Consider the following 57,671-nt stretch of genomic DNA (forward strand, 5'->3'; position numbering starts at 1 on the left):
GATGGCCGAGCCGCTCAGGAAGATCGCCATCGCCTTGCCGCGCTCATTGGCGGGTAGCCATTGGGTGAAGTAGTAGATGATGCCGGGAAAGAACCCCGCCTCCGCCGCGCCGAGGATGAAGCGCAGCACATAAAAACTGGTCTCGCCGCGCACAAAGGCCATGGCCATGGCCGCCGCGCCCCAGGTGAACATGATGCGCGTCAGCCAGGCCCGCGCGCCGTAGCGTTGCAGCAGCATGTTGGACGGCACTTCGAACAGCGCGTAGCCGATGAAGAACAGCCCGGCGCCGAGCCCGTAGGCCGCGGCACCGATGCCCAGGTCGGTTTCCAGGTGACTGCGCACGAAGCCGATGTTGACCCGGTCGATGTAGTTGACGATGAACATCACCACCACCAGCGGCAGGACATGACGTTTGACCTTGGCCGTCGCGAGCGCCAGGGTGCTGTCATGGGTGGAGTCCGTTACGTTATTCAAGGGGTGCCTCCCGATCATTGTTTTTGTGGGGAACGGGACGATGATGGACGCGGTGGATTGTTCCCGTCTAATCTAACTTGGCACTTGATTGATACCTGGATTGAATCAATGTTTGAACTGGCCCAGTTGCGCTGCTTCACCACCGTGGCGACCGAACTCAACTTCCGTCGCGCCGCCGAACGCCTGAACATGACCCAGCCACCGCTGAGCCGGCAGATCCAATTGCTGGAACATCACCTGGGCGTCGAGCTGTTCACCCGCAGTACCCGCAGCGTGGCGCTTACCGCCGCCGGCCGGGCGTTTTTCATCGAGGCGCAAAACCTGTTGGAACAGGCGCAACAAGCTGCCGTAGCCGCCAAACGTTTTGCCCAAGGCGACATTGGCTCGGTGACCATCAGCTTCGTCGGCAGTGCGGTGTATGAGTTCTTGCCCAAGGTGATTGCCGAGGCGCGGCTGAAACAGCCCCAAGTGAAGATCGTCCTGGCGGAAATGAACACCTACCAACAACACGAAGCCTTGCGCGCCCGGCGCATCGACCTGGGCATCGTCCGCTCGCCGCTGCTGGAAACCGGCTACGCCACCGAATGCCTGGTGCGTGAGCCCTTCGTGCTGGCGGTGCCTGCCGGGCATCCGCTGGCCAGCGCCGAATCCGTCAGCGTCCAGGACCTGGATGGACAGCCGTTCCTGATGTACTCCCACACCGCCTACCCGCCCTTCAACGAACTGCTTACCGGCATGCTGCGCTCGGCCCGGGTCGCGCCGCAATTCGTGCAATGGCTGGGGTCGTCGCTGACGATCCTGGCGCTGGTCAACGCCGGCATGGGCCTGGCCCTGGTACCGCGTTGCGCCACCAGCGTGGTGTTCAAGCAGGTGGTGTTTCGCGAGATCGACCTGGGCGAAGGAGTGCAAAGCGAGTTGCACCTGGTGTGGCGCGAGGACAACGACAACCCGGCGTTCACCATGTTGCTGGAGGGGATTCGGGGGGCGGTTCGGGAGGGACTTTAAGCGATACACAAAAACTGTGGCATGTGAAACCCGTGGCGAGGGAGCTTGCTCCCTCGCCATATGACCAGCGCCCTTGAGCCATGTGTCTGATGGGTTTGCCAGCGCCCTATTCCAGTTCTTCTCGACAAGTTGTACGATGACCGATGAGCGTCGAATCGCTCGCGTTCCCGATACCTACAAAAATAAGGAAATCCCCATGAAAAAAGCCACATTGGTCATCAGCTTGCTGTGCCTGTTCAGCGGCTATGCAGCAGCAGCCGCTACATCGCCCGAGCAAGAAGTAGCTCAGGCGGTCGATCATTTGACCCAAGCCATGCTGCACAAAGACATCCCACAACTTCAGGCCCTGGCCGCCGAAAACCTCACCTACGGGCACTCCAGCGGTAACATCCAGGACAAGAAAGCCTTCATCGCCGATATCGAAACCGGCAAGAGCGCGTTCAAGACCCTGGAGATGCAGAACCAGAAAATCACCTTGTCAGGTGACGTGGCGCTGGTGCGCAATCACTTCTCGGCGCAGGCGCTCAAGGGCACAGAGGTGGTGCCGACGGAAATCGAGAATTTCCAGATCTGGCAGAAGCAGAAGAATGGCAAGTGGCTGCTGATCGGTCGTCAGGCGTTTCGGTTCTGATAACGAGCTAGGCCGGGTAATTAGTGCATTATTTGAGTTTATGGTGATCCATTGTGGCGAGGGGAGCTTGCTCCCGCTCGGTTGCGCAGCAACCGCAAAATCCTGGGGCCGCTACGCAGCCCAGCGGGAGCAAGCTCCCCTCGCCACGGTTTGCTCTTCTCGCCCGTTGTGTTTTCCCCTCATATCGCGGCCCACTGCTCCCGGTACTGCAGCAGAAAATCCACAAAAGCGCGCACCCGCTGCGGCACGTACCGGCCGTGGGGATACAGCAAGGTAAACGGACGTGAGCGACCCGCGAAAGGCGCAAGCACCTCCACCAATTGCCCGTTGGCCAGTTCCTGCTCCACGATGAACTTGTAGGTCTGGAACAAACCGGCGCCATGTTTGGCCAGCGTCACGCCACCAAGCACATCGTCCGAACAACAGTACCCCCCTTCGCCGAATACCTCCTTTTCCTTGCCTTCGACATTGAACAACCAGGAAATCCGTCGCCCGCTACTGGGCAATTCGAACTGGATGCACTCGTGATCGTCCAGGTCTTCAAGGGCCTGGGGCGTGCCGGCCTTGCGCAGATAATCCGGGGACGCGACCACCACCAGTTTCGCGTCTTCCAGCAGTCGGGCGATCATCGACGAGTCGGGTTGGGCCCGTACCCGAATGGCGAGGTCATACCCCTCGGCGACGAAATCGATGTTTCGATTGCTCAGGTGCAGGTCTACAGTCACTTGCGGGTACAGCGCCCTAAAGGCCGGCAGCAAGGGCAGGATGCGGTGATGACCGTACGTGGTGGGCAGGCTGATACGCAGTTGCCCGGACGGCACCGATTGCGCCCCCATCATTTCCTGTTGCGCCTCCACCAGTTGCGTCAACGCCTGGCGGCATTGCTCGAAATAGGTCCTGCCGGCTTCGGTCAAGCGGATGCTGCGGGTGGTGCGCACGAAAAGTCGTGAACCCAGGCGCTCTTCCAGACGAAAGATCGAGCGGCTCACCGCTGCCGGAGTAACCCCCGCCAACTGCGCCGCTGCCGTGAAACTGCCCGCCTCCGCCGCCAGGCAGAACAGTTCTATGCTGCCCAACTGCAGATCTTCGAAATGACGTTTCATGATTGATTACACCGCGTATCAACTGAAGTTGCCAAAAGCCTGTTTATCAGCCTGCGGCGTATAAATACAGTGGTCCTTCAATGGCGCGGGAATACTCCTGCGCATTTTCTCAGCAGCAGGAGTGCAACATGCCTTTCGTAAACGTGCGAATTACCCGTGACGGCGTGACCCGGGAACAGAAAGCCCAGGTGATTTCCGAAATCACCGAAACCCTCCAGCGCGTGCTGGGCAAGGACCCACACTTGACTCATATCGTGATAGAGGAAGTGGACACGGATAACTGGGGATATGCGGGAATGACCACGACGGAGTATCGAAGTCTTCCGAAGGAATAACGCTCTGCCCTTTCGAGCCCGGTCCGATTGACCGGGCTTTCTATGTCTATCACCCCAATAACTCTGTGGGAGCGAGCGAGCCTGCTCGCGATAGCGGTGCGTCAGTCAACATTTGAGTCGGCTGATGTACCGCTATCGCGAGCAGGCTCGCTCCCACAGTGGCTTGTGTTGATTCAGTCATTGATTACATGACGTATCAACTCAAGTACCAGAATCCTTATTTATCAAACTCTGAGGCATCAATACCCTGAGCTCAACCACCGCCATACAGGCGCACCGGTTCAACTCAATGTGATCAGGAGTCAATCATGAGCCTCAACAAAACCGTCATCATCACCGGCGCTTCCAGCGGGATCGGCCTGGGTTTGGTCAAGGCGTTCCTGGCCCAGGGGGTATAACGTGGTGGGCAATGCCCGCTCCCCGTCCGGCCTGGACGCTGCCGCTGCCCAGCTCGGTCACCCGGCCGGTTTCATCGGCGTGGCCGGCGACATCGCTGACCCGGCCACTTCAGCCGCCCTCATCGCCCAAGCCGTCGAGGCGTTTGGTGCCGTTGACGGGCTGGTGAACAACGCCGGGTTCTTCCTGCCAAAACCCTTCGTCGAATACAGCCCCCAGGACCTGGACGCGCTGCTGGACACCAACCTCAAGGGGCTCGTCTATGCCAGCCAGGCCGCTGCCGCACACATGATCGGGCGCCGGCAAGGCTTCATCATCAACATTTCGGCTGCCGTGGCCTTGCAACCGAACATCCAGGTACCGGCAGCCCTGCCGGTGTTGATCAAGGGCGGCGTCAACCAGATGACCCGCGCCCTGGCCCTGGAACTGTCGCCCCACAACATCAAGGTCAACGCGGTCGCCCCCGGCATCATCGACACGCCCATGCACGACCCGGCGCACCGCGACTTCCTCGACAACCTGGCCCCGGCCGGTCGCGTGGGCACCATCGAGGAAATTGCCGAAGCCGTGTTGTATCTGGCGGGCGCTGATTTCACGACCGGCGCGATACTGCCGGTGGACGGCGGCATGAGCAGCGGCAAGTGGTAAAAAGAAAAACCCCGGAGGCAGGACCTTCGGGGTTTTCATGACGCACTGGATTCAGAGCGTGTAGGAGATGCCGGCCTGCACGGTCCGCGGTGCGCCTGGGTAGGCATAGACGCCACCGAATGCACCCTCTTCGTAGTCGGCGTCGAACAGGTTCTTCAGGTCCAGGTTGAAGCGGATCCGCTCGTTGACCTTGTAGTAGCCGAGCAGGTCGACGACGGTGTAGCTGTCCATGTTAAAGGTGTTGGCCGCCGTATTGCCGGCGCGCTCATCGACGTACTTGGCGCCCAGGCCCAGGCCGAGCCCCTTGAGGCCACCGTCCTGGAACTCGTAGACGTTCAACAGGCTGAAGGAGTTCTTGGGCACGTTGAGCAAGCGGGTGCCGGTTGGGATATTGATGTCCTTGGTCACTTCGGCATCTACATACGCGTAGCCACCGATCACGCGCCATTCTGGCGTTAAATTGCCCGCCACATTCAAATCGAAACCACGGCTGCGCACTTCCCCGGCAGCCACGTTGAAGGTGGAATCCAGCGGATCGGGCGTGAGTACGTTGCGCTTTTCAATCTGGTAGATCGCCGCATCAACGCTCAACTGACGATCCAGCGCTTCCCACTTGACGCCCATTTCGTAGGACTTGCCCTCTTCCGGCTTAAACCCCTCACCCTGCCCCTGGCGACTGGCTCCGGTGTTGGGTTTGAACGAGCGCGCGGTGTTGGCGTAGAGCGCAACGGTATCGGTCAGATCGTAGATCACCCCCAGGCGTGGGGTGACAGCATTTTCAGTCTTGTCCCAGTTACGGCTACCGGGCCGAGCCTGAGGGACGAAGGATTCGTACTCATGCTCGAATCGCTCAAACCGCGCCCCAGCCAACACCTTCAGGCGCTCAGTCAACGCCACCTGATCCTGCACGAATACGCCAAACGTCTTGAGATTTTCCTGGTCATCGGTGGGCGTACGCGTCAGTGCCGGACGCGGCTGGCCATACACCGGGTCGAAGATATCGATCGGGTAGGCACCGGTGCCCGCGGCGGAGCGCTGGATGATGGACTGGTAGTCGTAGTCTTCATACTCGATGCCCGTCAACAGCGTGTGCTCGAACCCGCCGGTGGAGAAATGCCCGGTGAGGTTGAGTTGGGTGTCGCGGTCGGTCCATTCCAGCTTGCGGTAGTTGAAGTTGCGACCCAGGGTACGCCCATCGGCGGCAATGCCGTTGCCTTCCACGGCATTACCCTGCAAGGTGCCGTCGAGCCATTGGGTACCGCCGGCCAGGGTCCAGTCGTCGTTGAGCATGTGCTCGAAACGCACCTGCAACATGTTGTTGTCGTTGTGCAGCTTGCCGGCGTCTTTTTCGCCGAAGAACGTATCGCGCGACGCGGTGCCGCGCTGGCCGGCGTAATGAGTCAAGCCACGGTCCAACGGCGCATTGTTACGCATGAAATCGCCTTCGAAGGTCAGGCGCGTGGTGTCGTTGACCTGCCAGGTCACCACTGGCGCAACACCGTAGCGCTCGGTCTCGACGTGATCACGGAACGTATCACCGCCCTCGCCGATCACGTTCAGGCGATAAGCCAGGCGCCCTTCTTCGTCCAATGGACCGGACGCATCGAGCGTACCGCGACGCATCCCCTGGTCGCTGACCTGGCTGCCCAGGGTCACCTTGCGCTCAGCCAACGGTTGTTTGGACACCACGTTGAAGGTACCGCCCGGGTCGCCACGGCCATAGAGCATGGTGGCTGGGCCGCGCAGGACCTCCAACCGCTCGATGGTATTGGCGTCCGGCATGTTCGGGTAGCCACGGTTGATCGGGAAGCCGTTACGGTAGAACTCCCCGGTAGTGAAACCGCGTACGGTGAAGGTGGTCAGGCCCTGGCCACCGAAGTTGTTGGCCCGGCCTACCCCGCCGGCGTAATCGAGGGCGTCTTGCAGGCGCGTGGCACTGAGGTCTTCGACCACATCGCGGGACACGACGGAAATGGATTGCGGGGTTTCATGGATCGCCGTGTCGGTACGGGTGGCACTGGCTGAGCGGGTGGCGTGATAGCCCTTCACCGGGCCCTGTGCTGACTCATAGTCTGCAGCGCCGACGATGTCCGTGGCTTGCAGCTCGAGGGTCGCGGGGTTGGCAGGGGTTGGCTCTTCAGCCCAGGTGGAAACGGAATAAGCCTGGAGCACACACAGTGAAACGAGAATCCGACGCATCGATGCACAATCCTAATGGAAACAAGCCACCCACATCGGGAGGCTGACAAAAATGTGTCGCGAAAGATACAGTAACTCATTGTCGTTTGATATCTATTCCCATTAACACTGGTATTTTTTGTGACTGACCAGTCCGCCATCGCGAGCAAGCTTTGCTCCCACAGGGATCTACAGCGGTACAAGTCTTGTGATTGCCCCTGCTCGCCCCTGTGGGAGCAAAGCTTGCTCGCGATAGCGCCAGAACAATCCCCCCATACCCTATTGGCCCGCCGCAATCGACTCCTGCTCCACCCGCTGGAAGAACACCTGCGCACGATGATCCTGGGTATAAGCCACATTCAACCGCAACCAGTCGCAGTCCTCACCCTGAGGCAGGAACGTCGAGCCCTGGGACAATTGGATTTGCAGTTCCCGGGCGATCTGCTGCACCCGTTGTGCCGCCAGGCCCTGCGGCCTGGCCCAGACGAACATGCCCCCCATCGGCTCGGCAAATACCTCCCAGTGGGCCGGGTTCAGTTGGCGCAGCGTACTTGCCATCTGCTTGTTCAGGCGCTGGCGCAAGCGCTGGATCAACTTGCGATAGGCGCCGTTGGCGAGCAACGTCGCCACCACGTTTTCCGCCAGCAACGAACAACCGATGCCGGTAATCATCTTGACTTCGGCCAGACGCTGGATGATGTCGGGATGGGCGACCACGTAGCCGATGCGCAGCGAACTGGACAGCGTCTTGGAAAAGCTCGCCAGGTAGATCACCCGGTCCAGGGCATCCAGGGAGGCCAGGCGTGACGTCGGGCCATTCTGGAAATCGGCGTAAATGTCGTCCTCGATGAGGCGAAAGTCATGGGCCGTTGCCAGTTGCAGCAAACGATAGGCCACGCTCGGCGCCAGGCTGGTTCCGGTGGGGTTCTGGTACATGCTGTTGATGAAGAAGTACGAGGGCTTATGCTCGCCGAGAAGCTGTTCCAGGCGAACGATGTCCGGGCCTTGCGCGGTTCTTGGCACCGCCAGGGTCTTGACCCCATGCAGCTTCAGCAGATTGAACAGGTTGTAGTAGCCGGGGCTTTCCACCAGCACCAGGTCACCGGGCTTGAGCAGGGTTCGCACCAGCAGGTCGAGGCCTTGGCTGGCGCCTTGGGTGGTGATGATCTGCGCCGGGTCGACGTGAATGTCGATCAGACCCAGGCGCTTTTGAATGTGCAGGCGCAGATGCGGCGAGCCTAACGGGGTGCTGTAGTTGAACAACGCGTGGTTGTCGCTGCGCACCACCTGGCGGATCGCCTGGCCCAGGTCGGTGTCGTCGCGCCAGGCGTCGGGCAGCCAGCCACACCCCAGCTTGAGCTGCGTCGATTCATTGTCGAACAACCGCCACGGTGCGTTATCCGCTTCAGGTGCCGGCGCTACCGGCCGGGCCAACCGCTGCGCGACAAAAAAACCCGCGCCATGCCGGGACTCCAGCACCCCGCTGGCGACCAGTTGATCATAGGCCTTGATCACGCTCGACAGGCTCAGGCCATTTTCCCGGGCCAGTTGGCGAATGGACGGCATCCGTGTGCCAGGACGAATGCCATGGGCATTGATCCAGCCCATGAGGTGCGTCACGAGCTGCCGGATCACGGGCTCGGCAACGTTGCGATCAATCTTCAGATCCACGGCGGGCACTCTTGACTAAGTGTTCTCGATTTTTCAGAAAACAGTTAAACACAAATGGCCGGCGTCTGTTCCTTGTTTGCGGTGTGCCCGGCAGTGATAGTCCCCGGGACCTCATGCACACCCTTTAAGGAATACCCTTGAACCCACAGCATCGACACTCCTGGGGACTGGCTTTCGGCCTTTGCCTGATCACCCTCGCGGTCAACTTGCAGGCGCCGCTGTACACCACCTATGCGCAGTTGTCCGGCTATGGGGCCGGCGCCACGGCGGTGGCGTTTTCCGGTTATGTGCTGGGCGTCCTGCCCGTCTTGCTGGCATTCGGCGGGCTCGCCGACCGGGTGGGGCGCAAGCCGTTGATCCTGGTCGCGCTCGGGTTGTCGATGCTGGCGACGCTGGTGACACTGCTCTGGCCAAGCCTGGAGGCCCTGGGCGTGGCACGCCTGATGATGGGAATCGGCACAGGGCTGGCTTCGGCCACATCGACCGCCTATATGGCCGAGCTCATGGCAACCGGCGACCCCCGCTCACCGGCCAACCGGGTCACCGCCAGCACTTCCCTGGGGTTTGGCCTGGGCGCGGCGTTGACCAGTCTTTTCCTGTTCGTCCACCACAGCGCCACGCCCGGCAGCTTCTGGTTGCAACTGATGTTGGCGGCCATAGCGATCGGCGTGGTCTGGCGGCTACCGGACCCGGCGCGGAAAATCAAAGACGCACCGCTGCTGCGCCTGCCGTTGTTTCCCGCCGGCAGCCTGCCCTACAGCTTTTCCATGCTGTTGGCCTGGGCGACCTCGGGCCTGGTCATCGCCATATTGCCCTCGGTGCTGGCGACTCACGATTTGCAGCGTTGGTCTGGCTTGTCGACCTTCACGGTCATCAGTTGCGGCTTGCTGTTCCAGCCCTGGGTTCGGCGCATGCAACCGGCCAGGGCTACGGGCTTGGGATTGTTGATCCTGCCGTTGAGCTACGCGTTGCTGGCCTGGGGTGCAAGTGTCGGTTCCTTGGCCGCCGTATTGCTTGGTGCGCTGGGTGCCAGCAGTGCGTGCTATGGCTTCCTGTACCTGGGCGGGCTGTCAGCCGTCACCGCCATGGCCGGCGTGGAAAAGGCCCGGGTCAGCGCCGGATTCTTCCTGTTCGCCTATGTCGGGTTCAGCATCCCGGTGGTGGTGACCGGGCTGCTGGCTGACGTTTTTGGCGCTGACGTGGCGTTGATCGTGTTCGGCCTGGCGCTGCTGGCTGGGGCGTCTGTCACTGGATGGCGTATCGTCCGGACAGAAGCTTATGTGACTCGCCTGTCCCACTGCTGAACACAAAACCTTGTGGCGAGGGGGATTTATCCCCGTTGGGCTGCGCAGCAGCCCCAAGATGAGCGGTTCCTATCTGCCTGACACACCGCAATGTCAGGTTTTAGGGCTGCTGCGCAGCCCAGCGGGGATAAATCCCCTCGCCACAGTTTCGTACCCTTGGCTGCTTCATCGCCTGCTTCAAGGACCACCCCGGCAAAGTCGTATACCATATCCCCATCTAAGCCGAACGACTCTCCGCCGTGACTTTATCCAAATTCAACCTGCCCGACCTGGGCAACACCCCCCTCCACTTCGGAAATCATTACCCGCCACCTGCGCGATGCCATCGTGGCTGGGCACTTTGCCGAGGACGAGCCGATTCGCCAGGACGACATCGCCCGCCAGTTCAACGTCAGCAAGATCCCCGTACGCGAAGCCCTCAAGCGTCTGGAGGCCGAGGGCCTGGTGATGTTCCAGCGTAATCGCGGAGCGATGGTGACGCGCATTTCCGAGGCGGAGCTGGCGCAGATGTTCGAGGTGCGGATGCTGCTGGAGGACAAGGCGTTGCGCCTGGCGATTCCCAATATGACCGAAGAGACCTTCGCCCGGGCCGAGAGCATCTGCCGTGAATTCATCGGTGAAGACGACGTGGGTCGTTGGGCCGAACTGAACTGGCAGCTGCATGCCTGTCTCTACGAACCGGCCCAACGGCCCTTCCTGGTGAGCTTGATCCGTTCGGTCCACGACAAGTTGGAGCGCTATCTGCGCATGCAAATGAGCCTCTCCGCCGGCAAGGAGCGCGCCGACCACGAGCACCGGGAAATCCTCGACGCCTGCCGTGCCGGTGATGTCGAACGGGCGGTGAAGCTGTTGGACGAACACATCGCCGGGGTCTGCAAGACGCTGTTCGAGTTCCTGCCTTCGAACCATTGAGCCCGCCCGAAATACAGAGTCGATGATCGACCCGGTATTCTTGAGGTCCTATACATATGTACCGCAGCGACTGTCCGACGCCGCCCTAGAATCAGGTGCCTTCGTTATCTGAAACAGACACTTGCTTTCAACCATGACACCTCCATTCGACACCTTCATCGACAGCCTTTCTGTTACAGCTTCCATAAAGAATCAAAACTGGGCGGGCACGGACGACAGCATCTATATCTCGATGGGCCCCCTGGGCCAGATGCAATTGTTCTGCGAAGCCCCCAGAGTGGGGCAAGTCATCCACGTGGATATCGACATTGCCCGGATGTTCGGTCGAGCACGTATCTCGCTCGGGGAAATTGACGGACTGGCCCTCTACCAGGTGCCCGTCGCACACCCGATCGCTTCTGATGACTGGGCGCTGGAATCGGTGCTGATCAAAGCCAATGACATCTATGCCAATACCTCATTCAAACGGATCGACACATGGCTCAGAAACTCATCCGCGCACTTGCAATTCGTATGGTCAGGTCATGTTCACTTTTCCGACTGGAAGAATTCCGACCATAGATCCATCGATCTCAGCGCCCAGACCTATCCGATCAGGTGGATGCCCTTTATCGGCGACCTGATGCATTGGCGCTGTTATGACCCATCGAAAATAGACGGCGTGGGTCAGTTGATCGGAATGTGGGACGGTCAGTTGATCGGCAATCAACTGAAGACACACACCAGTGAACTGCTCGCCCCCAACGACCAGTCCAATAGTTACACATGGGTCTATACACCCGAACACGCCATTATCTATAAGCGCTGGGAGCATAGCGACCGGGCCAACTACGTCAGGCATAGCCAGCTTGGCAGTGGCAGGCCGGTCATGTGTGCCGGGGAGCTCAAGGTCACCGAACATCGTATGGACCATGTGATCGCCATGGTCAACGATGCTTCCGGGCATTACAGGCCCGACGGCGGCGCCTGCCTGCGGTATGTGGCCGAGAAGTTCGAGGCCTTGGGGATCAATACCGAGCATATCGAATGGCGATGGCAAGACAGGAACGCCTGATCAGGCTCACCTGGCTGCTGCCGTACTGTGCCGATTTCGTCATCAGCGGCAGATAAATCCATCAAGCCGTCGCCCCCCGGCGCGGGCCACGCTTGCGTTCACTCATCTGAACGGACGTGGCCCCCCATGAAACGCATCACCGTGATCGATTCCCATACCGGCGGCGAACCGACCCGACTGGTCACCGACGGTTTTCCTGACCTGGGCCAGGGCAGCATGGCCGAGCGCAGGCAGCGTCTGGCCGAGCAGCACGATGCCTGGCGCACCGCCTGCGTGCTGGAACCGCGAGGCAGTGATGTGCTGGTGGGGGCGCTGCTCTGCGAGCCGGTGGACCCGAGCGCCTGTGCCGGAGTGATCTTCTTCAACAACAGCGGCTATCTGGGCATGTGCGGCCACGGCACCATCGGCCTGGTGGTGTCACTGGCCCATCTGGGCAGGATCGGCCCCGGTGTGCACAGCATCGAAACCCCGGTGGGCACGGTGCAAGCAACCTTGCATGAGGACCGTTCGGTCAGCGTGCGCAACGTGCCGGCCTACCGTTACCGCAAGGCACTGGCCCTGGAGGTGCCCGGCATCGGCCCGGTGGTGGGCGATGTGGCCTGGGGTGGCAACTGGTTTTTCCTGATCGCCGAGCATGGCCAGCGCGTGGCCGGCGATAATCTCGACGTGTTGACCGCCTATACCTACGCCGTGCAGCAAGCCTTGGAGCAGCAGGGTTTTCGCGGAGAGGACGGCGGCCTGATCGACCACATCGAACTGTTCGCCGACGACCCGCAAGCCGACAGCCGCAACTTCGTGCTCTGCCCGGGCAAGGCCTATGACCGCTCCCCGTGCGGCACCGGCACCAGCGCCAAACTGGCGTGCCTGGCCGCCGATGGAAAACTGCAACCCGGCCAGATCTGGCGCCAGGCCAGTGTCATTGGCAGCGAGTTCGAGGGTTCCTATGAACGCTCGGGCGAACGCATCGTGCCGACCATTCGCGGCCGTGCCTACATCAGTGCCGAGACCACGCTGGTCATCGAAGCGGATGACCCGTTCGCCTGGGGCATTCGTCCGTGAGCGAGGGCCAGGTCGCCGACGTGATCATCATCGGTGCCGGCATCATCGGCGCTGCCTGCGCTCGAACATTGGCCCAACGCGGCTTGAAAGTCCTGGTGCTCGACGCTGGTTGGCACGGCGCGACGGCGGCCGGCATGGGCCACCTGCTGGTGCTGGATGACAACCCGGCGGAACTGGCCCTCAGTCAATATTCCCTGCAACGCTGGCGCGAACTGGCCCCGGCCCTGCCCGAGGCCTGCGCCTGGCGCAACAACGGCACCCTGTGGCTGGCGGCCAATGCCGAGGAAATGGCGGTGGCCCACAGTAAATACCTGAACCTGCTGGCCCATGGCGAAGCCTGCGAACTGATTGGCCGCGCCGCCCTGCATCAGCGTGAACCCCAATTGCGCGAAGGTTTGGAAGGCGGGCTACTGATCAAGGGTGACGGCATTCTCTACGCCCCGGCTGCCGCGCGCTGGATGCTCGACGCGCCCAACATTCGCCAGCAGCGCGCCCGCGTCAGCGAAGTCGACGGCCAGCGCGTGCGCCTTGACGATGGTCGCTGGCTGAGCGCCGACGCGGTGGTCCTGGCCAATGGCATCCAGGCCACCGAGCTGTGCCCGGAGCTGCCTATCGAAGCGAAAAAAGGTCACCTGCTGATCACTGATCGCTACCCCGCCACCGTCACCCACACGTTGGTGGAACTGGGCTATGTCACCAGTGCCCACAACGCCAGCGGGCCGTCGGTGGCGTGCAATATCCAGCCGCGTCCGACCGGGCAATTGTTCATCGGCGCCTCGCGGCAGTTCGGCACCATCGACCCACAGGTGGAAGGTTGGATGCTGGCGAAGATGCTCAAGCGCGCCGTCGAATACCTGCCAGGGCTGGCGCAGCTCAACGGCATTCGTGCCTGGACCGGTTTTCGCGCAGCAAGCCCCGACGGCTTGCCGTTGGTGGGCCAGCATCCGCAGCGCAAGGGCCTGTGGCTGGCAGTCGGTCACGAAGGCCTGGGCGTCACGACGGCGCCCGCAACGGCCGATTTGCTGGTCGCCCAACTGTTCAACGAAACCTCGCCGCTTGCCCCTCAAGCTTACCTGCCACAGCGCTTTCTCGGAGAACCGGCCCATGCCTGACTTATTCCTGGACGGTCGCCCCCTGTCAGTCGCTGATGGCACCAGCGTCGCGGCGGCATTGGCCTTGGGGGCGGACGGCTGTAGTCGTACCTCGGTCAGCGGCCAGCGCCGGGCGCCTTTGTGCGGCATGGGCATCTGCCAGGAATGCCGGGTGCTGATCGACGGCCGTCGACGCCTGGCCTGCCAAACCCTTTGCCACGACGGCATGCACGTGCAGACCCGACCATGAACGAAACCACCGATCTGCTGATCATCGGCGCCGGCCCCGCCGGCATGGCCGCCGCCCTCGCCGCGGCAAGCAGCGGCGCGCGCATTGTGCTGCTGGATGACAATCCGCTACCGGGCGGGCAGATCTGGCGCGACGGTCCCCAGGCCAACCTGCCGACCCAGGCACGCCGTCTGCGAGACCGGTTGCATGCCTGCACTAACGTCCGCTGTCACGCTGGCGCGCGGGTAATCGCCTGTGCAGGAGACAAAACCCTGTTGGTGGAGGATGCCGAGCGCGGCTGGCAGATCACTTACGAGCGCTTGATCCTCTGCACTGGCGCCCGGGAATTGCTGCTGCCCTTCCCCGGCTGGACGTTGCCCGGAGTGACCGGAGCTGGCGGCTTGCAGGCACTGATCAAGGGTGGCCTGCCGGTGCGCGGCGAACGGCTGGTGATCGCTGGCAGCGGCCCCTTGCTAATGGCCAGCGCCGCCACGGCGAAACATCAAGGTGCGCAGCTGGTGCGCATCGCCGAGCAAGCCAGTCGCACCGCCGTCGCCGGTTTCGCTGCACAATTGCCCCGCTGGCCGGGCAAGTTTTTCCAGTCGTTCGGTTTGTTCGACCGACACTACCGCACCGGTACTTATGTGGTGGAAGCACTCGGGCGGGAGCGACTCGAGGGCGTGCGCCTGCTGCAACAAGGCAAGACGATCGAACTGGCTTGCGATCGGCTGGCCTGTGGCTTCGGGCTGATTCCCAACACCCAGCTCGGCCAGGCCCTGGGCTGCGCGGTTGAACACCAGGCCCTGGCCGTTGACGCCTGGCAAGCCACCACCCGCGTCGAACATTACGCCGCCGGAGAATGCACCGGTTTTGGCGGCAGCGAACTGGCGTTGGTGGAAGGTGCCATCGCCGGCCACGCCGCCGTCGGCAATACTGCGGCGGCCCAGCGTCTGTGGCCCCAACGCACACGCTGGCAGGGTTTCGCCCAGGCATTGAACAAAGCCTTCACCCTCGATCCACGGCTCAAGACCCTGGCCACGGCTGACACCCTGGTTTGCCGCTGCGAAGACGTGCCCTATGGCGAACTGGTCGACCATGAAAACTGGCGCGAAGCGAAACTGGCCAGCCGCTGCGGCATGGGCGCGTGCCAGGGCCGAGTGTGCGGCGCCGCCTTGGAACACCTGTTCGGCTGGACACCGCCCACCCCGCGCCCGCCGTTCAGCCCGGCGCGGATCGATACCTTGCTGCATCTGGAACAAACCCCACCCACCTGAACCCGACACACATCCCACTCAGACCTGTACTCACCACAAACTCCCACAGGGATTTGAGGTGAACTTCAACTTTGCGGCACCGCAGGACCCCATGTGGGAGCGAGCCTGCTCGCGATAGCGGCGTGACAGGCAGCGCATTTTCGATTGACACTGCGCCATCGCTTCCACAAAAAAGACGACGCCGGCCATGTATCCCTCGCTCACTTCCCTCGCGCCCTGTGACCTGGACACCCTGCTGCGCAGCCTGCAACCCATCGCCCCACTGCTGGACACCCTCGCGGACGTGGTGTTTTTCATCAAGGACAAGCAGGCCCGCTACACCTTCGTCAACCAGACCCTGGCCCGGCGCTGCGGTTTCAAACACAGCACGGATCTGCTGGGCCTCACTGCCGAACAGGTGTTCCCCGAACGCTTCGGCCCGCTGTACACCGAACAGGATCGCCGGGTGTTGGCCAGCGGCCGGGAGTTGGCCGACCAGCTCGAACTGCATCTGTATTACGGCAACCAACCCGTGTGGTGCCTGACCCACAAGCTCGCCCTGCATGACCCAAACGGCCAGGTCGTCGGCCTGGCCGGCATTTCCCGTGACCTGCAATTGCCCCAGTCGAGCCACCCAGCCTTCCAGAAACTGGCGGCGGTGGATGCTCATATCAAAAGCCACTTCGCCCGCCCCATCAGCCTGGCCGAACTGACCGCCATTGCCCAATTGTCGGTGGCGCAACTGGAGCGGCACTGCAAACGCATCTTCCAACTCACACCGCGGCAGATGATTCACAAGGCACGCCTGGAAGAAGCCTCGCGGCTGTTACTCGACAAAGACCTGCCGATCACCGAAATCGCCCTGCGCTGCGGCTACACCGACCACAGCGCCTTCAGCCGCCAGTTCCGTGCCCTGACCAGCCTGTCGCCCAGCCAGTATCGCGAGAGTCAGCACTGACGCCTGTTCCCCGATGGGGCGTCGCCCCCCATGGCTGCTCCCATCTGTAACACACAGCCCCAGCGCGGCCCCCTGCCCAACGTGGTACCGCGCGGCCTGAAAGCCTCTAGATCAGCCTTCCAGTGGCATTACCGCGACGCGACCGCAAACAGGCATGCCGATTGCTTATCTAATATCGTATACGAAATCCTCAATACGATATCTCACCGCATTTATTCGACAGCGAGGCATTTATGAAAAACCCTGCATTGGCCGTAGCCCTCAGCATTGTCCTCACCCCGCTTCTCATTGCCCCCGCCCACGCCGACAAACTCGACGACATCATCGGCTCGGGCAAGCTGCGTTGCGCCGTGACCCTGGACTTCCCACCCATGGGCTTTCGCGATGAAAGCAATAAGCCGGCGGGATTCGACGTGGACTATTGCCACGATCTGGCGAAAGTCCTCGGTGTGGACGCCGAAGTGGTGGAAACCCCGTTCTCCGACCGAATCCCCGCGCTGCTGTCTGGCCGCGCCGATGTGATCGTCGCCTCCACATCTGACACCTTGGAACGGGCCAAGACCGTCGGCCTGACCGTGCCCTACTTCGCTTTCCAAATGGTCGTGCTGACCCGCGACAACACCGGCATCAACAGCTACGCCGACCTCAAGGGCAAGAACCTGGGCAACACCAGCAGTACCTACGAAGCCATCGCCCTGGAGAAGGACCAGAAGAGCTGGGGCAGCGGCAGTTTCCGCGCCTATCAGTCGCAGAACGACACCCTGCTGGCGGTCGCCCAAGGGCACATTGACGCGACCGTGGTGACCAACACCGTGGCCGCCGCGACCATCAAGTCGGGCAAGTACAAGGGCCTGAAGATCGCCGGCGATGCGCCCTATGTCATCGACTACGTGTCCCTGGGCGCCAAGCGCAACGAGTACGGCCTGCTCAACTACCTCAACCTGTTCGTCAATCAGCAAGTGCGCACTGGGCGGTACAAGGAGTTGTTCGTCAAATGGGTCGGCACCGACATCCCGCCGGCCAACCTGACCGTTCCCCAGGTCTACTATTGAGGATCGGCGCATGCCAAGCACGCCTGTCCGTGTGAAAGGCCGCAGCCTGGTGGGGGGCGCCGCCGAGGGCGCCCTGCTGTTCGCCGAAGTCGGCCTGAGTTTCTGGGGCGGGGTCGATCCGGCCAGCGGCGAGGTCATCGATCGGCATCACCCGTTGAGCGGTGAACGCCTGGCCGGGCGCGTACTGGCGATTCCCAGCGGACGCGGCTCATGCACCGGCAGCAGCGTCTTGATGGAACTGATCAGCAACGGCCATGCACCTGCGGCCCTGGTGCTGGCCGAAGCCGATGAAATCCTGACCCTGGGCGTGCTGGTGGCCCAGGTGATTTTCCAACGCTCGTTGCCGGTATTGTGCGTGGGGCACGAGGCTTTCAACAGGTTGCGCGGCCAGGGCTTTGTCCGCCTCGAGGGCGACGTCCTGACGCTGTCTGGCCGCCGCCCCAACGACGGCTGGCAGGGTTCGGACGTCTGCCGGCAGCCGCCCACTCCCTCGACCCTGGACCTGACCGAACAGGACCAAGCGTTGCTCGACGGCACTCACGGCAAGGCGGCCCAAGTGGCGATGCAGATTGTGTTGCGCATGGCCGAGATCCAGGGCGCCACGCAACTGCTAAACGTGACCCAGGCCCACATCGACGGCTGCATCTACACCGGCCCGGCGAGCCTGCGCTTTGCCGAACAACTGGTGCGGTGGGGCGCGAAAGTCCGCGTGCCCACCACCCTCAATTCCATCTCCGTGGACCAGCGTCGCTGGCGCGAACTGGGTGTCGATCCGGCCCTGGGCGAGCCGGCCAGTGCCCTGGGCGATGCCTACATGGCGATGGGCGCGCAACTGAGTTTCACCTGCGCGCCCTACCTGCTGGACACCGCGCCCAAGGCCGGCGAACAAATCGTCTGGGCCGAATCCAACGCGGTGGTCTATGCCAACAGCGTGCTGGGAGCGCGCACGCAGAAGTACCCGGACTTCCTCGACATCTGCATTGCCCTGTGCGGACGGGCGCCGTTGACTGGCTGTCATCTCGACGACCGGCGCAAGGCCGGGCTGATCATCGACGTACCGGCGCTGGGCAACGTCGATGACAGTTTCTATCCGCTGCTGGGTTATCACATCGGCGCTTTGGCGGGCCGGCGCATCCCGCTGATACGCGGCCTGGAACATGCCGCCCCGAGCCTGGACGACCTCAAGGCCTTCGGCGCCGCATTCGCCACCACCAGCGCCGCGCCGTTGTTCCACATCGCCGGGGTGACGCCGGAAGCCCTCGACCCTGCCAATGTCATGGAGAACGACGCCACCTTGCCGCAGGAAAGCGTCAATGTCGCTGGCCTGCTCGCCAGTTGGCGCGAGCTCAACAGCGCCCGGGACAACTGGGTGGACGTGGTGTCCCTGGGCAATCCGCATTTCTCCCTCAGCGAATTCGCCACCCTCGCGACATTATGCTCGGGCCGGGTCAAGCATCCGTATGTAGTGCTGGCAATCACCTGCGGGCGAACGGTATTGGAACAGGCGCGCAAGGCCGGATACCTGGTGGCCATCGAGGCCTTCGGCGCGGTGCTGGTGACCGACACCTGCTGGTGCATGTTGGGCGAACCGGTGATCCCGCCCCAAGCCACCACGCTGATGACCAACTCCGGCAAATACGCTCACTACGCACCCGGCCTGGTCGGTCGCGGCGTGCACTTTGCCGCGCTTGCCGAATGCGTCGAGGCCGCCTGCACCGCCGCAACCTCCGGCCAGCCGCCGATGTGGCTGCAACCCACTGCCCGCAGGGGGAGCCCGACCCATGTTTGATGACTACAGCTTCCAATGGCGTCCGGCCTTGCGCGCCCTGCCCGACATGCTCGCCGGAGCCTGGGTGACCTTCGAGACCGCTGCGCTGTCGATGATCTTCGGCGTGCTGATCGCCCTGGTGCTGACGGTGATGCGCCAGGCCCCGAATCGCTTGCTGCGAGGCGTGGGCAATGGCTGGGTGTCCATCGCCCGCAACACGCCCTCGCTGTTCCAGATCTACATCCTCTACTTCGGCCTCGGCTCCCTCGGGCTGCACGTCAGTTCCTGGCTGGCCCTGCTGGCCGGGATCACCTTCAACAACGCCGGTTACCTGGCGGAAAACTTCCGTGGCGGCCTCAAGGCCGTGCCGAGTACGCAAATGCGCGCCGCCCGCTCCCTGGGGATGAGCGCTTTCCAGGCCTACCGGATGATCATCGTCCCGCAACTGTTGCGCATCGTCTTCTATCCGTTGACCAACCAGATGGTCTGGGCGGTGCTGATGACGTCCCTGGGCGTAGTCGTCGGCCTGAACAACGACCTCACTGGCGTCACCCAGGAATACAACGTCAAGACCTTCCGCACCTTCGAATACTTTGCCCTCGCGGCGGTGCTGTATTACCTGATCGCCAAGCTGATCGTCGGACTGGCCCGGCTGTTGTCCTGGCGGCTGTTTCGTTACTGAGGAGGGTTGGTCATGTTCTCTACAAGCCTCACCGTTAACGACCTATTGTTCTTGCTGGACGGGGCCTGGGTCACGTTGCAACTGACCGCCTGGTCGATCCTGCTGGGCACCCTGGCCGGATTACTGTTCGGCCTGTTGCGGGCCCTGTTGCCGCGAGCCAGCCTGCCGTTGGCCTGGGTGTTGGACGCGTTTCGCAGCGTGCCGCTGCTGATCCAGTTCGTGCTGTTCAACTCCCTCAAGAGCATCGCCGGCCTGAACCTCAGCGCCTTCGCGGTGGGCTGCATCGTCCTCGGGGTCTACGCCGCCGCGTACTTCACCGAAATCGTCCGCGGTGGGGTGCTGGCGGTGCCGTTGAGCACCCGCCGGGCCAGTCGGTCACTGGGTCTGAGCTATGTGCAGGACCTGCGTTTCATCGTCCTGCCGATTGCCACGCGGGTGGCCTTTCCCGGCTGGCTGAACCTGGTACTGGGCGTGATGAAAGACACCGCGCTGGTGATGTGGATCGGCATCGTCGAATTGCTGCGTGCTTCGCAAACCATCGTCACGCGCATTCAGGAACCCCTGCTGGTGCTGTGCATCGCGGGCCTCATTTACTACGTCATGAGCCTGGTGGTCGCCCGCCTCGGCGCACGTCTGGAAAGAAGGTGGCAGGAAAATGATTGAGATCGAAAACGTGCACAAGTCCTTCGGTGACCTGGAAGTGGTCAAGGGTGTGAGCCTGACGGTGGACAAAGGTGAAGTGGTGTCGATTATCGGCGGTTCCGGCTCGGGCAAGTCGACCCTGCTGATGTGCATCAACGGCCTGGAGCCGATCCAGAAAGGCAGCATCCGCGTGGACGGCATCGAGGTCCATGACCACGCCACCGACCTCAATCGCCTGCGGCAGAAGATCGGCATCGTGTTCCAGCAATGGAACGCCTTCCCCCACCTGACCGTGCTGGAAAACGTGATGCTGGCGCCGCGCAAGGTGCTGGGCAAGAGCCGACAGGACGCCGAGGCGCTGGCGGTGAAGCAGCTTGAGCATGTGGGCCTGGGGGACAAGCTCAAGGCCTTCCCCGGCAAGCTTTCCGGCGGCCAGCAACAACGCATGGCCATCGCCCGGGCCCTGGCGATGTCGCCGGACTACATGCTGTTCGACGAAGCCACCTCGGCCCTGGATCCGCAGCTGGTGGGCGAAGTGCTGGACACCATGCGCATGCTCGCCGAAGACGGCATGACCATGGTGCTGGTGACCCACGAGATCCGCTTCGCCCGGGACGTGTCCGACCGCGTGGCGTTCTTCTGCAACGGCCGGGTCCATGAGATCGGGCCGCCGGACCAGGTGATTGGCAATCCGATGCAGCCGGAGACGGCGGCTTTCCTTAAATCGGTGAAATAGCGAATGGCCTCATCGCGAGCAGGCTCGCTCCCACACTGTTTTTGTGTACGCCACAGAACCCTGTGGGAGCAAGGCTTGCCCGCGATGAGGCCCGAACAGACAACACAAGGATTTGACTCATGCGCTCATCGAAAATCATCCATGTAGTGAGCTGCCACGCCGAAGGCGAAGTCGGTGATGTGATCGTCGGCGGCGTTGCCCCACCGCCCGGCGCCACGGTATGGGAGCAGTCACGCTGGATCGCCCGGGACCAGACCCTGCGCAACTTCGTCCTCAACGAGCCCCGGGGCGGCGTGTTCCACCACGTCAACCTGCTGGTGCCGGCCAAGGACCCACGGGCGCAAATGGCCTGGATCATCATGGAGCCGGCCGATACCCCGCCAATGTCCGGTTCCAACTCGTTGTGCGTCGCCACCGTGTTGCTGGACAGCGGCATCCTGCCCATGACCGAACCCCAGACCCGCTTGGTGCTGGAAGCGCCGGGCGGCCTGATCGAAGCGGTGGCCGACTGCCGCGACGGCAAGGTGCAGCGGGTCGAGATCAAGAACGTGCCCTCCTTCGCCGATCGCCTCGATGCCTGGATCGAAGTCGAGGGCCTGGGCTCGTTGCAGGTGGACACAGCCTATGGCGGCGACAGTTTTGTGATTGTCGACGCCCAGCGCCTGGGCTTCACCATCCGCCCGGACGAGGCCGCCGAGCTGGTGGCCGTGGGCTTGAAAATCACCCGGGCCGCCAATGAACAACTGGGCTTTGTCCATCCGTTGAACCCCGACTGGTCGCACATCTCGTTCTGCCAGATCGCCGCGCCCATCGTCCAGGAAAACGGCATCGCCACTGGCGCCAATGCCGTGGTGATCCAGCCGGGCAAGATCGACCGCTCCCCCACCGGCACCGGCTGCTCGGCGCGCATGGCGGTACTGCACGCCAAAGGTTTGATGCAAGTCGGCGAACGCTTTATCGGCCGCTCGATCATCGGCTCCGAATTCCACTGCCGCATCGATTCGCTGACCGACGTGGCCGGACGCCCGGCGATTTATCCGTGCATCGCCGGGCGCGCGTGGATCACCGGCACCCATCAGCTGTTGCTCGACCCGGCCGATCCGTGGCCGCAGGGCTATCGGCTTTCGGATACCTGGCCGGGCGCGTGATTTCCATATTTGCACACCTGCTGTGGGAGCAAGGCTTGCCCGCGATGAAGATAACGCGGTCTTCGGTGGAACCGAGGCGCCCGTTTCGCGAGCAAGCTTTGCTCCCACAAATCCCCTCGCCACAAACCTCTAACAACCGGAGACAACCATGAGCAAACGCATCAACTGGAGCGGCGTCTTCCCTGCCGTCACCACCCAATTCAACGATGATTTTTCCATCAACCTGGAAAAAACCCACCAAGTGATTTCCAACGTCATTCGTGATGGCGTTTCCGGCCTGGTGGTCTGCGGGTCGGTGGGGGAAAACACTTCCCTGAGCGCCGAGGAAAAGATCGCCGTGACCGAAGTCGCGGTGGACGCCTCCCGTGGCCGCGTACCGGTGATTTGCGGCGTGGCCGAGTTCACCAGCGTGCAGGCGGCCAAGGTCGCCAACGCGGTGCGCAAGGTGGGGGTCGACGGAGTAATGCTGATGCCGGCGCTGGTCTACGGCTCCAAGCCGTTCGAGACCGCCGAGCATTTCCGCTACGTCGCTCGGCATGCCGACGTGCCGTTGATGGTCTACAACAACCCGCCGATCTATAAGAACGACGTGACCCCGGACATCCTGATCTCCCTGGCCGATTGCGACAACGTCGTGTGTTTCAAGGACTCCTCCGGCGACACCCGGCGCTTCATCGACGTACGCAATGAAGTCGGCGACCGTTTTGTGTTGTTTGCAGGTCTCGACGACGTGGTCCTGGAAAGCCTTGCCGTGGGCGCCGAAGGTTGGGTCTCGGGCATGTCCAACGTATTTCCGAAAGAAGGCGAGACCATTTTCCGCCTGGCCCGCGCCGGGCGCTTTGCCGAAGCGATGCCGATCTACGAATGGCTGATGCCGATCCTGCACCTGGACGCCCGCGCCGACCTGGTGCAATGCATCAAGCTGTGCGAAGCCATCGCCGGCCGCGGCAGCGCCCCTCACCCGCCCGCCGCGCCTGGCCCTGCCGGAAGCGGACCGGCTGTTTGTGGAGCAGATCATGGCCAAGGCTTTGGCGAATCGGCCGATGTTGCCGGATGTGGGGCTTTAGGACTTCCCCCTGAAGCAAGGGCACCCTGTGTGGGAGCGGGCTTGCTCGCGAAAGCGGTCTGTCTGATATGACTATGCTGCATGTGCCGCCGTCTTCGCGAGCAAGCCCGCTCCCACAGGATTGGTGGTGAATACCGAATCGTGAACACACGCAATAAAACTGTGGGAGCGAGCCTGCTCGCGATAGCGGTCTGTCTGAATCGACTATGCTGGATGTGCCGCCATCATCGCGAGCACGCTCGCTCCCACAGGGATTCAAGGTGTCCCATGAACTATTTCCTGGCCCAGGCCCTGAACAATCAGTGGGCCAATCACCGACTGCTCACTGCCTGCGCGCAGTTGAGCGAAGCCGAATACGCGGCGCCGCGCACGGGGGTTCTTCCCATCCATACAAGGCACGCTCTGCCATATTCTGGAAGTGGACCGCTATTACCTGACCGCTCTGGAAGGTGACCGGGACGGCCAGATCAAGGACTTTTCCGAAACCTTGGCGTTTGCCCAACTGAAGGAAAGCCAAACCCGAGCCGACCGGCAACTGCTGGCATTGTGCGAAAGCCTGCGAGAAAGAGACCTCGCCCGCTGCGTTGAGCTGGTACGCGTGGACGGCGTGGTGCGTGAGCGGATCGACCGGCTGTTGCTGCACCTGTTCGAACACCAGATCCACCACCGTGGCCAAGTCCACGGGATGCTCAGTGGCACCGGCATCAAGCCGCCGCAGCTCGATGAGTTTTTCCTCGATTGCGACCGCCCGTTCCGGCAACAGGAAGAACGACAACTGCGGCTCAACGAAGGGCATGTCTGGCGGGACTATCTACCTGACTGAATCGATACTCCGTGTGAAAAAATGCGATGGCCGCTGCCGACCATCGCCAAATCGCCCACCCGGGCGCTCTCAGATCCGTGCGGGAGACACGATGATTTTCACGTTGTGCTCCTTGTTGTTGACCAGTTCCTCAAAGCCCTGGCCGACAATCTGCTCCAGCTGGATGCGGCCGGTCACCAGTGGCGAGATGTCCAGGCGCCCATCGGCGATGAAAGCGATCACATCGGCAAACTCGCCGTTGTAGGCCAACGCGCCGAGCACCTGCTTCTCAGTGGACACCAGCTCGAAGAAATTGAATTCGCTGGGCTCCTCGAAGATCCCCACCAATACACATTTGCCGGCCTTGCGGATCAGGTCGATGGCCAGTTTCGCGGTGTGCTTGTTGCCGATGCATTCGAAACTGACATCGGCCCCCAGGCCGCCGGTCAGACGACGAACTTCGGCCAGGGCGTCGCACTCCTTCGGATCGATCACATGGCTGGCCCCGACCTCCAGGGCCTTGGCTTTGCGCGCGCCGGACATTTCCAGGGCGATCACCTGGGCCGCGCCGGCGGCCTTGGCGCACATGATGGTGCACAGGCCGATCGTACCGGCACCAACCACGACCACGTTCTGGCCCAACAGGCTGCCGGCCTTCTTCACCGCGTGCATCCCCACCGCCAACGGCTCGATCAACGCACCGGCCTCGGCCGGAAAATCAGCAGGCAACTTGTAGAGCAAATTGGCCGGTACGTTGACCAGTTCGGCAAATGCACCGTTGTTCATCAGCCCGGTGAAGGCCAGGTTCTCGCAGATGTTGTACAGCCCGTGGGTGCAGTAATAGCAGGTGCCGCAGTGCTGGCACGCATCAGCCGCCACCGGCTCACCGACACTGAAGCCTTCGACGCCGGCCCCCAGTTCGACGATCTCGCCGCAGAACTCATGACCGAGGATGCACTGGCCCTTGATCCCGGTCAGCGGGTGCGGCGCGTCCACCGGAATGAACACCGGCCCGGCCACGTATTCATGCAGGTCGGAGCCGCAGATACCGCACCATTGCACACGGATCTGCACCCAACCGGCGGGCGGCGAAACCGGCAGTGGCACGTCTTCGACGCGGATGTCGTTGCGGCCATGCCAGACGGCGGCGCGCATGCTGCGGGTAGGCTTGATTGAAACGTTCATGACGTTGCCTCCAGAAGTTTGTCGGGGCGACGAACCACCTCGCCGCCCGCTTGATCAGCGCTGTTCGATGAACCCGAGGATCAGCCGGTTGACCTGCTCGGCTGCTTCCATTTGCACCATGTGGCCCTGGCCGGAAAGCACTTCGACCTGGGCACTCAACCCTTCGCTGTGGGCCACCGGGATGATTGCGTCGTCGCTGCCCCAGATCACCAGCGTCGGTACGTGGCCGGCCTGCACGACCTCGCGCAGGTCCACCTGCTGGTGACCGTCCTTGAAGAGCGTCGCTGACAGTTGCCGCAGCGCAGCGTCCACCCCCTCCAGGCGCTTGTACTTGAGCATGTCGTCGAGCATCTGGCGGTTGACCAGTTCGGCATTGGAGAACAGTTGCACCAGTGCCGGCTTGAGGGCGTTGCGGTTGGCGGCTTCGACGAAACCTTCCAGGTAGCTGCCATTGATCTGCGCGCCCAGCCCGGCGCTGCCGATCAAGGTCAGCGAGCGGACTCGCTGGGGCATCAGGCGCGCGGCGTTCAGCGACACCGCCCCACCCATGGAATGCCCCACCAGATGCACAGCGTTGATGTCGAGGTGATCGAGCAGGCCCAGCACCACGCCGCTCAGCTCGTCCAGATCACCCCGTTGCAGGGTTTTCGAGGACTCGCCATGGCCCGGCAGGTCCAGGGCAATGACCCGACGCCCGGCTGCCAGTGCTTCATGGTTGAATAACCAACCGTTCAGGTCGCCACCGAAACCATGTACCAGCAACAGCGGCGTGCCGCCCTCGCCACGCTCGAAATAACGGATGACCCGCCCGTCCAACTCGACTTTCTGCGGTTTCGGTCCGCTGTCTTCATCGGCCGCGTCACCGGGGACAAAAGTTGATTGGAACTGCTCGATAACCGCATCGATCTCGGCGTCACTGGCTTCGCCCTCAACGACAATCCCGAGCAAGGCGCCGACCGCCAGGGTTTCGTCCTGCCGGGCAATCTGCCGGCGCAGGATTCCGGAAAACGGCGCTTCGACACTGCTGGAAATCTTGTCGGTTTCCACGTCCATCACTTCATCACCCTTGGTGATGGCCTGGCCCTCCTCCTTGAGCCAGGTATCGACCCGGCCCTCGGTCATCGACAGGCCCCACTTGGGCATGGTCAGGGTATGAATCTGGCTCATCAGCGCTTGCTCCACTCGATCACGTTGAGCACGGCTTGCTCGATCTTCGCCGCGTCGGGGATATACAGGTCTTCCAGCGAATCGGAGAACGGCACCGGGGTATGCGGTGCGGTGACCATCTCAATCGGGGCCTTGAGCGCGCCAAAGGCTTTTTGCGCCACCAGGGCCGAAACATCGGTGGCCATGGAACAGCGTGGGTTGGCCTCGTCGATCACGACCAGGCGCCCGGTCTTCTCGACGCTTTCGAGGATGCTGTCCTCGTCCATCGGGCTGGTGGTGCGCAAGTCGATGACTTCACAGTCGATGCCACGCCCAGCCAGGCTGCGCGCGGCGTCCATGGCGGTGTTGACCATGCGCCCGTACGACACCAGGGTCACGTCCTTGCCGTCGCGCAGGAAATTGGCCTCGCCGAAGGGAATGGTGTAGAGCTCTTCCGGCACCTCGCCCTGCATGCCGTAGAGCAACTTGTGCTCGCAGAAGATCACCGGGTCGTTGTCGCGGATCGCCTGGATCAGCAAGCCCTTGGCATCGTAAGGCGATGACGGGCACACCACTTTCAGCCCCGGAATGTGCGTCCACAAGGACGTGAGCATCTGCGAGTGCTGGGCGGCGGCGCGCAGGCCGGCACCGACCATGGTGCGGATCACCAGGGGCGTGGAGGCCTTGCCGCCGAACATGTAGCGAAACTTCGCCGCCTGGTTGAGGATCTGGTCCAGGCAGCACCCGGCGAAGTCGACGAACATCAGTTCGCACACCGGACGCACGCCGCAGGTGGCGGCTCCCACAGCCGCGCCGACGTAACCGATTTCCGACAGCGGCGTGTCGAGCACGCGGCCGGGGAACTGGTCGTAAAGGCCCTTGGTGACACCAAGCACACCGCCCCAGGCGTCGTTTTCACCAGGCGCGCCGGCACCGCCAGCCACGTCCTCGCCCATGATGAAGACGCTGGAGTCGCGGCGCATTTCCTGGGCCAGGGCCTCGTTGATTGCCTGCTGATAGCTGATTTTTCTCGCCATGATGGGATTCTCTATTCTTGTTTTATAAAGGGCGTTCAGGGATAGGAGACGTAGACGTCAGTGAGCAGGTCCGCCGCGGTGGGCTTGGGATCGGACTTGGCCTTGTACACGGCGTTTTCGATCAGTTGCTCCACTTCCTTATCGATCTGGTCCAACTGCTCGGCCGACAGCAGCCCGGCCCGGGTGGTGCGCTCACGGAACTGCATCAGGCAGTCCTGGTTCTCGCGGAAATGCTTGACCTCATCGGGGGCCCGGTAAGTCTGGGCGTCGCCCTCGAAGTGGCCGTAGTAGCGCGTCAGCTTGACCTCGATCAGCGACGGCCCTTCCCCGGCACGAGCGCGTTCGACAGCAGCCCCGGCGGCTTCGTGGACGGCGAAGAAGTCAAAGCCATCCACCGTCACCCCAGGCATGCCGAACCCGGCGGCGCGGTCGGCGATGTGATCGCAGGCCACCGACCAATTGGAGGCGGTGGCTTCGGCGTAGCCGTTGTTCTCGGCGATGAACAGGCACGGCAGGTTCCACACCGAGGCCATGTTCATGGCTTCGAACACCGCGCCCTCGTTGGAGCCGCCGTCACCGAAGAACACCACAGCGACGCTGTCGGTGCCCTTGAGCCGGGCCGCCAGGGCAGCGCCGACCACCAGAGGCGCGCCGGCACCGACGATGCCGTTGGCACCGAGCATGCCTTTCTCGAAATCGGCGATGTGCATCGAGCCGCCCTTGCCTTGGCAGACGCCGGTTTTCTTGCCGTAGATCTCGGCCATCATCCCGTAGACATCCACGCCCTTGGCGATGCAATGGCCGTGGCCACGGTGGTTGGACGCGATGCAATCGTCATCGCCCAGGTGGGCCATGACGCCGGCGGCCGACGCTTCTTCGCCGGCATACAAGTGGACGAAACCGGGAATCTCGCCGGTGGCGAACTCCACGTGCAAGCGCTCTTCGAAAGCGCGGATGGTGCGCATCACCTGGTAGGCGTGCAGCAATTGATCGTGGGTGAGCGGTGTCGACATTTTTATTCTCCCGAGGTGTCTTCTTGAAGATTCAGAGGGTGTTGCGGGTGTTCACGGCCAATGGCCAACAAACGCTGTTGCGCGGCGTAGGCCAGTACCGCATTGACATCGATGCTCAGCGGGCCGCCGGCATCGAGGGTGACCGTGGGCCGGTCATGGACGTTGAATTCGATTTCCCGCTCGCCATCCAGGGCCAGTGTGCCGCTGGAGAGCGACAGGCCGTGGGCGACGCCGGGTTCCAAGGGGCCGGCGGCGAGCACGCCACAGCCTTGCAACAGGCCGGGAGCCAGTGGCACCAACAGCGCTTCGGGCGATTGCGGGTCCAGGCGCATCCAGGCACCACCCGGTGCCTGGCGTGACACCGGGAACCACAACCCGCACAGCGCCGACAGGCCGATGGATTGCGGTTCGGCGAAGGTCACGAACACTTCGGCCAGGTCCTGTGCCCGGCTGATGGCCCGGGCGCCGACAAAGCGCAGCGGCGACACGGCCACGTCCACCAAGGCGACTTCGCGCAAGCCACGGCCGGCATCGCAGACCAGCAGGCGCTTGTTACGTCGCAGACCGATCTGCGTCGGTATCCGTCCGCTGGCGTACAACCCGCCGGCCAGTCCGGCACTGGTGGCCTCGCGCAATTCAGGAAAGGCGTTATTGGTGCCGGTGGACAGAGTCAGCAACGGGATGTCTCCCACTTCGGCGGCCACCGCCTTGTGAGTGCCATCGCCGCCGAGCACGGCGATCAGCGCCACCTCGCGTTCGGCCATCAGCCGCGCGGCCCGACGAGTGTCTTCGACGGTCTGGCGCAGGGTCAGGTCGAGGAACTCCAGGGCCGGCCAATGGCTGCTGCGGGCCTGACGACTGTGACTGTTCTTCAGTACGGCGGCGGCCATGCCGATCATGTCGGTGGGCATCAGCACCTGCTCGATGCCGGTGGCGCCGAACGCGGCCAGCAGGCGCTGGATCACCGAGACCTTGTCGGTACTGGAAAACAGCCCGGCGTTGGCGGTCAGGCGCCGCACGTCACGGCCCGATGCGGGGTTGGCGATGATGCCCACGGTCAGTGGCCGGCGACTCATGGCGCCACCGTGGCGGGGATAGGCGAACGGTCTGGGCAGCCAGACCCTGGGCAAGAAAACATAGGCACCTCGTTGTTATTATTGGATGCCCCGTCGAGCGGGTTGCAGAGGTAGAGCAAGGGCAGTGCCAGTAACGAAAAAAGTCTTCGAAAAGCCCTGACCAGAGCGGTCCCATCGGTTTGTTCAATGCAGCGGAGCGAGCTCTGGTGAGACGCTCCATGTCAGGTTGCACGAGGCTTCGGCGAGACCCTGAGACGTGGCGTCTCACACGGGCCGAACAACCGGTCGAGCTTGTCTGTACCCGGCGAACGGCGCTTAATGTGCGCACAACGATAAGAAGCTGAATCGGAGGCCCCTATGCTTTCCGCTCACTCCCGGGCGCACGTGGATTGCGTCAGTCGCGTGGTGAAAAACGCGAACCAATTGCCACAGCTGCCCGTCCCGGACCTGATCCTCGATTCCTGGCGCCGGTCCCTGGAGCAACATCACCTGGACCCCGGTTCGTTGCAGGGCCCGCGCATCCTCTCCCAGGACGTGCTCAAGCAATGCCGCGAACGCTCCGAGCTGTTCCTCAATATCGCCAGCGAAGAAGTCGCCCGCCTGCATGGCCGAGTGCGCGATGCCGACTACTGCGTGCTACTGACCGATGCCCAGGGCCAGACCATCGACTATCGAGTGGAAACCACGATCCGCAACGACTGCCGCAAGGCCGGCTTGTACCTGGGCACCTGTTGGTCGGAGGGCGAAGAAGGCACCTGTGGCGTGGCGGCGGTGCTCACGGCCAAGGCCCCGGTGACGGTGCACAAGCGCGACCATTTCCGCGCGGCGTTCATTGGCCTGACCTGCTCCGCCGCGCCGGTGTTCGACCCCCAGGGTGAATTGCTCGGGGTATTGGACGTCTCGGCGGTGCGCTCGCCGGACGATCGACGCTCGCAGCACCTGATACGGCAAATGGTGGTACAGAGCGCCCGAGAGATCGAACAGGCGTTTTTCATGAGCAGCGCCCAGGGCTACTGGGTGCTGCGGGCCCATCGCAACCCCGGCTACGTCGACAGCCAGCCGGACTTCCTGTTCGCTTGGGACGACGACGGCTGCCTGCAAGCCCTGAACCCCGCCGCCCGCCAGTACCTGCTGCAACATTACGGGCAGTTGCCGCAACACATCGGCCAGGTGTTCGACCAGCAACTGCTGCACCGTGCCCGGGACGAAAGCCTCTGCCCGCTCGACCACGCCATGCATGGCCGCTTGAGCGCGCCACGCCATCGGGCCAGTACGCGTCCGCGGGTTGCGCTGAACCCGTCCGAGATCGACCCGCGCCTGGCCGACAGCCTGCGTCTGGCGGTGCGGGTCAAGGATCGCAACCTGCCGGTGCTGATCCAGGGCGAAACCGGTTCCGGCAAGGAAGTCTTCGCCCGCCAGTTGCACCAGGCCAGCCAGCGTCGTGATCGTCCATTCGTGGCGTTGAACTGCGCCGCCATTCCCGAAAGCCTGATCGAGAGCGAATTGTTCGGCTACGTCGCCGGCGCTTTCACCGGCGCCTCGGCCAAAGGCATGCAGGGCCTGTTGCAACAGGCCGATGGCGGTACCTTGTTCCTGGATGAAATCGGTGACATGCCGCTGGCCTTGCAGACCCGCCTGCTGCGGGTACTGGCCGAGGGTGAAGTGGCGCCGCTGGGGGCATCGCGCCGCAAGGCCGTGGACATCCAGGTGATCTGCGCCACCCACCGCGACCTGGAAACACTGGTGGCCGCCGGCGAGTTTCGCGAGGACCTGTATTTCCGCCTGGGTGGCGCACGCTTCCAACTGCCACCGTTGCGCGAACGCAGCGATCGGTTGGCGCTGATCAATCGGATTCTTGTCGAGGAGTCAGCGCTGTGCGGAGAAACGGTGCAATTGAGCGGCGCAGCCCTGGAATGTCTGCTCGGTTACCACTGGCCGGGCAATGTCCGCCAGTTGCGCCATGTGCTGCGCTATGCCTGCGCGGTGTGCGAAGCCAGCGTGATCCAACTCAGCCACCTGCCCGAGTCAATGCACGGGACAGACTCCACCGATCACGGGCCGGAGCCAAGTGCCAGCCCGGAACGCCAGGCGTTGCTCGATGCGTTGGTGCGTCATCGCTGGAAACCCACCGCCGCCGCCCGGGCCCTGGGCATTTCCCGGGCGACCCTGTATCGACGGGTGCACCAGCATGGCATCGAAATGCCTGGCCGCAGCCCGGCTTGAGGGCCTACCGGCGCGCCAGCTCATGGCGGACGCATTGCTCGTAGTAGGTCTGCTTGACCGCCGCGGGTTTGAGACGCGACGCGCTGTTGTAGGTCTGTTCGATAATGCCCAGGGCGGTCATGCGCATCCAGGGCCGGGGAAACTTGCGCACTTGCAGCTTCTTCCGCGCGCCGTACAGGCTGACGCCAGACAGCTTCGACGCCTGCGCGCCCGCCGCAATGTCCGAACCCCAGCGGCACACCGATTGCTGGTTCTGCGTCAGCGCCCTGGCCTGGGCCTCAAGCGAGACGGCGGCCAGGAGAAACGTCGTTACGACCCACATAGAAATACGCATAGGTTTGTCGCCCAACTTTCTGAAAGGAAAGAAGTTTGACCGTATACAAATGAGCAAGGGGCCAGCATTTGAACAGGCCCCCTGTCTGCCTGGCACGCCGCGTTGGCGTTGCGTTCCTGAGGCCGCTTCGCAGCCCAGCGGGAACAAGCTCCCTCGCCACGGGTATTGGCTTGCCTTCATCCACTGCAATGGCTGCCCAGGCGATAGCCATCCTACAAACAGGTAGAGGTTATTAGATTAACTTATTGAAAATAAACAAATTTAACTTGAACTCCAACTACCTACCCTAGTGACGCGAAAATCTAGAAAATGGTAGAGATCAAATTACTAACCAATTGAAATAAAACAACTTTAATGAAAAATACCTATCCTGTGGCGAGGGAGCTTGCTCCCGCTGGGCTGCGAAGCAGCCCCCAAGAAAGCACTGACAACTCGATATGTCAGATAAGCAGCGGACAACCTCCCTCGCCACGGTTCATCAGCCCGCCTTCGCTTCCTGCAGCAGTTGCTGGATCACCTGCTCCTGCTCGTCATAACGTCCCTCGCCAAAGTGGCTGTAGCGCACCTGCCCCTTGGCATCGATGAAGTAATGGGCTGGCCAATACTGGTTGTTGAAGGCACGCCAGATCGCATACTGATTGTCGATCGCCACCGGGTAGTGGATGTCCAGCTTGCGCACCTGCTCGCGCACGTTGTCGATGATCTTCTCGTAGCCGTATTCCGGGGTATGGACGCCGATCACCACCAGCCCGTCCTTTTCATACTTCTTCGCCCAACCGTTCACATAGGGCAAGGTGTGTTGGCAGTTGATGCAGTCATAGGTCCAGAAATCCACCAGCACCACCTTGCCCCGCAGTGACTCGCTGCTCAGCGGCGGCGAGTTCAACCACTGCACCGCACCGTCCAACGCGGGCATGGTGCCCTGGGATTCGAGGGTCGGCATGGAACTCGCCCCGGCCTTGCTCACCACATAGTCGATGGCCTTGGGCACGTTTTCCAGCAAGCTTTTTTCCAAGGTGGTCGACTGTTGAGATGAAGTCGCCGCCAACAACCGGTCATCCGTCCCGGTGCCAATCGCCACGGCCGCCAGCAACACCACCACTCCCGTTCCCCGGCGCAGCCAGGTGGTGATCGGCAGCGAGAGTTTCAGGCGACCGACCAGTCCCCGCCCTGCCAGGATCAACGTCCCCAGGGACAAGGCACTGCCCAGGCCGTAGGCGAGCAACAGCAGGCTGGTTTGTGTGCTGGCGCCTTGCAACATGGCGCCGGTCAGGATCACTCCGAGTATCGGTCCGGCGCACGGAGCCCAGAGCAGCCCGGTGGCCACCCCGATCAGCACTGACGCCACGGGTCCGGCCATGCGCCCGGCACCGGCGTCCAGGCGATTGCCCAAGCTGACCAGCGGCCGCGCCAGCCAGGTTCCGACCCGGCTGAAGATCAGCGACAAGGCGAACACCACCATCACCGCCAAGGCGACTTGCCGGCCGACGCTGCTGGCGCGCACCACCCACTCGCTGCTGACCACCGCCAGGCTGGAGACCAGGGCAAACGTCAGCACCATGCCGCCGAGGGTCAGCAGCACCGAGCCGCGAGAGCGATCGGCCCGGGCGAACAGAAACGGCACCACCGGAAGAATACAGGGGCTGAGGATCGTCAGGATCCCGCCGAGAAAAGCGATCAGAAGCATGGCAATACCTCACTATAAAAGGCCGACGCAAACCCTGTGGCGAGGGAGCTTGCTCCCGCTGGGCTGCGAAGCGGCCCCGAAAGTGACTGACAACACGGTGTGTCAGACCCATACAGGGGGCCGCTTCGCGCCCCAGCGGGAGCAAGCTCCCTCCCTCGCCACAAAAACAGGTCAGTTCTGGTTGCTGCAGTTATCGGAAAGCTTGCGATAGTTCAGCGCTTGCTTGTGGCCCGTGGAGTCCAGATAGGTCATGTGGGCGTTGACCACACCGCAGGTCGGCTGGGCGTCTTCGCTAAGGGAGAGCACTTTCTGGATGTCCAGGTGGGTGCCGTAGGTGTAGGTTTGCGCCGGCACGTTGCTTTCGGCCCGAGCCGACAGCGTGCAAATATTCAGTGCAGCGAAGAGGCAGGCGGCGTAGATGGCTTTGGTGTTCATGGCGATTCCTCGATTCAATGGGTGTTTATCTGCCGAGGCCTGTTGTGTCGCCTCGATGGGTGCCATTGAATGCCGCGCAGGTATCGCGCCTGTATCGAGCCAGGGGGCCTTTTGCATCGCTGTGTATCCACCGCGCGACAGATACACTGCAATACAAACCGTCGCGAGCCGGGCCGGCCGGCGTCTGTAGACTGATCACAACGAAACGCCGAGGGGGCTGAACACCATGGATCATGTCGATCACGTGTTGATAGTGGATGACGATCGCGAGATCAGAGAGCTGGTTGGCAATTACCTGAAAAAGAACGGCCTGCGCACCACCGTGGTTGCCGATGGCCGGCAGATGCGCGCCTTCCTGGAAACCACCCCGGTGGACCTGATCGTGCTGGACATCATGATGCCCGGCGATGATGGCCTGGTGCTGTGTCGGGAACTGCGTGCCGGCAAGCACAAGGCCACGCCGGTGCTGATGCTCACCGCCCGCAACGACGAGACCGACCGCATCATCGGCCTGGAGATGGGCGCCGACGATTACCTGGTCAAGCCCTTCGCCGCCCGCGAGCTGCTGGCGCGCATCAATGCCGTGCTGCGCCGCACCCGCATGCTGCCGCCCAACCTGGTGGTCACCGAAAGCGGTCGCTTGCTGGCGTTCGGGCGCTGGCGCCTGGACACCACCGCCCGTCACCTGCTGGACACCGACGGCACCATGGTGGCCTTGAGTGGTGCCGAGTATCGTTTATTGCGGGTATTTCTCGACCATCCGCAACGGGTGCTCAACCGCGACCAATTGCTTAACCTGACCCAGGGCCGGGACGCCGACCTGTTCGATCGTTCCATCGACCTGCTGGTCAGCCGCCTGCGCCAGCGTCTGTTGGACGATGCCCGGGAGCCGGCCTACATCAAGACCGTGCGCAGCGAAGGCTACGTGTTCTCGCTGCCGGTGGAGATCCTCGAGGCATCGGTATGAGCCTGTCGCTGCGCTGGCCGCGGACGCTCGCCTCCAGGCTGTCGCTGATCTTCCTGATCGGCCTGATCCTGGCCCAGGGCCTGTCCTTCGGCGTCCAGTACTACGAGCGCTACCAGAGCGCCAGGTCGACCATGCTCGGCAACCTGGAAACCGACGTCTCGACCTCCGTCGCCATTCTCGACCGCCTGCCTGCCGCCGAGCGCCCGGCCTGGCTGCCAAAACTCGCCCGGCGCAACTACGGCTACCTGCTCGGTGAAGGCCAGCCCGGCCAACCGATGGACCTGGCCGACGCGCCGATCTCGGTCAGTTCGATCCAGGAAGCCATCGGCCAGGCCTATGGCCTGACCTTCCAACAGATCCCCGGGCCGCAAATGCACTATCAGGCGCATTTGCGCCTGAGGGACGGCAGCCCGCTGACCATCGACGTACGCCCGGCGATGACACCCCTCTCTCCCTGGCTGCCGATGGTGTTGCTGGGGCAGTTGGCGCTGCTGATCGGCTGCACCTGGCTGGCCGTGCGCATCGCCGTCGGTCCCCTGACCCGGCTGGCCCAGGCGGTGGAAACCCTCGACCCGAACGCCCATAGCGTGCGCCTGGACGAAAAAGGCCCGACCGAAGTGGTGCACGCGGCCAAGGCGTTCAATGCCATGCAGGACCGCATCGCAGCCTACCTCAAGGAGCGCATGCAGTTGCTGGCAGCGATTTCCCATGACTTGCAGACGCCCATCACGCGCATGAAATTGCGCGCCGAATTCATGGACGAAGGGATCGAACGGGACAAATTGTGGAGCGACTTGAGCGAAATGGAACATCTGGTGCGTGAAGGCGTGGCCTATGCCCGTAGCATTCACGGCGCCACCGAGGCCAGTTGCCGGATCAGCCTGGATGCATTTCTCGACAGCCTGGTGTTCGACTACCAGGACACCGGCAAGGACGTGCAACTGTCCGGGAAAAACGCTGCCGTGATCGACACCCGCCCCCATGCCTTGCGCCGGGTGCTGGTCAACCTGGTGGACAACGCCTTGAAATTCGGCGGCGCAGCGCAGATCCAGGTGCAACAGACCGACAACGGGCAACTGGCGATCCAGGTGCTGGACCATGGCCCCGGCATCAGCGAGCAGGAGCTGGCCGAGGTGCTCAAGCCGTTCTACCGGGTGGAGAGAGCTCGCGCAACCGGGAAACCGGCGGCACCGGCCTGGGCTTGGCCATCGCCCAGCAATTGGCGATCGCCATGGGCGGCTCACTGACCCTGAGCAACCGCGACGGCGGCGGCCTGTGCGCCGAGTTGCGCCTGAACCGCGACGGTCTCTCCCAGGCGTAGGTCCAAGTGTGGGAGCGGGCTTGCTCGCGAAAGCGGTGTGTCTGGCAGTATCAATGTTGAATATGCAGCCGTCTTCGCGAGCAAGCCCGCTCCCACAATGTTCCGAGGCGCTACAAATATTGATGCCTTACCCATTCCCCCTGTGGGAGCGAGCCTGCTCGCGATAACGGTGTGTCAGCCAATACCTGTTCGACTGACCTGACGCCATCGCGAGCAGGCTCGCTCCCACAGGGGTTGGGTATTTAATTGGATGCGGGTTTGTATGCCAGTGTGTCTGCGGCTAATCGGCATACACAAACTTGCACAGTCCTGCATTGCGGACACACCCCACTTACACCGGCTTGAAAGACTCCCCTCGTATCCCCGGCGACTATCACGACCGGGCCTCGACATCCAAGGAGCCTTTTACATGTCTACCGCAACTGCATCCCCCTTTCGTTACCAAGGTTGGTCGCTGTTCAGCCTGCTCGCCGCCCTGGTGCTGCTGATGACCGGGTTGATCCTGGTCCTCAATCCGGACCTGGCCGAAGGCGTACGCAGTGCCATTCGCGCCACGGCTCGCTCGTCCTTCGCCTTGTTCCTGCTGGCCTTCACCGCCTCGGCCTTCGCGGTACTGGTTCCCGCGCCCCTGAGCCGGTCGCTGGTGCGTGAACGACGCTTCATCGGGCTGGCCTTTGCCTTCTCCCATCTAGTCCATGCCGTGCTGATCTACAGCTACGGCCAGCTCAATCCCGAGTTCTGGCCCGGCCGCACCATCCTCGGCAACGTGCCCGGCACCGTGGGCTACGTGTTCATCCTGTTGCTGGCCCTGACCTCATTCAAAACCACCACGCGCCTGATCGGTTTCAAGGCCTGGAAACGCCTGCATGTCACCGGTATGTGGGTGCTGGCGGCGATCTTTGCCTATTCCAATTTCAAACGCATCCCCATGAGCGCCTGGTATGTGATGCCCTTCGGCCTGATCTGCGCCGCCACCGCCATCCGCCTGGTGGGCAAGCTGGCCCAGGCCAACAAGCGCCTCCACACCCCGCAACGTGCGGCCTGAGCCCTGGGAGATCATCATGTCTGCAAGAATCTTGAAAACCCTGCCCATCCAGCTCGATCACGCCGGAGCATGGCTCGCGCCGTTGGGCCTGCGCTTGTTCCTGGCCTGGGAGTTCTTCGAGTCCGGCCTGGAGAAATGGAACGGCACGAACTGGTTCGCCGAAATCCAGTCCGCCTTCCCTTTCCCCTTCAACCATGTACCGGCCCATTGGAACTGGGAACTGTCGATGTGGGCCGAACTGGTCTGTGCCATCGCCCTGTTGATCGGCCTGGGCACGCGCCTGTCGGCGCTGGTGTTGATCATCGTCACCGTGGTGGCGACTGCTGCCGTGCATTGGCCGGCGGACTGGTCGAGCTTGAGCGAACTGGCCCAGGGCTATGCGATTACCAATAAAGGCCATGGCAACTTCAAGCTGCCGTTGATTTACCTGGTGGCGTTGTTGCCGTTGGTGTTGCAGGGGGCCGGGAAGTTGAGTGTGGATGCTGTGCTCATGACTGGGCTGCGCCGCAGATAAGACATCATGCCCATCGCTGTGGGAGCGAGCCTGCTCGCGATAGCGGAGTTCCAGTCAATGCAACATTGCTGATCCACCGCCATCGCGAGCAGGCTCGCTCCCACAAGGATTTCGATTATTACGGTTTTGCCCCGACAACCCCTTCTTCCTGCATCCGCCGCAACAGCGCCACGGCGTTGTCCATGAAATCGAATCCACTCACCCCCGCCTCCTGCGCCAACGCCCGCAACTGCTCTCGCCCCGCCAACCCGGGATACTCCTCGATGCGCTGCAGAAGCCGCCAGGCCAACAGGCTGAGTTCGGAAAAGCGCACCTCAAACCCAGGCGTGCGCCGCACCAGCAACAGCGTCGGCTCGGCCGGTGGCGTCGAGGGCTGGTAGTTCGGCGCCAGGCGATGCACAGGCCACTGGTACGCCAGCGGCCAGGCCAGGGGCGAGACACGCAGCGGTGAGTCGAGCAAGGAGGCCTCGTCATGGCTCGACAGCGGCTCGGCCTCGGCTTGCAACAGCACCATCTCGACCCACTCATAGTGCGCCAGCTCCGCCACGAACAACGGCCAGTCCGGCGACGGGTGGGCCGCGAGGTAGCCCACGAACTCTTCGGCGATTTCACCGAACCTGGGCGTGACGCAGCGGTGCTCGCGCAAGAAACGCCGCACGCAGGCACGCCACTTTTCCTGCCCCAGCACGCTCACCAGTACCGGGAAAGTGCCACTGAGCAACGAGCGCATGTTTTCGAAGATCAGGTCGCGGTACACCTGCGCCTGCGCCACATCCATGCCGGCCGGAGCCGGGCACTGTTCAGGATCGCGCAGGTAACGGGTCAACGCCTGTTGCTGTTGGTGTAGCGTCTGCCGGACTTCAGTCATGGGTCACCGCTTGCCGGGTGACGGCCTGGTGTTGCAACTGGCGAATCGTCTGCAACTCAGCCACCAGCGCGGCATAGGGCGGGAAGTTGAAATCCCGTTCAAGCAAGGTCGGCTGCGCGCCGAAACGGGCATAGGCCTGCTCCAGCAGTGCCCAGACCACCGGTTTGACCGGCGCGCCATGGCTGTCGATCTTCAATGTGTCGGACTCGTCGTAGTGCCCGGCCACATGCATCGCCACCACGCGCCCCGGTTCAAGGCCCTGCAGGAACGCCCGGGGATCGAAACCGTGATTGATCGAGTTGACATAGACGTTGTTGACGTCCAGCAACAGGTCGCAATCGGCTTCGCGCAACACCGCCCGGGTGAATTCCAGCTCGCTCATGTCGTGTTGGGGGGCGGCGTAATAGGAGACGTTTTCCACCGCCAGGCGCCGCTCCAGTACATCCTGGGCCTGACGGATCCGCGCCGCCACGTGATGCACCGCTTCCTCGGTAAAAGGCAGCGGCAGCAGGTCGTACAAATGCCCTTCATCGCCGCAGTAGCTCAAGTGCTCGCTGTACAACGGCACGTTGAAACGTTCGAGGAAAGCACGCACCTGGCCGAGAAACGCCAGGTCCAGCGGTGCCGGTCCACCCAGGGACAATGACAGGCCATGGCACGTCAACGGATAACGTTCGGCCAGCGAATGCAAGGCGGCGCCATGGGCGCCGCCGATTCCGATCCAGTTTTCCGGGGCCACTTCGAGAAAGTCGAAATCCCCCGGCCGGCGCCTGGCGCAGTTCAGCGAGCAAGGCCCGGCGCAGGCCAAGGCCTGCAGAGGGTTGAGGTAAATTCAACATGACACATCTCCTGGGAAACGAGATGTGGAGAGCCTCATGGAGCGATCCCCCACCACTCGATGGAAACCGAACACCCGTGGCGAGGGAGCTTGCTCCCGCTGGGTCGCGCGGCGGCCCCGGTTTTTTGGGCCTGCTGCGCAGTCCAGCGGGAGCAAGCTCCCTCGCCACGGGTCCTTTGTCCGATGCCGCATCAGTGGGCTGGCATCAGCTCATCAGGCTCACCACCGGGCGAATCAGGACTCGATAGCCGCCCCACACTTGCCTTCGCCGCATTTGCCTTCCGCAGTCTTCGCCTGGGCCGACAGGTATTGCTTGGCTTCCGGCAACGAGATACCGCCGTCGTGGTTGGCGTCGATCTTGTCGAATTCAGCGGCGCGCTCCGGTGCCGCGGCGATGAACTCGTCGCGCGAGACCTTGCCATCGTGGTTGGTATCGGTCTTGGCGAACTTATCCTCGCCACACTTGCCTTCGGCGGGTTTCTTCACGGTATCGGCTGCCGCCAGGGTGTAGCCCTGGGCCAGGTCGTTCATGGTCAAGGCCGAAGCCGCCGTGGAAAGACCAAGGCCGCCGACCAGGGCCAGGCCGAGTGCAAGGGACGAATTTCGGGAGAAGTTGAGCATGGGGTAGTCCTCGAACGATCAATACGCCAGTCACCCGCACCGAGGCTCGGTGCCGGCTGGCTGGCGTAGTTAATCGCCGATGTGTATCCGGCCTGTGTCGCCGCTCCGGGTCTTCCTCAAGCCGATGTATCCGGGCCCGCGCGGTACACACTGCGATACACGCCTGCCCGGCCTCAGGTCCTTGACGTTGAAAAAATCGAAACCTTGGCAGACCTGCACCGGTCAAGTCCTGTATGAACGTCAACCGCTGCAGGTCGCGCCAAGCGACTGAGGCCCGAAACGAGGGACAGACATGAGCATGACCGTCGGTGATTTTCTGGTGGAACGTCTTTATGAATGGGGGGTTCGCCGTATCTATGGCTATCCGGGCGATGGCATCAACGGCGTCTTTGGCGCCTTGAACCGCGCCCAGGGAAAAATCCGCTTCATTCAGGCTCGCCACGAGGAAATGGCCGCGTTCATGGCCTGTGCCCACGCCAAGTTCACCGGCGAGCTGGGGGTCTGCATCGCCACCTCCGGTCCCGGCGCGCCCCACTTGGTGACCGGCCTCTACGACGCGCGGATGGACCACATGCCCGTGCTCGCCATCTGCGGCCAGCAGGCCCGCGCCGCGCTGGGCGGGCATTACCAGCAGGAACTGGACCTGGTCAGCCTGTTCAAGGACGTGGCCGGGGCGTTCGTACAGCAAGCCAGCGTGCCCGCCCAGGTGCGTCACTTGGTGGACCGCGCCGTACGCACGGCGGTGGGCGAGCGCCGGGTCACGGCGCTGATCCTGCCGAACGACCTCCAGGACATGGCATACACCCCGCCACCTCACAAGCATGGGACGGTTCACTCCGGCGTCGGCTATCGCAAACCCAGCATCGTCCCCTACGAAGAGGACCTGCGCAAAGCCGCCGAGGTCCTCAATGCCGGCAAGAAAGTCGCCATCCTGGTCGGTGCCGGAGCGCTGCATGCCACCGACGAAGTGATTACCATCGCCGAAAAGCTTGGCGCCGGCGTGGCCAAGGCGCTGTTGGGCAAGGCTGCCCTACCGGATGACCTGCCCTGGGTCACCGGCACCATCGGCCTGCTCGGCACCGAACCCAGCGACAACCTGATGGCCGGCTGCGACACGCTGCTGATGATCGGCTCCGGCTTCCCCTACGCCGAATTCCTGCCCCCTGAAGGCCAGGCCCGGGGTGTGCAGATCGACATTCAGGCGGACATGCTCAGCCTGCGCTATCCCATGGAGGTCAACCTGCACGGCGACAGCGTCGATACCTTGCGCGCCCTGCTGCCGTTGATCGAGGAAAAAACCGACCGCAGCTGGCGCAAGAAAATCGAACATTGGCGGGAACGCTGGGACCGGACCCTGGAAAAACGCGCCCGGGTATCCGCCAAGCCGATCAACCCGCAACGGGTCACCTTCGAACTGTCGCCACGGTTGCCGGAGCACGCCGTCATCACCTGTGATTCCGGCTCCTGCGCCAACTGGTTCGCCCGCGACCTGAAGATCCGCCGCGGCATGATGTGTTCACTGTCCGGTGGCCTGGCGTCGATGGGGGCGGCCGTGCCGTATGCCATCGCGGCGAAGTTCTGTCATCCGGAGCGACCGGTGATCGCCTTGGTGGGCGATGGCGCCATGCAGATGAACAACATGGCCGAGCTGATCACCGTCGCCAAATACTGGCGCACCTGGGCCAACGGCACTTGGATCTGCGCGGTGTTCAACAATCGGGATTTGAACCAGGTCACCTGGGAACAGCGGGTCATGGAGGGCGATCCGAAATTCGCCGCCTCCCAGGACATCCCCGACGTGCCCTACCACCTGTTCGCCGAATCCATTGGCTTGAAGGGCATCCTGGTGCTGCATGAGGACGACGTGGCCACGGCCTGGGAAACCGCGCTGGCGGCGGACCGTCCGGTGTTGATCGAGTTTCGCACCGATCCCGACGTGCCACCGCTGCCGCCGCACATCAAGCTGGAACAGGCGAAGAAGTTTGCCTCGACCCTGCTCCAGGGCGACCCGAACGAGCGAGGCATCGTGGTCGAGACCGCCAAGCAGGTATTGAGCAGCCTGCTGCCGGGCCATCCCACGGAGAAAAAGTGAGGCGTGACGCGATGCCAACCGTTGAGCTGCATCGTCGCTATGAACGGTCCCTGCTGCTGGTGTTCTGCGTGCTGTGGGGATGGTTGGCCATCGCGCCGCTGAAACGCAGCGACTGGCTGGCGGAGAACCTGCTGGTCATTGCGTTATTGATCGTCCTGGTGAGTGTTCATCGGCGATTCAGCTTTTCCCGGCTGTCCGCCACACTGCTGTTCGTGTTCCTCTGCATCCATGAAGTCGGCGCCCACTACACCTATGCCAAGGTGCCTTACAACCAATGGTGGCAGGCCCTGACCGGGGGCCAGTCGCTGGACCAACTCATGGGTTTCCAGCGCAACCAATTCGATCGGCTGGTGCATTTCAGCTACGGCCTGCTGCTGGCCTATCCGCTGCGCGAGGTTTTGCTGCGGGTTGCGCCAGCAACGGGGTTCAGGGGCTATTTCCTGGCCTGGAGCCTGATCCTCGCGTCGTCGGCCATTTACGAGATCATCGAGTGGTTGGGCGGTGCCTATATCGGCGGCGACACCGCCAAGGCCTTTGTCGGCGCCCAACAAGACCCGTGGGACTCGCAAAAGGACATGGCCTTGGCCGCGCTTGCCGCATTCATCGCCCTACTGGCCGCCGCCGGGGTCAATTACCTGCGTCAACGGGATCTCGCCCTCGAGTGGGCCTCACGCTTCAAGGCCCGCACATGACGAAGACAACACAGCCTGTCGGCCCCTTCGTTAACACGACTAAGTAATTCAGCCTACCCGCCGATATAAGACAGGTGCGGGTGAAATCGCTTTTTGGCTGATGACTTATCTTTATGATTGAAAATACTGGCAATGACTCGACTGTCCTTTCCCCGGGCTCGCCAACCCGAAGCTTCACCCGTCGCACGTTCCCGGCCATCATGCTCCTGCTGTTTGTCATGTCTGCACTGGCGATCGCCGTGCTGCTCAACATCACCGGCGCCCAGGACCGGCGCGCCCGTGAACAGAGCCTGTTTTTCGCCCAGCGGGCCATCGACGGGATCCGCACCGGCATCGGCCGGGACCTGAGCGACTATTCCAAGTGGAGCGACGCCTACCGGCACCTGCATGTCGAGGTCGACAAGGAATGGGCCTATGACCAGGAAAACGTCGGTAGCAGCGTGTATTCGCTCTACGGTTACCAGGCGGTGTTTGTCATTTCTCCGACCGGCAAGACCGTCTATTCGGTGATCGATGGCCAGATGAGCGATGTCGATGCCGACACCTGGCTGACCGGCGACCTGCGCGCCCTGTGGAACAAAGCCAGCACTGCGGAAAATCACGACGAAGTGGTCGTCGAGATGCTGCACCACCAGGACGCCCCGGCGTTCGTCGCCGTGTCCGCCATCACCACCGGCACGGACAACAGCGTGGCGCAAATTCCCGGCCCGCCCAGCCTGATGCTCTTCGTCAAGGTTTTGGACCCCGGCGCCCTGGAAATCCTGGCTCGGGACTTCGCCCTGCCCGATGCCCATATCGCCAGGACCCCGGGCCCGGCCGATACCGCCCAACTGCTGCTCGACAACCTGACCCTGGAAGCCCTGGCCTGGCGACCGCAAACCCCGGGCCAGGATTTGCGCAAGATCCTCTTGCCCTTGCTGGCCCTGGCGTTATTGGTGCTGGGGATTCTGGCGCTGGCCGTTCTACGCCATGCCCTGGCCATGCTCCGCGCCCAGGAGCGCCAGTACGCCAGCCTGCTGGCCCACCGCAAGGCATTGGAACGCAGTGAAGAGCGTTTCCGCGACATTGCCGAAGTGTCCTCTGACTGGTTATGGGAAGTCGATTCGACCGGAACGCTGACTTACCTGTCGGAACGTTTTGAACAAGTGACCGGGTTCAGCCCCACGGAATGGCTGGGCAAACCGCTGCACCGGCTGCTCCACCCCCATGGCGGCTCGATCTCGATTGCCCAATGGCTGCTCGGCGGTGCCAACAGCCTCTCTTCGGCGCCGCTGCTGTGCGAGTACATCGCGCGCAACCAGCGCGTCCGCACCTGCAAACTCTCGGTACGGGCCATCGAAGCCGGCACCCTGGGCTTTCGCGGCACCGCCACCGACATCACCGATGAGTTGCGGGCGCTGGCCCAGATCAAGCATCTTTCCCTGCATGATCCACTGACCGGGCTGGCGAACCGAAACCGTCTGTTCGATTGCCTGCGCGAACACCTGGGCCACCCCGATCACCCGCCCCTGGCGCTGCTGAACCTGGACATGGACCGATTCAAGCCGGTCAACGACTCCCTGGGTCATGCCGTGGGCGATAAAGTGCTCAAGGAAGTGGCGCATATCCTCCAGCAAAACGTGCGCGGCACTGATCTGGTAGCGCGCCTGGGCGGTGATGAATTTGTCATTATCATGCCCGATCCGGGCGATGCCGACGCTCTCGATCAACTCTGTGAACGACTGATCGATTGCATGCAACGGCCCATGCACCTGGACGGCAATACGCTGTACCTGGGAGTGAGCATCGGTGTCGCCTGGTCACAGCCCGGTGACGAACGTGCCGATGAACTGTTGCGCCGCGCCGATATCGCCTTGTATGCGGCCAAGGCAGCCGGCCGCAATACCTGGCGCGTGTATGTTGAAGCGATGGGCAACCTGGCCCGCGACCGCCGGCGGTACGAACAGCAACTGCGCGATGCCATGCAACGGGACCAACTGGAACTGCGCTACTTGCCGCGCTTCGACGTGAGCGCCGAGCAACTGCACGGTTTCGAAGCCCAGACCTTCTGGCACCATCCCGAGAAAGGTGAACTGGGTGGGGCCGACTTCATACCGGTGGCCGAAACCTCGGGCCAGCTCGAAGAACTGGGCACCTGGATGTTGATCAACGTCTGTGAAGAGGCCGCCACCTGGCCGAGCGCCGTCAATGTCTCCATCGCGGTTTCACCCCGCTGGTTCAACAGCAGCTTCCTGCTCAACCAGGTGCAAGAGGCCCTCGAAGCGAGTGGCCTGGAGCCTCACCGGCTGACCCTGGAAGTGGCCGAAGGGGTCCTGCTGGCCGACCACAAGACCGTCGCCAGCACCCTCCATGCGCTCAAGGACCTCGGCGTGCGGATCAACATCGACAAATTCGGCACCAGCATCGCCTCCCTTCGCGAGGTACTGGACCAGCCGTTCGATGGCATCCGTTTCGATCGCAACATCCTGTCGCAGCTGGGCCTGGAGGACGACAAGGAAGGCGTCCTGGCGATGATCCGGTTGAGCCGCAGCGTAGGGCTCATGGTCACCGCCGAAGGCATCGAAAACGCCCGGCAATTCAGCCAACTGCGCAACGTAGCCTGCGACCATGTCCAGGGCCCCTACTTCGGCGCGGCACTGGCCCGCTCGGAAATGGCCTTGTTCTTCACCACGCCGCGGTGGCTGTAACTCACCTCCCCACCGCTATCGCGAGCAGGCTCGCTCCCACAATGGGCCTGTATCGGACCCAAAACCTGAGGTCACCCAATGACCCTGTGGGAGCGGGCTTGCTCGCGAAGGCAATGGACCTGCTGGCATATAGGTTGGCTGTGCCAACGTCTTCGCGAGCAAGCCCGCTCCCACAATGGACCTTGTGGTGCATGCAAAACTCATGAACACCTCAAGTACCCCGTGGGAGCGAGCCTGCTCGCGATGACGCCGGCACAGCCACCCTCGCTGCAAGCTCAAATCCCCTTACAAGCTCAACCGCCCCCGCTCCTCCTCCGTCAACCGCTGGCGGTTCTGCTCGTCCAACGGCCCTGCGCCCAATACCTGTACCGGGCTGGCCGGGTCGTAGGCCCGAGGCGCCTCGCGGCTGGCGCCGTCGCGGGACGGGGCCAGTTGCTCGGAGCCGAAACTCACCACCTGCACGGTGAACACCGACGCCTGGTTCTGCCGCGCCGCGTTCTGCTGCTGGCGGGCCACGTCTTCAGCCGCCTGCGTCGCCGAAGACGCCGCTGAACTGGCCGAGGTAATGGCCCCGGTGTTCACCGAGGCCGCCAGCGGCACGCCGGTGGATTTGCCCTGGGTCTGAATGTTCGCCGCGTTCACCACGGTCAACGCCGCAATGTTGACGTTGCCCGACACCCGAATCCCCGCCTCGCCCGCGTCGATGGTGCCCAACGGCGCGATCAGGTCTATATCCCCCGGTGCCACTTCGGCAATCGGGTTGAGGGTGGCGATACCCGCGCCGGTACTCGGCACCGATGGCGACAGGGTCACGTTGCCCCAGGTGTCGTACAAGCGCTTGGGCGGCGTGTACACCACGGTGGTCTTCGAACCACGGCCGGCGTTGATGTCGCCCTGGGCCGACCAGCCGAGGATCGAACCGCCGAAGGTGGTCATGATCCGGCTCTGCCCCAGCAGGATGCTGTCATGCGCATACAACTGGATATCGCCCTCGCCCTGGGTGATGACCCCGGCGGTGGACGGCGGCGCGTTGCCCTCGATGCCGAAGGTTTGCCCGCCACCCGGGGTGAGCATCTGGATACTGCCACCGAAATCGGTATGCACACCCGCTCCGCCGAACATCGTGATATCGCCTTTATAGGTAATCGCGTTACCCGCCACATCCTTGCTCGGGAACAACAAGTCGATGGCCTCCCGCCCGCGCAAGTAGCTGCCCTGGCGCACACCGCCGGCTTCGTTGTACTCACGGCCAGCGGCCTTGAGTTCGGCAAAGTACACATCGCGGGCAAACACCCGCTGCTGCTCGGCCGGCAACGCCGCGAAGAAGCTGCGGGCCTGCTCGGTGTCACCGCTGAAGCCGAAGCGTTTCTCTAGCCAGTCCACCAACTCGGCCTCGTAGGTCTTGGCGACCTTGCCGTCCTGGTTCGCCAGGGGCACACCGGCCAAGGCCTGGTTGGCCGGGTCCAGGTAAGCCTTGACGAAGCGCTGGTAATCCGCGCCGTTGAGGCCCGCGCCGGCTTGCAGCACCAGGCTCGCGCCCGAGCGCGAATCCCCTGGCACCACCGCGCCGATACTGGTGATGCTGACTTTGTCGTCCATCAGGATATTGCGCCCGGCAGTGATCTCCAGCAGGCCGGGGCCGGCGACGTTGAAGTTGCTGTAGAGGATGTCGCGCCCGGCGGAGACGATGGAGATGTCGGTGGCGTTGTTGTGGATGAAGAGGTTGCCGGTGCTGGTGTAGGCCCCTACGTCGGGAAGACCTCCTTTACCACCACTCAGCGGTGTACCGCTGCTGACGATGTCTCGTCCGGCCATCATTCGCACAGAGCCTGTGCCTTCGTAATAAGTCTGTCCGAGTCGGCTGTCGTTCGTGGTGGTAAACGTCATCGCCCGCCCGCTATTGACGGCCAGCAAGTCGCCCTTGATCGCGTAGAAACGAGCTGGATCGGAGTTGAGGGCCCATTCGCTGGAGGCGCTGCTGCTGTCAAAGGCAAACAAGGGCAACGTACTTGCGTCTGGAGGAACACGATTAGCATCGGCGGAGAGATTGCTGACCACCACGCTGCCATTGACGCGTCCCATAAAGGCTGGTCGCAGCGGTGTGGCCATGGCTGTAGACGAGGCGCCGGAGCGACTGACCGTCAGGTCGCCGCCATAGATGGAATCGCCGGCGAGGAACTGCAGTTCACTATTGATGCCGGGTGCGAGCAACAACGCAGGGCGATTGCTGCCGTCATAGTTCCCCCTGTCCAGACGCATGGCCTCGCCATAATAAAGACTGCCGCTGGCTGCTACAGCTCGCAGGATCGACGGATAAACCACCGCCAGGTCCGTCTCGATTTCTGACACCAAAGGGGTCAGATTGCCTCCGGATGACCACAAATCAATCGCCGTATTGGCGGTCCACAAAGTAAACCAACTCGTACCCGATCCGTTCGTCGCACCACTTTTGAAGGGTGAGACGCTCATCATCGGCGCCCGGCCCGGGTCGGCAACGTCCATCACGACCAGGTCGCCCAACGTACGCAGATCGAAGGTAGCATCACCTGGCATGAGGGTCAGTCCACCGGTTGCAGATCCTCGTGTGGACTTGAAGGAGTCGTAGGCCCGCGTTTCTCCAGGAGATTGCACAGGGGCCCTGTTGCCGTAGAGCAGGTCGATACGACCAATGGCGCCACTATCGATTTGGGCGTGTCCTCGCAAATTGATGACCGCGCCATTGAGGTGCCCGGTCGCGAACACGCTATTGGGGTTCAAGGCGCCACTTACACGCAGATTGAGATCACCACCGCCGGTCAATTGCAGGCTGCCATCTGTGCCCACGCGACCAGTGCTGCCCACGGCAAACACCAATCCTTGGCTGCGGCTGTTGCTGCGCGGGTCGAGGAGACTCCCTGCCATTTTTTCAAGCACCCCGGCATCGCCCGCGACCTGAACATTCAGGTTACCGCCGCCCAAGGTACCAAACCCCGTAAATCCGACCATCAAGTCAGCCTTGCCATTCTGTGCTGCGGTATAGCTCCCGAAATTGATCCACCAGGCAGCGGGTTGTGCCTGGGTACCGGTGGAGACTGAACCATTGCCTTGGCGCCACAGCCAATTTCCGACACTGGCTGTGTCATACCCCAAGTCACCGGGATTAGGTCGTGTGTTACCGCTGCCAGTCAGCACATCCATTGTATTGCCGGTCAGACTACCGCCGACATTCAAAGTCAGGTTGCCGCCGAAGTCCGGGTACCAGGCACGATAAAGACTGTTGGTACCGCCATCCACAAACTGCTCGTTTTCACCCAGCGCATCATTGAGCACCTTACCCGCCGCCCCCAGCGCCTTGGGCTGATTGTACGGGTCGTTGGCATAAGTCTCGCTGGCTGAACTACCGGCGGTATAAACGCCGTACAGCGAATCCATTTTCAGATCACCTGCCGACAGCAGCTCAAGGTCTGCCGCGCCGGTACGGATGACACTCCAACGTTGGCTGCCAGGCTTATATTCTGTTTGCCCTACAGCTTTGCAGAACGATGGCGTTTCATCACACATTCCCGGATAGGCAACGTTCTCAAAATCAATCGGCTGACCCGCGTAACTCGGATCCCCCAGGAAGTTTTCCGCCCCCTCCTCCGTCCAGACAAAACCGCTACTGGCCTTGCAAAATGACGGGCTGTCTTCACACATTCCCGGGTAAGCAACGTTCTCAAAATCAATGAATTTGCCTGCCAGGCTCGGGTCTCCGAAGTTTTCCGCCCCTTCTTCGGTCCACACCAACCCCCCAGCCCCGGCCTTGCCAAACATGCCGTAGTGACTATCGGCCAAATGAAGATCACCACCCGCCAACACAGGCTGCACGACCCGACTGTCCGCCGCCCGCGTATCGGCACCGGCCACCAGTCGCAGTGACCAAGACTGCGAACCTTCGGCCAGCATCGGCGCGATGGCCCAGTTGCTCCCCGCCACTTCCGGGCGCAACTGCACCGACTCCACTCCGGCCGGCAACTTGATGTCGGTACCCGACGGGATTTTCGACCCCACACTCAACGCCAGGGTACCGTTGAGCCGCAGGACATTGGTCAAGCCATTGCTCGCGTCCGCAATGCCTGGCAAGGCAACACCTTTGGGCCAGATCAGGCTGCCAATGGTTGCACTGCTACCCAGCAAACTGCCCGCCCCCAATACTGTGCCCGCTTCAAGGGTTTGAGTCGAAGCCAATAACGTGCCGGCCGCGAACAACAGGTTACCCGAGGCGTCATGTACCGCCGCCGCCAGCACAGTGCCCGCCGGCAGCACCAAGGGCTGATCCAGCGTCGCGGCTACAGGCAGACGTGTTCCCGCCGCCAGGGTGGCGCCCTTGAGCGGCACGTCGAAGTTGAGCACGGAGCCGGCCGGAAACGCCGTGTCATCCGCCAGGGTCACACCGGTACCGGGCACGACAATATCGCCCGCCGCGAAATCAATGCCCGGCAACAGCACCCAGCCCTTGTCGTCGTTGGTGCCGGGCGGCTGGGCGAACCCGTCGGTGATGCTGCCGTAGATGTTCAGGTCACCCCCGGCCCGCAGTGTCAGGCTGCCGGATTCGCCAGAGCCGTAGACTCCGCTCAGGACACTATGCGGATTGAGGCTCTCATAACGATAGCGCGACAGGTCCAGGTCACCCTGGACCACCAGGTCACCGTCGGCCGTCGCACTCACCACCTCCACACCGGGGCGCAGATGCAACACGTCGCGATAGCGGCTGTTGTTCAACCCGACGAGTTTGCGCTGCAACAGATCATCGTTGTCGAGGGCGTTAGTGATAAAAACAGCGTTGTCGTCATGCACATCATCCAGCCACGCTTGATTGATGACCTGATAAGGCTTGCCGCTGGCCGCCGGCACGTCAATCAGCGGCGCGTCGCTGTATTGCCACATGGCAACCAGCGAGATCGAGCGGGCACCTTGAATATCCAGGGCGCCACTGGCATCGACTGCCACGTCGCCACCCGACACGCCACCCAATCGTGGTGCACTGAGCTGCAACGTGCCGCGAGCACGACCGTCATTCATGCCGGGCGCACCGCCTAGCGCGACCTCGGTACCGTGACGCAGGTCGATGCGGGCGCCGTTACCCAAGCTCAGGAGGCCTTCCCGAGCGGTCAAGTCGACAATGGCACGGTTCGGCGATTCGATGATCTTGCCGTAGCTGTCCACCCGCAGGCGTCGACCATGGGCGTCGAGCACCGCGCCGCTGCCCAAAGTCAGGGCATTTTGGGCGGCCAAATAAATACTGCCGACCCGCTCACCGCTGGCGTCGACCTTGCCGTTGACCAGCAGGCTGCCATTGTCCAGCGACACGCTGAGGGTGGAGGCCTTGAGTTCGTTGCCGATCACCAGGTCGCCTTGCTTGAGTTGAAAACCACGGGAACCGAATACCTGCCCGTCGTTCAGCCGTTGGTTCAACGCCGCGAACTGCTCACTGAGGCTACCGCTGCCGCCCAGGCGCTGGGCCTGGATCTCCACTCCGCCGGCCAGGTACGGCATGGCGGTGCCGCCGGCGTCATATTCGCCCGTGCTGCTGCCGAGAATCCGCCCCTGCAAATCAACGATCCCGGCGGCCTCGTCCAGGGCCACGGCGCTGAGCCGGCCAGCCTGATTGTTACGGGCCGAAAGGTCGATGCTTGAGCCATCCGCCTGGCGGATGTTGCCGTTCTGGCTTTGCAGGATCACTTCGCCACCGGCGCTGTAGCGTGTCACATCGTTGAAGGTGACCGTGCGGCCTGCCACGTCGATCAGCGCCTCATCGGCCAGGGTCAGATCATCCGTCGCGCTGAGGGTCAGCTTGCCGCTGGGCAGTACCACCGCACTGGCCAGGTTGAGGCTCGCCCCCTTGAGGGACAACTCGCCTCCAAGCCCGGAGACGGTGCTCGGCGTAGCGCTCGCACCCGTCACGTTAAGCGTGCCGCCCGCGGTGATGCGGTTGACCGAGCCGGCTTCACCAGTCAGCAATGGGGTGAGGATATTCAGGTTGCCGCCGTTGTAGGCGTAGCCTGTTTTCGCGTCATAGGCCCCCTGGCTTTGATACACCGCCAAGCTGCCTTTGTGGTTGGCCGTCAGGCGTTCGCTGGCGCTGAGGTTGACGTTGGCGAATCCCAGGGCAAGGCGGTTCAGGGTGGTGACCGAGCTGGGCTGGGCAAAGTCACCATAGCCGAATTCGATCCGCTGGGCCTGGATGTCCAGGCGACCGGCGCCGGTGCCGGCCCCACCGGCAATCACCGACCCCGGCGCGCCGACAGCGCCGTTCCAGATCAGGTTGGCGGTGCGAATGGTCGCCACGTCATTGGCACTGCCAGCGCCATAAATGGCCGGAGTGCTGAGCATCAGGTTATTCAGGCGCGACTTGCCTGTTGTCGGGTCATAGGTGTCGAGACTGACGGTGCCGTAGAAATTCAGCGCCTCACGGGCCGACAGTTCCAGGGTTTCCAGTGCCGGGGCACCGTATTGGATATCCCCGCGCAACAGGCGATCGAGCACGGTCTGGCTCAGGGTCAGACCTGCCGGCAAGACCTGGCGCGTCGCCGCGTCGCTGAGTGCCTGGGCAGTGCCGACGTTGATGTTGCTCAGGGCCAGGGTCAGGTGGCGGGTACCGTAGCGCACTTGGTCGTTCAACTGCAGACCGCCGCCGGTGGCGGCGACAATGCTGCCTTCGGAGTGAATCCGCGTGACGCCACTGCACGACGTCAGGCTACAGCCGCCTATGTTGACAGAGCCGCTGCTACCCGACGGAGGTGCCAACACATTGAGCAAGCCATTGGAGGCTGCCAGCATGTTGAAGTCTTTAAGCAAGCTATAAATAAAGCCATCACGGGCATCGTAAGCAGCTGCTCCACGACCAATGGTATTGATGGCGGCGCCTTGTTCCACCAACACCTCACCGCCACTGGCAAGCAGGAAAACCTCCGGCGCCGCCAGCGTCGCCCCTTCCCGCAAAATCACATTGCGCGACATATCAAACTGGGGGATGACATAGTTTCCGCTCTGGCCGTAACTAATCGAAAATAGCCCACCGATCACCTGACGCGAAGCGTTCAGCGCATTGAGGCTTTCGGCATTGAGGGTCACGCCCTCGAAACCGGCCGTGGCCCCTCGTCCATCAGCAACCACCTCCAGTGCGCTGCCGGTGCTCCCAACCACTGCGACGATACCGCCGTAGCCCCCTTTCTGGGGCGCGAACTTACCGATACCCTTGAAGGAGAACGCCTGGTCTCCGGCCCCGGCGGACAGACTCAACTTCAGGGTCTTGGCGTCTATCGGCAACATCGCCCGAGGCACGCCCAGGCGTGCTGCGTCGGCCATGGCGAATTGTGCGTAGCTGGTTTCGTTGTATTGCGAGTAACGACGCAGCACCTCTCCCGACGTCAGGATGACCTGGCTGGACAAACTGTTACGCTGCCCGGTATTGGCGACCGACAGCACCCCGGCGGTGGTCCAGGAGCCGTTGCGCATCTGCTGCGCGCCCGTTGTGGAGCCTTGCCCCGCCAAGCCATTGACCTCGACTCGGAATGCCCCCGGCAGCAAAGCATAAGTGGAAGGCATCAAGGTATAGGTACCCGCCGCCAACCCGGGAACACCGGCACTGATGGTGATCTGCTGGCCCACCCGCGGATCCACCGCACCGCCTTCCGGGGCGACGGGCGCATAAGCACTCTGGTTGCCTGGCACGATGGCGTAGACCGGATTGGTGGACAGTCCCGGCAGGGTGAAGCCGCCGTTGGCGCCAATCTGGACCAACGGGTTGAAACGCGCATCGGTGGAACCGCCACGGCCAGAGATGAAACCGGCGCCGAGCAGTTCACCGCCTCCCGAAAGGTCAAGGACCGAACCTTCCTGGGCCGCCACCGACTTACCGCCCAGAATCACGCCGATGTTAAGGTCGCCAGTGGTGGAAGGCACCGCGCCTTGCCCCAGCAACACAACCTTCTTGCCAGCGTACTGATAACTCTGGCCATCGACCGTGCCGCCATAAGGCAGGACCAGACCCTGGCCACTGACCGACGTCAAGCTGCCCGGCAGCAAGTCCACCCGGGCGGACACACCCGCCAAGCTGTTGTTGGTACCGACTTCAAGCAACCCCAACGGCGCACGTACGACCCCACCTTGTTCGATCTTCGCGCTGCCCAATTGCAAGCGACCGAACACCGAATAAGGTACCTGGGGGACGACCTGGGTGGTACGGCTGATCACCAAGCTGCGCGTCGGATCGTACAGGGGGATGTTGCTAACAGGATCGCGCCCCCAGCCATACCCGGCCAAAACACGAGCGCCTACACCGGTCGCTGGGTACAGTTGGGCCGCCTGCAAGATCATGTCCGCAGACGTCACCAGTTGAGTGGTGAAACCTTCGGGCAACCCTTCGCCCGAGAACCCGGCCAGGAATCGCACATCCCCCCGACTGCTTAACTGAACCCGGTCAAAACCGGCGCGCTCCAACTCGACGGTGCTGCCGTCGGCCTGCCGCACGGCCCCCTTGCTACTGAAGGTCACGTTACCCTGCACATCCAGCAGGTCTGCGTTGACAGAACACACGGCCTTGTTCATTTGCAACGATACGCCGCCATCGACCACCGGCCGGACATAGTTGTCCCTGTTTAGAAGGTTGGCCGCGGGGCCCGACAGCAGTACATGGGAAGCATTGAGTTGAGCCCGGGCATTTGGCGCGTCTGCACTCGTTACAAAACTGCGGGCATACAGGCTCAAGCTTTGGCCAAGGGACAGCGACACGTCACCCTCGATGCTCAGCAGCCCGTTGCTCAACAGCGCCAGGCTGTCGAAGCCACCCGACTGGACCTGATCAACGCCCAATCGCCCGTAACCGTAGACCAACGAGTCCGCCGCCGTCTCGGCATTACCTTCCAGCAAGCTCGCAGGCGCGGTTTGTCCCAGCACCAGCTCACGCACTTTCATCACTCGGTCGCTGGCTGCATTTTTCACGTAGTAAGGTGTTTCCAGTGCCACCGACAACTTGCCGCCCGCCGCCCCTGCCCCACCCGAACGAGCGCTGAAATCGCCATCCAGGTACAAACCATTGGCCGATGCCAGGGAAATACTGCCGCCATTGCTCGCCACCGCCGTGCGGCCCTGGCCGGCGATATCCAGCACGGCCTGGCTTCCATCCGCTTGCAGACGCGCACCCTCGCGCACCACGACAAACAGTTCGGATGCGGAAGCCGAACCCTTCGCGGCATCGATCTGGCCGCCGATGACAATCTGCCCGCCGTCGCGCACCAGGCCGTACGTCTGGCCGCGCATATCCTGGGCGGTCACGGCGCGACTGGAGACGTCGATCAGCGCCTGTTCGCCGAGCCAAATGGAACGACCGTGGCCCTGGGCATTGGCCCCTTCGCCGTCCGCACCAATAACGCTCAACCCGGTGAGGCTGACCCGCCCACCCCACGCATTAAGGGTACCGTTGGCAGTCAATTGACCGATGCTGCGCACGTCGATGCCCTGCCCCGGATCGACGCTGATCACGCTGCCCTTGCCCAGGTTCAACACCGTGCTGGCCATGTCGGCGGCGCTGGCGTTCGCGGAACCGGCAGTGAGGCTCAGGCTCGCGCCGCGACGCTGGGTCAGGACGCCTTTGATCGCATCTTCCTGATACAGCTCCGGCGTCCAGCGCTGCAAAGCCTCGACCGGTTCTGCATCGCTGCCGGTGCTCAACGCCTGCTCGCCAAAACGGTACACCGGCATCGTCACATCGACCTGGGTTCCGTCGGCCACGGTCAGGCCTTGGTTACCGGTAATGTCATAGGCGGAGAAACCCTTGTCGAAGAAATCACCGCCCAGTTGCAGGGTACCCGGTTCAAGCGGCGAGCCGCTGTTGCCGATCAGCACTTTACTGGCCGCCAGCGTCAAGGTCCCGCCGCCATTCACGCCGGTGCCGCGCAGTTCACCGTCAAGGTTCAAGGCGCCGTTACCGGAGAATGTACCGGTACTGGCGGTCAGGGTCAGGTCACCGCCCTTGCCACCGCGGGTCTTGCCATCGGCCATGACCGCAGCACCGGAGCTGACGTCGATCAGGCTGCCCTGGCGCACATCGATGTCGCCGCTGCTGCGCACGGATACAGTGCCGCCATTGAGGAACGGCAGGCCCTGGCGATCGTTGCCGTCGAGTAGCAGGTTGCTCCACCGGCCAGCGGTGTTCAACGTCACGCCCTCGCCCAACGTGACCACAGCACGCTGACCGGTGACAGGCGAAAGCACGACGTCTCCCATCTGGAAGTTATCGGCTCTGACCTGTTTAAGCACGTTCCCCAAGGCAATACGCCCACCACGGGCGGTCAGGTCGGCGTTCACTTCCACCTGCGGCGCATAAAGCGTGATATCCCCGCCATCGGCCACCTTGAGCGTGCCATCGACTTTGATGCCTTGCGCCGCTGCCACCTTGACCGCGCCGAGCTGGAAGCCATTGAGCAGTTCGTTATCCAGCACCAACTTGCCTTGCCGGTCGCTGCCGACCGCCGAGGTCAGGTCCAGGCCTGCGGCAATCTTCTCGGTGACCTTGCCGACGGTGACCTGATCGAAGGTGGGGTTCAAGCCACTGTTGATCACGCCGCTGGTCTTGTCATAGATCGGCGTGTAGCTGCCCACCCACAACTGCGCCCGGCGGGCCACGGCGTTTTGTGATTGCTGGTAGCCGTCGAGGTTGAGATTCGGCGCCTGGGTCTGGCGTTCGCCCTGATAGACCTCGCCGACAATCTGGCCTTCCAGCACCGCGTTGCGGGTCGACACCACCAGCTTGCCTGCATCGCGGCCAACGGTGTAGCCGGCCTCGAAGCGCTCGCGCGGGGCGATCAGCGGGTTGTAGTAGTAATCGGTCTGGCCCCAACGTTGGCTGTGGTCTTCGTAGCCTTTGTAGATGCCGGTATAGAGCATGTCCCCCGGCGCCTTGGACAATTCATACAAACGCCCGTCGGCGCCCTTGAGCCAGGACTGGCGCACGTAGCCGCTCTGCACATCCAAGGTGCCACCGGACAGGTTCAGTTGCGCTGCCTGCTGGGTCACCACGTCGTTGCCGGTGAAGGTCAGCGTACCGCCTTGTGCCGCCCATTCGCCGACACTGTGGCCCCGAGTGCCCAGGTAACCGCCGACCTCCAGCAACCCACCCGCCGTGTACCAACGGTCAGTGGCGTAGCCGTTGGTGCCCGCCGGCACGTAGATCAAGTCACGCACGTCGACCCAGACATCGTTGTTGGTCAGTTTGCCGCCGTCGCGGTTCACCGGTGCGTCGCGCTGCTCGTTGCCCTGGACGTTGACCTTGATGGAGTTGGACTCCATCGCTACCTTGACGCCGATGGCGCCGGACACATCGATCACCGCGCCATCGCGCACCAGGCTGCGACCGGCGGCGCTGACCGCGACCTGTCCGCCAGTGGCCAGGGTGATGGAGCCGTTCTGGAAGTCGACGCTGCCGCCGCTGACGATCTCGACCCGCGACTGATCGGTGCGGTCCACCACGCTGCTGAGGTTGTTGAACTGACCGGTGATCAGGTTGTTCGGCGTGCCATCCAGGCCGGCCGGTCCGGCATTGCGCTGGCTGTCCAGGGCGCTGCCGCCCGTGGTATCGAGCAGCACCGCCGTGGCGCTGCCCCGCCCCAGGGTCACGCTGCCGGTGCTGTCGTTGAAGGCATTGAGTAGATGCACGGTGCCACGGGTGTCTACTG

39 protein-coding genes and 5 pseudogenes (2 of these 44 only partly in view) are annotated in these 57,671 nt (G+C 62.7%); 28 read left to right on the top strand and 16 right to left on the bottom strand.

From position 1 onward, the window contains the following. Window positions 1-384 carry the 5' end (the start) of an MFS transporter gene (locus GN234_RS05040; protein WP_233459565.1) on the bottom strand. The gene continues 918 nt to the left of window position 1, outside the view, so only the first 384 of its 1,302 coding nucleotides appear in the window; its start codon is at window positions 382-384; its stop codon lies off the left edge, out of view. 198 nt (window positions 385-582) lie between these two features. On the opposite strand from GN234_RS05040, the gene GN234_RS05045 reads away from it, so the two are divergent. Both GN234_RS05045 and GN234_RS05050 read left to right on the top strand, forming a co-directional pair. Beyond that, on the top strand, window positions 583-1,479 hold the full coding sequence (locus tag GN234_RS05045; RefSeq protein ID WP_116832244.1) for a LysR family transcriptional regulator: 897 nt from the start codon (window positions 583-585) through the stop codon (window positions 1,477-1,479). A gap of 196 nt (window positions 1,480-1,675) precedes the next feature. After that, entirely contained in the window at window positions 1,676-2,110 is a 435-nt protein-coding gene (locus GN234_RS05050) for a nuclear transport factor 2 family protein (protein WP_176687999.1), read from the top strand. Between the two features lie 179 nt (window positions 2,111-2,289). Here GN234_RS05050 and GN234_RS05055 read toward each other — a convergent pair whose 3' ends face one another. Continuing rightward, on the bottom strand, window positions 2,290-3,213 hold the full coding sequence (locus tag GN234_RS05055; protein WP_109756167.1) for a LysR family transcriptional regulator: 924 nt from the start codon (window positions 3,211-3,213) through the stop codon (window positions 2,290-2,292). Between the two features lie 128 nt (window positions 3,214-3,341). On the opposite strand from GN234_RS05055, the gene GN234_RS05060 reads away from it, so the two are divergent. Next, entirely contained in the window at window positions 3,342-3,548 is a 207-nt protein-coding gene (locus GN234_RS05060; protein WP_025213530.1) for a tautomerase family protein, read from the top strand. Between the two features lie 308 nt (window positions 3,549-3,856). Beyond that, window positions 3,857-4,592 (top strand): annotated as a pseudogene (locus GN234_RS05065) (SDR family NAD(P)-dependent oxidoreductase). Window positions 4,593-4,643: 51 nt separating this feature from the next. On the opposite strand, the gene GN234_RS05070 reads toward GN234_RS05065, so the two are convergent. After that, window positions 4,644-6,791, bottom strand: coding sequence for a TonB-dependent siderophore receptor (locus GN234_RS05070; RefSeq protein WP_176688000.1), 2,148 nt, complete (start codon window positions 6,789-6,791; stop codon window positions 4,644-4,646). Between the two features lie 258 nt (window positions 6,792-7,049). Further along, the gene (locus GN234_RS05075; RefSeq protein ID WP_176688001.1) at window positions 7,050-8,441 is read right to left on the bottom strand and encodes an aminotransferase-like domain-containing protein; all 1,392 of its coding nucleotides are present in this window, start codon (window positions 8,439-8,441) and stop codon (window positions 7,050-7,052) included. Between the two features lie 137 nt (window positions 8,442-8,578). Between GN234_RS05075 and GN234_RS05080 the strand changes: the two genes are divergently transcribed. The 16 genes and pseudogenes from GN234_RS05080 (at window position 8,579) to GN234_RS05155 (ending at window position 24,218) form a co-directional block, all read left to right on the top strand. Beyond that, on the top strand, window positions 8,579-9,745 hold the full coding sequence (locus tag GN234_RS05080; protein WP_176688002.1) for an MFS transporter: 1,167 nt from the start codon (window positions 8,579-8,581) through the stop codon (window positions 9,743-9,745). Window positions 9,746-10,042: 297 nt separating this feature from the next. Continuing rightward, window positions 10,043-10,657: a GntR family transcriptional regulator gene (locus tag GN234_RS05085; protein WP_176689555.1), complete on the top strand. Its 615-nt coding sequence runs from the start codon at window positions 10,043-10,045 to the stop codon at window positions 10,655-10,657. A gap of 133 nt (window positions 10,658-10,790) precedes the next feature. Next, window positions 10,791-11,711, top strand: coding sequence for a hypothetical protein (locus GN234_RS05090; protein ID WP_109756173.1), 921 nt, complete (start codon window positions 10,791-10,793; stop codon window positions 11,709-11,711). 126 nt (window positions 11,712-11,837) lie between these two features. Further along, window positions 11,838-12,770 carry a 4-hydroxyproline epimerase gene (locus GN234_RS05095; RefSeq protein WP_176688003.1) on the top strand — a complete coding sequence of 311 codons (933 nt, stop codon included), beginning with the start codon at window positions 11,838-11,840 and terminating at the stop codon, window positions 12,768-12,770. Next, entirely contained in the window at window positions 12,767-13,882 is a 1,116-nt protein-coding gene (locus tag GN234_RS05100; RefSeq protein ID WP_176688004.1) for an NAD(P)/FAD-dependent oxidoreductase, read from the top strand. The genes GN234_RS05095 and GN234_RS05100 overlap by 4 nt, the downstream gene beginning before the upstream one ends. Next, on the top strand, window positions 13,875-14,111 hold the full coding sequence (locus GN234_RS05105) for a 2Fe-2S iron-sulfur cluster-binding protein (protein WP_116832234.1): 237 nt from the start codon (window positions 13,875-13,877) through the stop codon (window positions 14,109-14,111). Before GN234_RS05100 ends, GN234_RS05105 begins: the two co-directional genes overlap by 8 nt. Continuing rightward, window positions 14,108-15,364 (top strand): NAD(P)/FAD-dependent oxidoreductase, encoded by a 1,257-nt coding sequence (locus GN234_RS05110; protein ID WP_176688005.1) that lies wholly within the window; start codon window positions 14,108-14,110, stop codon window positions 15,362-15,364. Before GN234_RS05105 ends, GN234_RS05110 begins: the two co-directional genes overlap by 4 nt. 187 nt (window positions 15,365-15,551) lie before the next feature. After that, complete coding sequence (locus GN234_RS05115) at window positions 15,552-16,301, top strand: AraC family transcriptional regulator (protein ID WP_176688006.1); 750 nt, start codon at window positions 15,552-15,554, stop codon at window positions 16,299-16,301. A gap of 233 nt (window positions 16,302-16,534) precedes the next feature. Then, window positions 16,535-17,353, top strand: coding sequence for an ABC transporter substrate-binding protein (locus GN234_RS05120; protein ID WP_176688007.1), 819 nt, complete (start codon window positions 16,535-16,537; stop codon window positions 17,351-17,353). Window positions 17,354-17,363: 10 nt separating this feature from the next. Continuing rightward, window positions 17,364-19,142 carry a cis-3-hydroxy-L-proline dehydratase gene (lhpI, locus tag GN234_RS05125; protein WP_176688008.1) on the top strand — a complete coding sequence of 593 codons (1,779 nt, stop codon included), beginning with the start codon at window positions 17,364-17,366 and terminating at the stop codon, window positions 19,140-19,142. Continuing rightward, a complete protein-coding gene (locus tag GN234_RS05130; RefSeq protein WP_109756181.1) occupies window positions 19,135-19,803 on the top strand; it encodes an amino acid ABC transporter permease in 669 nt (222 codons plus the stop codon). The genes lhpI and GN234_RS05130 overlap by 8 nt, the downstream gene beginning before the upstream one ends. Before the next feature lie 12 nt (window positions 19,804-19,815). Beyond that, window positions 19,816-20,466, top strand: coding sequence for an amino acid ABC transporter permease (locus tag GN234_RS05135; protein ID WP_109756182.1), 651 nt, complete (start codon window positions 19,816-19,818; stop codon window positions 20,464-20,466). Further along, on the top strand, window positions 20,459-21,181 hold the full coding sequence (locus GN234_RS05140) for an amino acid ABC transporter ATP-binding protein (RefSeq protein ID WP_116832230.1): 723 nt from the start codon (window positions 20,459-20,461) through the stop codon (window positions 21,179-21,181). The genes GN234_RS05135 and GN234_RS05140 overlap by 8 nt, the downstream gene beginning before the upstream one ends. Window positions 21,182-21,300: 119 nt before the next feature. After that, entirely contained in the window at window positions 21,301-22,329 is a 1,029-nt protein-coding gene (locus GN234_RS05145; protein ID WP_176688009.1) for a trans-3-hydroxy-L-proline dehydratase, read from the top strand. A gap of 148 nt (window positions 22,330-22,477) precedes the next feature. Next, window positions 22,478-23,396: pseudogene (locus tag GN234_RS05150) on the top strand (dihydrodipicolinate synthase family protein). 266 nt (window positions 23,397-23,662) lie between these two features. Next, a pseudogene (locus GN234_RS05155) lies at window positions 23,663-24,218 on the top strand (DinB family protein). A gap of 69 nt (window positions 24,219-24,287) precedes the next feature. On the opposite strand, the gene GN234_RS05160 reads toward GN234_RS05155, so the two are convergent. From GN234_RS05160 to GN234_RS05180, 5 genes are all read right to left on the bottom strand, one after another. Further along, a complete protein-coding gene (locus GN234_RS05160; RefSeq protein WP_232200268.1) occupies window positions 24,288-25,352 on the bottom strand; it encodes a 2,3-butanediol dehydrogenase in 1,065 nt (354 codons plus the stop codon). Window positions 25,353-25,436: 84 nt separating this feature from the next. Beyond that, the gene (locus GN234_RS05165) at window positions 25,437-26,549 is read right to left on the bottom strand and encodes an acetoin dehydrogenase dihydrolipoyllysine-residue acetyltransferase subunit (protein WP_109756187.1); all 1,113 of its coding nucleotides are present in this window, start codon (window positions 26,547-26,549) and stop codon (window positions 25,437-25,439) included. Beyond that, window positions 26,549-27,565 carry an alpha-ketoacid dehydrogenase subunit beta gene (locus GN234_RS05170; RefSeq protein ID WP_176688010.1) on the bottom strand — a complete coding sequence of 339 codons (1,017 nt, stop codon included), beginning with the start codon at window positions 27,563-27,565 and terminating at the stop codon, window positions 26,549-26,551. Before GN234_RS05170 ends, GN234_RS05165 begins: the two co-directional genes overlap by 1 nt. Window positions 27,566-27,600: 35 nt before the next feature. After that, entirely contained in the window at window positions 27,601-28,578 is a 978-nt protein-coding gene (locus GN234_RS05175) for a thiamine pyrophosphate-dependent dehydrogenase E1 component subunit alpha (protein ID WP_109756189.1), read from the bottom strand. Window positions 28,579-28,580: 2 nt separating this feature from the next. Continuing rightward, window positions 28,581-29,654, bottom strand: coding sequence for an ATP-NAD kinase family protein (locus GN234_RS05180; protein ID WP_109756190.1), 1,074 nt, complete (start codon window positions 29,652-29,654; stop codon window positions 28,581-28,583). Window positions 29,655-30,011: 357 nt separating this feature from the next. Here GN234_RS05180 and GN234_RS05185 point away from each other — a divergent pair, with 357 nt between their 5' ends. Beyond that, window positions 30,012-31,877 carry a sigma-54-dependent Fis family transcriptional regulator gene (locus tag GN234_RS05185; protein WP_176688011.1) on the top strand — a complete coding sequence of 622 codons (1,866 nt, stop codon included), beginning with the start codon at window positions 30,012-30,014 and terminating at the stop codon, window positions 31,875-31,877. Window positions 31,878-31,881: 4 nt separating this feature from the next. On the opposite strand, the gene GN234_RS05190 is transcribed toward GN234_RS05185, so the two are convergent. The 3 genes from GN234_RS05190 to GN234_RS05200 form a co-directional block, all read right to left on the bottom strand. Further along, on the bottom strand, window positions 31,882-32,211 hold the full coding sequence (locus tag GN234_RS05190; RefSeq protein WP_176688012.1) for a hypothetical protein: 330 nt from the start codon (window positions 32,209-32,211) through the stop codon (window positions 31,882-31,884). A gap of 478 nt (window positions 32,212-32,689) precedes the next feature. Then, entirely contained in the window at window positions 32,690-33,898 is a 1,209-nt protein-coding gene (locus GN234_RS05195; protein WP_109756192.1) for a cytochrome c biogenesis protein DipZ, read from the bottom strand. Between the two features lie 171 nt (window positions 33,899-34,069). After that, a complete protein-coding gene (locus tag GN234_RS05200) occupies window positions 34,070-34,333 on the bottom strand; it encodes a DUF2790 domain-containing protein (protein ID WP_109756193.1) in 264 nt (87 codons plus the stop codon). A gap of 226 nt (window positions 34,334-34,559) precedes the next feature. Here GN234_RS05200 and GN234_RS05205 point away from each other — a divergent pair, with 226 nt between their 5' ends. The 4 genes and pseudogenes from GN234_RS05205 to GN234_RS05220 all read left to right on the top strand — a co-directional run bounded on the left by GN234_RS05205 (window position 34,560) and on the right by GN234_RS05220 (window position 38,180). Beyond that, window positions 34,560-35,300 carry a response regulator gene (locus GN234_RS05205; protein ID WP_003202589.1) on the top strand — a complete coding sequence of 247 codons (741 nt, stop codon included), beginning with the start codon at window positions 34,560-34,562 and terminating at the stop codon, window positions 35,298-35,300. A 464-nt stretch (window positions 35,301-35,764) separates the two neighbouring features. Then, window positions 35,765-36,621: pseudogene (locus tag GN234_RS29985) on the top strand (ATP-binding protein). Window positions 36,622-37,030: 409 nt separating this feature from the next. Further along, a complete protein-coding gene (locus GN234_RS05215; RefSeq protein WP_176688013.1) occupies window positions 37,031-37,666 on the top strand; it encodes a ferric reductase-like transmembrane domain-containing protein in 636 nt (211 codons plus the stop codon). 16 nt (window positions 37,667-37,682) lie between these two features. Further along, window positions 37,683-38,180 (top strand): HvfX family Cu-binding RiPP maturation protein, encoded by a 498-nt coding sequence (locus GN234_RS05220; RefSeq protein ID WP_116832222.1) that lies wholly within the window; start codon window positions 37,683-37,685, stop codon window positions 38,178-38,180. A gap of 118 nt (window positions 38,181-38,298) precedes the next feature. Here the strand turns inward: GN234_RS05220 and GN234_RS05225 are convergent, their stop codons facing one another. The 3 genes and pseudogenes from GN234_RS05225 to GN234_RS05235 all read right to left on the bottom strand — a co-directional run bounded on the left by GN234_RS05225 (window position 38,299) and on the right by GN234_RS05235 (window position 40,507). Continuing rightward, window positions 38,299-39,048, bottom strand: a complete 750-nt coding sequence (locus GN234_RS05225) for an HvfC family RiPP maturation protein (RefSeq protein WP_176688014.1) — start codon at window positions 39,046-39,048, stop codon at window positions 38,299-38,301. Beyond that, window positions 39,041-39,887 (bottom strand): annotated as a pseudogene (locus GN234_RS05230) (HvfB family MNIO-type RiPP peptide maturase). The gene GN234_RS05225 and the pseudogene GN234_RS05230 overlap by 8 nt, the downstream one beginning before the upstream one ends. Window positions 39,888-40,120: 233 nt before the next feature. Beyond that, on the bottom strand, window positions 40,121-40,507 hold the full coding sequence (locus GN234_RS05235; RefSeq protein WP_116832219.1) for an EF-hand domain-containing protein: 387 nt from the start codon (window positions 40,505-40,507) through the stop codon (window positions 40,121-40,123). Window positions 40,508-40,799: 292 nt separating this feature from the next. Here GN234_RS05235 and GN234_RS05240 point away from each other — a divergent pair, with 292 nt between their 5' ends. The 3 genes from GN234_RS05240 (at window position 40,800) to GN234_RS05250 (ending at window position 45,978) form a co-directional block, all read left to right on the top strand. Continuing rightward, window positions 40,800-42,599: a thiamine pyrophosphate-requiring protein gene (locus GN234_RS05240; RefSeq protein WP_176688015.1), complete on the top strand. Its 1,800-nt coding sequence runs from the start codon at window positions 40,800-40,802 to the stop codon at window positions 42,597-42,599. Window positions 42,600-42,610: 11 nt separating this feature from the next. After that, complete coding sequence (locus GN234_RS05245; RefSeq protein ID WP_116832217.1) at window positions 42,611-43,291, top strand: DUF2238 domain-containing protein; 681 nt, start codon at window positions 42,611-42,613, stop codon at window positions 43,289-43,291. 113 nt (window positions 43,292-43,404) lie between these two features. Then, window positions 43,405-45,978: a bifunctional diguanylate cyclase/phosphodiesterase gene (locus GN234_RS05250; RefSeq protein ID WP_163853943.1), complete on the top strand. Its 2,574-nt coding sequence runs from the start codon at window positions 43,405-43,407 to the stop codon at window positions 45,976-45,978. Window positions 45,979-46,263: 285 nt separating this feature from the next. On the opposite strand, the gene GN234_RS05255 is transcribed toward GN234_RS05250, so the two are convergent. After that, window positions 46,264-57,671: the 3' portion of a filamentous hemagglutinin family protein gene (locus GN234_RS05255; RefSeq protein WP_176688016.1), read on the bottom strand. It continues 1,159 nt past the right edge of the window; 11,408 of the gene's 12,567 nt are visible here — the last part of the coding sequence; its start codon lies beyond the right edge, outside the window; the stop codon is at window positions 46,264-46,266.

Source organism: Pseudomonas bijieensis, from assembly GCF_013347965.1.
Classification (GTDB): domain Bacteria; phylum Pseudomonadota; class Gammaproteobacteria; order Pseudomonadales; family Pseudomonadaceae; genus Aquipseudomonas; species Aquipseudomonas bijieensis.

What these genes read in the sequence shown, in the direction of transcription:
- GN234_RS05045 (WP_116832244.1), top strand. Translation starts at nt 583, where the DNA reads ATGTTTGAACTGGCCCAGTTGCGCTGCTTCACCACCGTGGCGACCGAA.
- GN234_RS05050 (WP_176687999.1), top strand. Translation starts at nt 1,676, where the DNA reads ATGAAAAAAGCCACATTGGTCATCAGCTTGCTGTGCCTGTTCAGCGGC.
- GN234_RS05055 (WP_109756167.1), bottom strand. Translation starts at nt 3,213, where the DNA reads ATGAAACGTCATTTCGAAGATCTGCAGTTGGGCAGCATAGAACTGTTC.
- GN234_RS05060 (WP_025213530.1), top strand. Translation starts at nt 3,342, where the DNA reads ATGCCTTTCGTAAACGTGCGAATTACCCGTGACGGCGTGACCCGGGAA.
- GN234_RS05070 (WP_176688000.1), bottom strand. Translation starts at nt 6,791, where the DNA reads ATGCGTCGGATTCTCGTTTCACTGTGTGTGCTCCAGGCTTATTCCGTT.
- GN234_RS05090 (WP_109756173.1), top strand. Translation starts at nt 10,791, where the DNA reads ATGACACCTCCATTCGACACCTTCATCGACAGCCTTTCTGTTACAGCT.
- GN234_RS05095 (WP_176688003.1), top strand. Translation starts at nt 11,838, where the DNA reads ATGAAACGCATCACCGTGATCGATTCCCATACCGGCGGCGAACCGACC.
- GN234_RS05105 (WP_116832234.1), top strand. Translation starts at nt 13,875, where the DNA reads ATGCCTGACTTATTCCTGGACGGTCGCCCCCTGTCAGTCGCTGATGGC.
- GN234_RS05110 (WP_176688005.1), top strand. Translation starts at nt 14,108, where the DNA reads ATGAACGAAACCACCGATCTGCTGATCATCGGCGCCGGCCCCGCCGGC.
- GN234_RS05115 (WP_176688006.1), top strand. Translation starts at nt 15,552, where the DNA reads ATGTATCCCTCGCTCACTTCCCTCGCGCCCTGTGACCTGGACACCCTG.
- GN234_RS05120 (WP_176688007.1), top strand. Translation starts at nt 16,535, where the DNA reads ATGAAAAACCCTGCATTGGCCGTAGCCCTCAGCATTGTCCTCACCCCG.
- lhpI (WP_176688008.1), top strand. Translation starts at nt 17,364, where the DNA reads ATGCCAAGCACGCCTGTCCGTGTGAAAGGCCGCAGCCTGGTGGGGGGC.
- GN234_RS05130 (WP_109756181.1), top strand. Translation starts at nt 19,135, where the DNA reads ATGTTTGATGACTACAGCTTCCAATGGCGTCCGGCCTTGCGCGCCCTG.
- GN234_RS05135 (WP_109756182.1), top strand. Translation starts at nt 19,816, where the DNA reads ATGTTCTCTACAAGCCTCACCGTTAACGACCTATTGTTCTTGCTGGAC.
- GN234_RS05140 (WP_116832230.1), top strand. Translation starts at nt 20,459, where the DNA reads ATGATTGAGATCGAAAACGTGCACAAGTCCTTCGGTGACCTGGAAGTG.
- GN234_RS05145 (WP_176688009.1), top strand. Translation starts at nt 21,301, where the DNA reads ATGCGCTCATCGAAAATCATCCATGTAGTGAGCTGCCACGCCGAAGGC.
- GN234_RS05160 (WP_232200268.1), bottom strand. Translation starts at nt 25,352, where the DNA reads ATGCGCGCCGCCGTCTGGCATGGCCGCAACGACATCCGCGTCGAAGAC.
- GN234_RS05165 (WP_109756187.1), bottom strand. Translation starts at nt 26,549, where the DNA reads ATGAGCCAGATTCATACCCTGACCATGCCCAAGTGGGGCCTGTCGATG.
- GN234_RS05170 (WP_176688010.1), bottom strand. Translation starts at nt 27,565, where the DNA reads ATGGCGAGAAAAATCAGCTATCAGCAGGCAATCAACGAGGCCCTGGCC.
- GN234_RS05175 (WP_109756189.1), bottom strand. Translation starts at nt 28,578, where the DNA reads ATGTCGACACCGCTCACCCACGATCAATTGCTGCACGCCTACCAGGTG.
- GN234_RS05180 (WP_109756190.1), bottom strand. Translation starts at nt 29,654, where the DNA reads ATGAGTCGCCGGCCACTGACCGTGGGCATCATCGCCAACCCCGCATCG.
- GN234_RS05185 (WP_176688011.1), top strand. Translation starts at nt 30,012, where the DNA reads ATGCTTTCCGCTCACTCCCGGGCGCACGTGGATTGCGTCAGTCGCGTG.
- GN234_RS05190 (WP_176688012.1), bottom strand. Translation starts at nt 32,211, where the DNA reads ATGCGTATTTCTATGTGGGTCGTAACGACGTTTCTCCTGGCCGCCGTC.
- GN234_RS05195 (WP_109756192.1), bottom strand. Translation starts at nt 33,898, where the DNA reads ATGCTTCTGATCGCTTTTCTCGGCGGGATCCTGACGATCCTCAGCCCC.
- GN234_RS05200 (WP_109756193.1), bottom strand. Translation starts at nt 34,333, where the DNA reads ATGAACACCAAAGCCATCTACGCCGCCTGCCTCTTCGCTGCACTGAAT.
- GN234_RS05205 (WP_003202589.1), top strand. Translation starts at nt 34,560, where the DNA reads ATGGATCATGTCGATCACGTGTTGATAGTGGATGACGATCGCGAGATC.
- GN234_RS05215 (WP_176688013.1), top strand. Translation starts at nt 37,031, where the DNA reads ATGTCTACCGCAACTGCATCCCCCTTTCGTTACCAAGGTTGGTCGCTG.
- GN234_RS05220 (WP_116832222.1), top strand. Translation starts at nt 37,683, where the DNA reads ATGTCTGCAAGAATCTTGAAAACCCTGCCCATCCAGCTCGATCACGCC.
- GN234_RS05225 (WP_176688014.1), bottom strand. Translation starts at nt 39,048, where the DNA reads ATGACTGAAGTCCGGCAGACGCTACACCAACAGCAACAGGCGTTGACC.
- GN234_RS05235 (WP_116832219.1), bottom strand. Translation starts at nt 40,507, where the DNA reads ATGCTCAACTTCTCCCGAAATTCGTCCCTTGCACTCGGCCTGGCCCTG.
- GN234_RS05240 (WP_176688015.1), top strand. Translation starts at nt 40,800, where the DNA reads ATGAGCATGACCGTCGGTGATTTTCTGGTGGAACGTCTTTATGAATGG.
- GN234_RS05245 (WP_116832217.1), top strand. Translation starts at nt 42,611, where the DNA reads ATGCCAACCGTTGAGCTGCATCGTCGCTATGAACGGTCCCTGCTGCTG.
- GN234_RS05250 (WP_163853943.1), top strand. Translation starts at nt 43,405, where the DNA reads ATGATTGAAAATACTGGCAATGACTCGACTGTCCTTTCCCCGGGCTCG.